General features: G+C 68.7%; 50 protein-coding genes and 3 pseudogenes (1 of these 53 running past the window's edge). 21 read left to right on the forward strand and 32 right to left on the reverse strand.

Annotated elements, in window-relative coordinates; genetic code table 11:
* The coding region (locus O7632_RS00005) for a DEAD/DEAH box helicase (protein WP_278110291.1) at window positions 1-1,508 on the forward strand (1,508 nt) is incomplete at its 5' end.
* A 171-nt stretch (window positions 1,509-1,679) separates the two neighbouring features.
* Here O7632_RS00005 and O7632_RS00010 read toward each other — a convergent pair.
* The 3 genes from O7632_RS00010 to O7632_RS00020 form a co-directional block, all read right to left on the reverse strand.
* Window positions 1,680-2,573: a phosphotransferase gene (locus O7632_RS00010; protein ID WP_278110292.1), complete on the reverse strand. Its 894-nt coding sequence runs from the start codon at window positions 2,571-2,573 to the stop codon at window positions 1,680-1,682.
* A 235-nt stretch (window positions 2,574-2,808) separates the two neighbouring features.
* Entirely contained in the window at window positions 2,809-3,459 is a 651-nt protein-coding gene (lexA, locus tag O7632_RS00015) for a transcriptional repressor LexA (protein WP_278110293.1), read from the reverse strand.
* 461 nt (window positions 3,460-3,920) lie between these two features.
* Entirely contained in the window at window positions 3,921-4,235 is a 315-nt protein-coding gene (locus O7632_RS00020) for a PH domain-containing protein (RefSeq protein ID WP_278110294.1), read from the reverse strand.
* 107 nt (window positions 4,236-4,342) lie between these two features.
* Here O7632_RS00020 and O7632_RS00025 point away from each other — a divergent pair, with 107 nt between their 5' ends.
* Window positions 4,343-5,539, forward strand: coding sequence for an IS630 family transposase (locus tag O7632_RS00025; protein ID WP_278110295.1), 1,197 nt, complete (start codon window positions 4,343-4,345; stop codon window positions 5,537-5,539).
* On the opposite strand, the gene O7632_RS00030 is transcribed toward O7632_RS00025, so the two are convergent.
* The gene (locus O7632_RS00030) at window positions 5,433-6,419 is read right to left on the reverse strand and encodes a hypothetical protein (protein ID WP_278110296.1); all 987 of its coding nucleotides are present in this window, start codon (window positions 6,417-6,419) and stop codon (window positions 5,433-5,435) included. The genes O7632_RS00025 and O7632_RS00030 overlap by 107 nt on opposite strands.
* Window positions 6,420-7,046: 627 nt before the next feature.
* On the opposite strand from O7632_RS00030, the gene O7632_RS00035 reads away from it, so the two are divergent.
* Entirely contained in the window at window positions 7,047-8,393 is a 1,347-nt protein-coding gene (locus tag O7632_RS00035) for a restriction endonuclease (protein WP_278110297.1), read from the forward strand.
* A 193-nt stretch (window positions 8,394-8,586) separates the two neighbouring features.
* Here the strand turns inward: O7632_RS00035 and hemC are convergent, their stop codons facing one another.
* The gene (hemC, locus tag O7632_RS00040) at window positions 8,587-9,516 is read right to left on the reverse strand and encodes a hydroxymethylbilane synthase (RefSeq protein WP_278110298.1); all 930 of its coding nucleotides are present in this window, start codon (window positions 9,514-9,516) and stop codon (window positions 8,587-8,589) included.
* Window positions 9,517-9,713: 197 nt separating this feature from the next.
* Between hemC and fxlM the strand changes: the two genes are divergently transcribed.
* The 5 genes from fxlM to O7632_RS00065 all read left to right on the forward strand — a co-directional run bounded on the left by fxlM (window position 9,714) and on the right by O7632_RS00065 (window position 13,798).
* Complete coding sequence (gene fxlM, locus O7632_RS00045) at window positions 9,714-10,955, forward strand: methyltransferase, FxLD system (protein ID WP_278110299.1); 1,242 nt, start codon at window positions 9,714-9,716, stop codon at window positions 10,953-10,955.
* Window positions 10,952-11,587: an AAA family ATPase gene (locus O7632_RS00050; RefSeq protein ID WP_278110300.1), complete on the forward strand. Its 636-nt coding sequence runs from the start codon at window positions 10,952-10,954 to the stop codon at window positions 11,585-11,587. The genes fxlM and O7632_RS00050 overlap by 4 nt, the downstream gene beginning before the upstream one ends.
* 287 nt (window positions 11,588-11,874) lie before the next feature.
* Window positions 11,875-12,396 carry a DUF6624 domain-containing protein gene (locus tag O7632_RS00055; protein WP_278110301.1) on the forward strand — a complete coding sequence of 174 codons (522 nt, stop codon included), beginning with the start codon at window positions 11,875-11,877 and terminating at the stop codon, window positions 12,394-12,396.
* 164 nt (window positions 12,397-12,560) lie between these two features.
* A complete protein-coding gene (locus tag O7632_RS00060; protein WP_278110302.1) occupies window positions 12,561-13,364 on the forward strand; it encodes a DddA-like double-stranded DNA deaminase toxin in 804 nt (267 codons plus the stop codon).
* On the forward strand, window positions 13,361-13,798 hold the full coding sequence (locus O7632_RS00065) for an Imm1 family immunity protein (protein ID WP_278110303.1): 438 nt from the start codon (window positions 13,361-13,363) through the stop codon (window positions 13,796-13,798). The genes O7632_RS00060 and O7632_RS00065 overlap by 4 nt, the downstream gene beginning before the upstream one ends.
* 372 nt (window positions 13,799-14,170) lie before the next feature.
* Here O7632_RS00065 and O7632_RS00070 read toward each other — a convergent pair whose 3' ends face one another.
* Window positions 14,171-15,016: an IS3 family transposase gene (locus tag O7632_RS00070; RefSeq protein WP_278110304.1), complete on the reverse strand. Its 846-nt coding sequence runs from the start codon at window positions 15,014-15,016 to the stop codon at window positions 14,171-14,173.
* 64 nt (window positions 15,017-15,080) lie between these two features.
* Window positions 15,081-15,380: pseudogene (locus O7632_RS00075) on the reverse strand (transposase); the annotation flags it as partial.
* Between the two features lie 725 nt (window positions 15,381-16,105).
* Between O7632_RS00075 and O7632_RS00080 the strand changes: the two are divergent.
* Complete coding sequence (locus tag O7632_RS00080; RefSeq protein ID WP_278110305.1) at window positions 16,106-17,095, forward strand: hypothetical protein; 990 nt, start codon at window positions 16,106-16,108, stop codon at window positions 17,093-17,095.
* Between the two features lie 88 nt (window positions 17,096-17,183).
* On the opposite strand, the gene O7632_RS00085 is transcribed toward O7632_RS00080, so the two are convergent.
* Together O7632_RS00085 and O7632_RS00090 are read right to left on the reverse strand one after the other, a co-directional pair.
* Complete coding sequence (locus O7632_RS00085) at window positions 17,184-18,020, reverse strand: hypothetical protein (RefSeq protein ID WP_278110306.1); 837 nt, start codon at window positions 18,018-18,020, stop codon at window positions 17,184-17,186.
* A 51-nt stretch (window positions 18,021-18,071) separates the two neighbouring features.
* Window positions 18,072-18,344, reverse strand: a complete 273-nt coding sequence (locus O7632_RS00090; RefSeq protein ID WP_278110307.1) for a hypothetical protein — start codon at window positions 18,342-18,344, stop codon at window positions 18,072-18,074.
* 74 nt (window positions 18,345-18,418) lie between these two features.
* Between O7632_RS00090 and O7632_RS00095 the strand changes: the two genes are divergently transcribed.
* A complete protein-coding gene (locus O7632_RS00095) occupies window positions 18,419-19,822 on the forward strand; it encodes an IS66 family transposase (protein ID WP_278110308.1) in 1,404 nt (467 codons plus the stop codon).
* A gap of 48 nt (window positions 19,823-19,870) precedes the next feature.
* Here the strand turns inward: O7632_RS00095 and O7632_RS00100 are convergent, their stop codons facing one another.
* From O7632_RS00100 to O7632_RS00110, 3 genes are all read right to left on the reverse strand, one after another.
* Entirely contained in the window at window positions 19,871-20,290 is a 420-nt protein-coding gene (locus tag O7632_RS00100; protein ID WP_278110309.1) for a hypothetical protein, read from the reverse strand.
* 353 nt (window positions 20,291-20,643) lie between these two features.
* Window positions 20,644-21,642, reverse strand: a complete 999-nt coding sequence (locus O7632_RS00105; RefSeq protein ID WP_278110310.1) for a hypothetical protein — start codon at window positions 21,640-21,642, stop codon at window positions 20,644-20,646.
* 391 nt (window positions 21,643-22,033) lie between these two features.
* The gene (locus O7632_RS00110; protein ID WP_278110311.1) at window positions 22,034-22,816 is read right to left on the reverse strand and encodes a restriction endonuclease; all 783 of its coding nucleotides are present in this window, start codon (window positions 22,814-22,816) and stop codon (window positions 22,034-22,036) included.
* Between the two features lie 119 nt (window positions 22,817-22,935).
* Here O7632_RS00110 and O7632_RS00115 point away from each other — a divergent pair, with 119 nt between their 5' ends.
* Window positions 22,936-23,088, forward strand: a complete 153-nt coding sequence (locus tag O7632_RS00115; protein WP_278110312.1) for a hypothetical protein — start codon at window positions 22,936-22,938, stop codon at window positions 23,086-23,088.
* A gap of 971 nt (window positions 23,089-24,059) precedes the next feature.
* The gene (locus O7632_RS00120; protein WP_278110313.1) at window positions 24,060-25,100 is read left to right on the forward strand and encodes an enoyl-CoA hydratase/isomerase family protein; all 1,041 of its coding nucleotides are present in this window, start codon (window positions 24,060-24,062) and stop codon (window positions 25,098-25,100) included.
* Between the two features lie 39 nt (window positions 25,101-25,139).
* Here O7632_RS00120 and O7632_RS00125 read toward each other — a convergent pair whose 3' ends face one another.
* From O7632_RS00125 to O7632_RS00155, 7 genes are read right to left on the reverse strand one after another with little or no spacing between them, the layout of a single operon-like run.
* Window positions 25,140-26,123, reverse strand: coding sequence for an ABC transporter ATP-binding protein (locus O7632_RS00125; RefSeq protein WP_278110314.1), 984 nt, complete (start codon window positions 26,121-26,123; stop codon window positions 25,140-25,142).
* Complete coding sequence (locus O7632_RS00130) at window positions 26,120-27,121, reverse strand: ABC transporter ATP-binding protein (protein WP_278110315.1); 1,002 nt, start codon at window positions 27,119-27,121, stop codon at window positions 26,120-26,122. The genes O7632_RS00125 and O7632_RS00130 overlap by 4 nt, the downstream gene beginning before the upstream one ends.
* Window positions 27,122-27,140: 19 nt before the next feature.
* Entirely contained in the window at window positions 27,141-28,097 is a 957-nt protein-coding gene (locus tag O7632_RS00135; RefSeq protein WP_278110316.1) for an ABC transporter permease, read from the reverse strand.
* A gap of 14 nt (window positions 28,098-28,111) precedes the next feature.
* The gene (locus O7632_RS00140) at window positions 28,112-29,089 is read right to left on the reverse strand and encodes an ABC transporter permease (RefSeq protein ID WP_278110317.1); all 978 of its coding nucleotides are present in this window, start codon (window positions 29,087-29,089) and stop codon (window positions 28,112-28,114) included.
* Between the two features lie 6 nt (window positions 29,090-29,095).
* On the reverse strand, window positions 29,096-30,820 hold the full coding sequence (locus O7632_RS00145; RefSeq protein WP_278110318.1) for a hydantoinase B/oxoprolinase family protein: 1,725 nt from the start codon (window positions 30,818-30,820) through the stop codon (window positions 29,096-29,098).
* Window positions 30,817-32,826, reverse strand: a complete 2,010-nt coding sequence (locus tag O7632_RS00150) for a hydantoinase/oxoprolinase family protein (RefSeq protein ID WP_278110319.1) — start codon at window positions 32,824-32,826, stop codon at window positions 30,817-30,819. Before O7632_RS00150 ends, O7632_RS00145 begins: the two co-directional genes overlap by 4 nt.
* A gap of 10 nt (window positions 32,827-32,836) precedes the next feature.
* Window positions 32,837-34,249, reverse strand: a complete 1,413-nt coding sequence (locus tag O7632_RS00155) for an ABC transporter substrate-binding protein (protein WP_278110320.1) — start codon at window positions 34,247-34,249, stop codon at window positions 32,837-32,839.
* A gap of 634 nt (window positions 34,250-34,883) precedes the next feature.
* Between O7632_RS00155 and O7632_RS00160 the strand changes: the two genes are divergently transcribed.
* Complete coding sequence (locus O7632_RS00160) at window positions 34,884-35,774, forward strand: cyclase family protein (protein WP_278110321.1); 891 nt, start codon at window positions 34,884-34,886, stop codon at window positions 35,772-35,774.
* On the forward strand, window positions 35,767-37,188 hold the full coding sequence (locus O7632_RS00165) for an MmgE/PrpD family protein (RefSeq protein WP_278110322.1): 1,422 nt from the start codon (window positions 35,767-35,769) through the stop codon (window positions 37,186-37,188). The genes O7632_RS00160 and O7632_RS00165 overlap by 8 nt, the downstream gene beginning before the upstream one ends.
* On the opposite strand, the gene O7632_RS00170 is transcribed toward O7632_RS00165, so the two are convergent.
* The 6 genes from O7632_RS00170 to O7632_RS00195 are packed head-to-tail and all read right to left on the reverse strand — an operon-like array spanning window position 37,175 to window position 43,894.
* Complete coding sequence (locus O7632_RS00170) at window positions 37,175-37,606, reverse strand: organic hydroperoxide resistance protein (protein WP_278110323.1); 432 nt, start codon at window positions 37,604-37,606, stop codon at window positions 37,175-37,177. The two genes, O7632_RS00165 and O7632_RS00170, sit on opposite strands and share 14 nt — an antisense overlap.
* Before the next feature lie 4 nt (window positions 37,607-37,610).
* A complete protein-coding gene (locus O7632_RS00175) occupies window positions 37,611-39,104 on the reverse strand; it encodes a dihydroorotase family protein (protein ID WP_278110324.1) in 1,494 nt (497 codons plus the stop codon).
* Window positions 39,101-40,513 (reverse strand): M20/M25/M40 family metallo-hydrolase, encoded by a 1,413-nt coding sequence (locus O7632_RS00180; protein ID WP_278110325.1) that lies wholly within the window; start codon window positions 40,511-40,513, stop codon window positions 39,101-39,103. The genes O7632_RS00175 and O7632_RS00180 overlap by 4 nt, the downstream gene beginning before the upstream one ends.
* Window positions 40,510-40,821 (reverse strand): hypothetical protein, encoded by a 312-nt coding sequence (locus tag O7632_RS00185; protein WP_278110326.1) that lies wholly within the window; start codon window positions 40,819-40,821, stop codon window positions 40,510-40,512. Before O7632_RS00185 ends, O7632_RS00180 begins: the two co-directional genes overlap by 4 nt.
* Complete coding sequence (locus O7632_RS00190) at window positions 40,818-41,900, reverse strand: class I SAM-dependent methyltransferase (protein WP_278110327.1); 1,083 nt, start codon at window positions 41,898-41,900, stop codon at window positions 40,818-40,820. The genes O7632_RS00185 and O7632_RS00190 overlap by 4 nt, the downstream gene beginning before the upstream one ends.
* Window positions 41,900-43,894, reverse strand: a complete 1,995-nt coding sequence (locus O7632_RS00195) for an FAD-dependent oxidoreductase (protein ID WP_278110328.1) — start codon at window positions 43,892-43,894, stop codon at window positions 41,900-41,902. The genes O7632_RS00190 and O7632_RS00195 overlap by 1 nt, the downstream gene beginning before the upstream one ends.
* 176 nt (window positions 43,895-44,070) lie before the next feature.
* Between O7632_RS00195 and O7632_RS00200 the strand changes: the two genes are divergently transcribed.
* From O7632_RS00200 to O7632_RS00220, 5 genes are read left to right on the forward strand one after another with little or no spacing between them, the layout of a single operon-like run.
* Window positions 44,071-44,973: an acetoacetate decarboxylase family protein gene (locus tag O7632_RS00200; protein WP_278110329.1), complete on the forward strand. Its 903-nt coding sequence runs from the start codon at window positions 44,071-44,073 to the stop codon at window positions 44,971-44,973.
* Between the two features lie 34 nt (window positions 44,974-45,007).
* Window positions 45,008-45,907: a CoA ester lyase gene (locus O7632_RS00205; RefSeq protein WP_278110330.1), complete on the forward strand. Its 900-nt coding sequence runs from the start codon at window positions 45,008-45,010 to the stop codon at window positions 45,905-45,907.
* Entirely contained in the window at window positions 45,904-47,811 is a 1,908-nt protein-coding gene (locus O7632_RS00210) for an isochorismatase family protein (RefSeq protein ID WP_278110331.1), read from the forward strand. The genes O7632_RS00205 and O7632_RS00210 overlap by 4 nt, the downstream gene beginning before the upstream one ends.
* Complete coding sequence (locus tag O7632_RS00215; protein WP_278110332.1) at window positions 47,808-48,713, forward strand: polysaccharide deacetylase family protein; 906 nt, start codon at window positions 47,808-47,810, stop codon at window positions 48,711-48,713. The genes O7632_RS00210 and O7632_RS00215 overlap by 4 nt, the downstream gene beginning before the upstream one ends.
* Window positions 48,714-48,743: 30 nt before the next feature.
* Window positions 48,744-49,553, forward strand: coding sequence for an IclR family transcriptional regulator (locus tag O7632_RS00220; protein ID WP_278110333.1), 810 nt, complete (start codon window positions 48,744-48,746; stop codon window positions 49,551-49,553).
* Window positions 49,554-49,577: 24 nt separating this feature from the next.
* Here O7632_RS00220 and O7632_RS00225 read toward each other — a convergent pair whose 3' ends face one another.
* From O7632_RS00225 to O7632_RS00235, 3 genes are all read right to left on the reverse strand, one after another.
* The gene (locus O7632_RS00225) at window positions 49,578-49,763 is read right to left on the reverse strand and encodes a PfkB family carbohydrate kinase (RefSeq protein WP_347403547.1); all 186 of its coding nucleotides are present in this window, start codon (window positions 49,761-49,763) and stop codon (window positions 49,578-49,580) included.
* Window positions 49,764-49,772: 9 nt separating this feature from the next.
* Window positions 49,773-50,996: a SpoIIE family protein phosphatase gene (locus tag O7632_RS00230; RefSeq protein ID WP_278110334.1), complete on the reverse strand. Its 1,224-nt coding sequence runs from the start codon at window positions 50,994-50,996 to the stop codon at window positions 49,773-49,775.
* Between the two features lie 190 nt (window positions 50,997-51,186).
* Window positions 51,187-52,050 carry an SDR family NAD(P)-dependent oxidoreductase gene (locus O7632_RS00235; protein WP_278110335.1) on the reverse strand — a complete coding sequence of 288 codons (864 nt, stop codon included), beginning with the start codon at window positions 52,048-52,050 and terminating at the stop codon, window positions 51,187-51,189.
* Window positions 52,051-52,122: 72 nt separating this feature from the next.
* Here O7632_RS00235 and O7632_RS00240 point away from each other — a divergent pair, with 72 nt between their 5' ends.
* A complete protein-coding gene (locus O7632_RS00240) occupies window positions 52,123-52,728 on the forward strand; it encodes a TetR family transcriptional regulator (RefSeq protein ID WP_278110337.1) in 606 nt (201 codons plus the stop codon).
* 214 nt (window positions 52,729-52,942) lie between these two features.
* Window positions 52,943-53,119: pseudogene (locus O7632_RS00245) on the forward strand (IS1380 family transposase); the annotation flags it as partial.
* 63 nt (window positions 53,120-53,182) lie between these two features.
* Here the strand turns inward: O7632_RS00245 and O7632_RS00250 are convergent.
* The 4 genes and pseudogenes from O7632_RS00250 to O7632_RS00265 all read right to left on the reverse strand — a co-directional run.
* Window positions 53,183-54,076: pseudogene (locus O7632_RS00250) on the reverse strand (aldehyde dehydrogenase family protein); the annotation flags it as partial.
* Between the two features lie 186 nt (window positions 54,077-54,262).
* Complete coding sequence (locus tag O7632_RS00255) at window positions 54,263-55,384, reverse strand: bifunctional 2-methylcitrate synthase/citrate synthase (RefSeq protein WP_278110339.1); 1,122 nt, start codon at window positions 55,382-55,384, stop codon at window positions 54,263-54,265.
* A 48-nt stretch (window positions 55,385-55,432) separates the two neighbouring features.
* Complete coding sequence (prpB, locus tag O7632_RS00260; RefSeq protein ID WP_278110341.1) at window positions 55,433-56,344, reverse strand: methylisocitrate lyase; 912 nt, start codon at window positions 56,342-56,344, stop codon at window positions 55,433-55,435.
* Window positions 56,341-57,671, reverse strand: the 3' portion of a protein-coding gene (locus O7632_RS00265; RefSeq protein ID WP_278110343.1) for an MmgE/PrpD family protein. Its footprint extends 229 nt past the window's final position; 1,331 of the gene's 1,560 nt are visible here — the last part of the coding sequence; its start codon lies off the right edge, out of view; the stop codon is at window positions 56,341-56,343. The genes prpB and O7632_RS00265 overlap by 4 nt, the downstream gene beginning before the upstream one ends.

A 57,671-nucleotide genomic window follows, 5' to 3' on the forward strand; every position in this document is an offset into this window, starting at 1 on the left:
GCGTCGCCAAACGGGCCAAAGCCGCCACCACCGGCACCGACGTCACCGCGATGAGCCGATCCGCCGCGACCCTGGTCCACCCCGCCCTGCCGCCGGTGATACACGCCGAGGTCGCAGCCGGGCTGAGCATCGACGCCACGCGATTGACCCCGGCCGCGCTCGCGACGTTCAAACACGCCGCCGCCATGGCCAACCCGAAGTTCTACGAACTGCAGCGCCTCCGCAAATCCACCTGGGACACCCCACGCTTCATCCGCGGCTACGACCTCACCCTCGACGACCGACTCATCCTCCCGCGCGGCCTGCGGCACACCATCACCACGATCGTCGAACGCGCCGGATCACGACTGGCCGTCACCGACGCACGCAACCCCGGAACCGAGATCGACGCCGCGTTCACCGGCGACCTCACCGACAAACAGACCCACGCGGTCAGCGCGCTCCTCGCCCACGACGACGGGATACTGGTCGCCCCACCCGGAGCCGGCAAGACCGTCATGGCCTGCGCCATGATCACCGAACGCAACACCTCCACCCTGATCCTCGTCGACCGCAAAGCCCTCGCCGACCAGTGGCGCGCCCGCCTCGAGCAGTTCCTCACCCTCCGACCCGGTCAGCTCGGCGGCGGCCGCCGGAAACTCACCGGCGCGGTCGACATCGCCCTGCTGCCCTCCCTCGCGCGACGCGACGACATCCCCACCCTCACCCACGGCTACGGACACGTCATCGTCGACGAATGCCACCACCTGGCCGCCGCCGCGTACGAACACTGCGTCAAACGGATCGCCGCGCAGTTCTGGCTCGGCCTCACCGCCACACCCACCCGACGCGACGGCCTCGGCCAACTCGTCACCTGGCAACTCGGACCCGTCCGACACACCCTCACCGACGAGCAACAAGGCACCATCGCGGCCGCGATGCAGCCAGACGCCGGACCGAGACGGCTGCTCCACATCCACGACACCACATTCCAACCCGGCGACGTGGACCTCGACGCACCCGGCGCACTCGCCGAAGTCCACCGACGGCTGGCCCTCGACGAACCCCGCAACACCCGGATCGCCGACGACGTCACCGCGGCACTGACACGCGGACGCAACTGCCTCGTCCTCACCCGCCGGATCGCCCACGTCGAGGCGCTCACCACCCTCCTCGCCGCCCGGGGACACCAAGCACTCGTGCTCCAAGGCGCCATGAGCACCACCAACCGACGCACCGTCATCGACCGACTCGACACCGCCAAGGTCGGCGACGGACTCCTCGTCATCGGCACCACACCGTTCATCGGCGAAGGCTTCGACGCCCCCGCCCTCGACACCCTCTTCCTCGCCGGCCCCATCTCCTACGACGGCCTACTCATCCAATGCGCCGGCCGCGTCATCCGCGCCGCACCCGGCAAAGACACCGCCGAAGTCCACGACTACCACGACCCCGCCACCCCCATCCTCGCCGCCTCACTCCCCCGCCGCATGCCCGGCTACCGCACGCTCGGCTTCACCACACCCTGAACCCACGCCCAGCCGTAGCAGCTCGCCCCGCACGCGCCGATGTCCCCGTCGGGGGTTCTCTCCGGCGAGGCGTCGGACCAGGTCCGCTGACCGGCGACCCGGATGTAGGGGCACCGCGGGTCATCAGCTCGCGGACCGCCGCGAGGTGGTCGACTGTCAGCGCGGTGATGATCATCGCCGTGTCTGGCGGATCAGGTCGGCGGCGTGGCCGCGCAGGCGGGCCAGCGCGGTGAGGCGGTGTGTCTTCTGCGCGTTGTCGGGCAGCGGGGCGTGGAGGCGGATCTCCCGGGCGACGAGCAGGGCCAGGTTGACCGCGAACCCGACGGTGAGGTCGTGGCCGTGGATCCGGTCGGTGATCGCCTGTGCGAGGGTCGGGCTGGCGGGTGCGCCGATGGTGTAGAGCAGGGCCAGGTCGTAGCCGGGGAGATATCGGCCGCAGTGTTCGAAGTCGATGATCGCGCAGCGGCCGTCGGCGAGCAGCAGGTTGGCCGGTAACGGGTCGCCGTGTGCGACCTGCCGGGTGTCGCCGCTGGCGTCGACGAGCTGGTGCAGCGCTGCCCGGTCGGCGTCGTCGAGCTGGCCTGCGGCGTGTTCGGCGTCGATGCGGCCGTGGTAGTCGGCGATCGGCTCCGGCAGCGGCGGGTGCGGCATCCACGCGGCCACCGCATGAAGGGTATCCAGCACGACGTCGACGGATCGGCCGTTCACATCGCCGGTCAGGTGTCGCTCGTCGGCCAGGCGGGCGCCTGGCACGCGCGTGAGGACGGTGAGCCGCTCGTCGGCGTACCGCAGCCGGGGCGTGACCACCGGGGGCGGGTCCGCGGCGATGCGCCGGTAGACATCGAGTTCATGCTCGCGGCGGCCGGTCCAGTACGGATCGTCGGTGGTGAGCAGCTTGACCACGACCGGCTCACCGTCGCGGGACCCGGCGGCCACGATCGCCTTGTCCGTGTGATGCAGCAGCCCTTCGACCATGATCCCGACCCGGGCGGCGTGCTGGCGCAGCGCCGACCGAGCGTCAGGGTCGGTTGGCCGGAACACGATCTGGGACGCGGAGGAGGACATCAGGTCATCCTGCCCGCCGACGGGGTCACGGCCAACGGGCGGCACGCCAGCCCGAGCTGGTGACGGCGCGCCTTCGTCACCATTTGTCGTGCCGGCCGATGACCGCGCCGGGAAAGAACAGTGACATCGGACAGCGGTCTTCATGGCCGGGCCCGCCAGCAGGCGGGCCGAGCCCTCGGCTCCTCTCGATCGTCCGGGCGGGGGCGGTGATGCGGGGTGGCGGCGATCATCCATATCACGGGCGGTGCAGGACGCAGACGACTTTGCCGAGGATTGTCGCGTGATCGCCGGGCAGTACCGGGTAGCGCGGGTTGCGGGGGACGAGCTCGGTGCGACCGTCGCGCTTTCGGTACTGCTTGACGGTGGCTTCCCCGTCGAGCATCGCGGCGACGATGTCGCCGTTGTCGGCGGCCGCCTGCTGCCTCACCACGATGATGTCGCCGTCGGCGATGGCCGCTTCGATCATGGAGTCGCCTCGTACCCGCAGCGCGAACAGCGGGCCCCGGCCGACCATGTCGGCGGGCAGGGACAGCACCTCCTCCACCAACTCTTCGGCGAGGATCGGCGCGCCGGCGGCGATGGATCCCAACAGGGGCACAGCGATTCCCGACAAGGCGCCCGAATCCATTGATGGCTTGTCACCAGGCAGAGGGCGGGCATCAACCGCTCGCGGCCCGCCAGGGGCCCGCCGGATCAGGCCGTGGTGTTCGAGGGCCTTCAGGTGATGCGCCACCGACGAAGGGGAACCAAGCCCGACGGCCACACCGATCTCCCGCACCGTCGGCGGATAGCCATGCCGCTGAACCCAGTTACGGATCACGTCAAGAATCTGCCGCTGCCGGTCGGTCAACGACACCGGATCAGATGGCACGTCAGGAACGGTCACCCCAAAACGATACCGCACATCAGAACATGCGTACTAACTCTGCGGTATAGTCGCGTTGTCTGCGCATCATCGAGACATGGCTTCAGTGCACCCCTTAACGGAACGTGGTCCCCGCAGTTCCGACGCCGCCTCGCACGCGTTCACGGTTGCCGGCAGCGGCGCGAGGTGCGTCTCGATGCGGCGCGGAACGGCGGTACCGAATCGACCAACTGCCATACCTTCGGCGCGGGCCAGAGGACGGTTCGTGTGTCGGCTGCCGGGACCGCTCGGCCGGTTCTGCCGAGGGGAAAGCTTCCAGCGCCGCTGTACTCCCTCCGTCGCCGTCCGTTCTCAGCTGGCTTCGGCGAGGATCGGCCGGCTCATTCGCCAGACTCGGACTGAATACGGAGCGTCTCACCTCTTAGTGGTTCAGGTCGTAAGTCCTTCGGGGGTTGACGGTCCGGACCTGGCGCGGTTGGTGATCAAGAGGTCCTGGGGCTGAGCTTGAGGTCGCAGACCAGGTCGAAGGCTTCCTCGGTGGTGCCGGTGAACCAGACCTGGTTCTCGTAGTCGTTCGTGCTGGCGGTGTGGATGGCGGTACCCCACCGGTGGGCGGAACCGCCGTAACGCAGTCGCATCAGGGGGAGCCGTTCACCGTCGGTCAGCTCGACGGTGACGTAGGCGAACTGGCCGTGGTACCGCACGTGCACGCCCGCCACCTGTGGCCAGTTCCGGCGGGCGTGCCCGCTCAGCCGCTGGATCAAGGACGCCTTGGTCGACGCGGGGATCGTGGGCATGGCCTCATCCTCCCCGTTCGCGGCGTGTCACGTGCCGCTGTCGAGCCGTCATCCGGCAAGGATCGTGATCCGCCACGGGGGCCGTCGATCGACCGTGGAGTCCTCCAGTGCCCGCCTGCCACGCCCGCCAGATCACCGTGTCCGCCGCCGACCGGCACCGGCTCGAAACCCTGGCCCGCTCACATGCCGCCGGCTACCAGCAGGTCATCCGCGCCCGGATCGTCCGCGACGCCGCCCGTGGCCACTCCAACGCGGCGATCGCCCGCCGGCATCAGGTCACCGTCGACACGGTACGACGCTGGCGCGGTCGGTACGCCGACGAGGGCATGGCCGGGCTGACAGACCGACCCCGCAGCGGACGACCGCCCCGTCTCACCCCGGTCCAGATCGCCGAGGTCAAAGCCCTGGCCTGTCAACTACCGGCCGAGACCGGCACACCGCTGTCGAAGTGGAACTGCCCCGACCTCGCCAGAGAGGTCGCCGCCCGGGGAATCGCCGAGACGATCTCACCGGCCACGATCCGCAGAATCCTGGCCGCCGACACGATCAAACCCTGGCGACACCAGTCGTGGATCTTCATCCGGGACCCGGACTTCGCCACCCGCGCCACCCGCGTCCTGAACCTCTACCAGCGCGTCTTCGACGGTCGGCCACTGGGCGACGACGAGTACGTCATCAGCGCCGACGAGAAGACCTCCATCCAGGCCCGCTGCCGCTGCCACCCCACACTGCCCCCCGGCACCGGCCGCGCCATGCGGGTCAACCACGAGTACGACCGCGGCGGCGCCCTCGCCTACCTCGCCGCCTACGACGTGCACCGCGCCCACGTCATCGGACTCTGCCACGACACCACCGGCATCACCCCGTTCACCGACCTCGTCGACGAGGTCATGACCCGGGAACCGTACGCCTCCGCCCGCCGCGTGTTCTGGATCGTCGACAACGGCTCCTCCCACCGGGGCCAGACCGCGATCGACCGCCTGCGCAGGCGCTACCCCAACGCCGTCATGATCCACACCCCGGTCCACGCCTCCTGGCTCAACCAAATCGAGATCTACTTCTCCATCGTGCAACGCAAAGTCGTCACCCCCAACGACTTCACCAGCCTCGACCAGGTGCAATACCGCCTCGCCGCCTTCGAACAGCGCTACAACGCGACCGCCCGGCCCTTCAGATGGAAGTTCACCCCGACCGACCTCACCGACCTACTGGCCCGGATCGAACGACACGAACGGAAAGACCCACACCCCGAGCAACACGCCGACTGCCAACACCAGCCCGCCGCACACGCCCAGGCCGCGTAACCCCGAAGGACTTACGACCTGAACCACTTAGGACAAGATCAAAAGATCGGCCGGTGCCTGTGGCGTTGATACCGGGTAGGCCCGCGGTGGTATCGAGCAGCATGGCGGTGACGTCTTTCGGGTAGGGGTAGCCGTTCCACTGCAAGTGCCAGTGCGGACCAGCGCCAATGAGTCGACGGCGTAACCGGTAGTCGTTGAAGCCAGTGGGTCGGGCGCGGCCGAGCGGATCGTAGAACCAGTAGCCAATGGCCCACCTACCGGAGACATCGCGGGCGCTGAGGCGGGTGACCAGCGCGCGGAGGATCTGGGCGACGCCGTCAGGTGGAACGGGGTTGAAGCGCAGTGAGTCCCGCTCCGTCGGCGTCAGCGGGACATCGGGCGTCCACCATCGTCGCCCGTCTCGGCTGGCCCCGGAGTAGCTCGCGAAGCAGCTGTCATCGAACAGGGTGCGCCGTCGACCGGTGACGGTCATCCGGGCACCGGTGGGTAGGTGGACCAGTCGGTAGGTTTCGTTGTCGTCGAGGTGGCTCAGGCGCAGCCCTGGCAACTCGGCCGTGTCCTTCCCGACGCCGTTGGGAACGAGGTAGCCGAGGACGTTGGTGGGACACTCCGCAACGACGACGAGGTCGTCGAAGCGCGGGGACATCGTCAGCGTGCAGTGAGTCAGCGTGCTGACGATCGAGCTGCCGACGAGTACCCCCGTGTCGCCGGCGTTGAACAGATGTGTGGCGAGCAGGGTGCGGAGCCGTTGCTGGGGGAGGCTGCAGCGGTCCAAGCCGAGGTCGCCGTTACGCCCGACGCCCTGGCGGGCTGCCATGATGTGCTCGCCGGTGTACGCCGCCCGTACCCGGGCCCGCGCTGAACGAAGTGAATGGGACATGCGTGACCCTCCACGCCGCCCGGCCAGCGGTTGTCACACAGCCATGAGGTCAAGAAGACAGACTCGGTGGAGCGGGCGCACCACACCCTTGCTCGCGCGTCCGCCAGGTCCGGGTGGTTGGCGTACGTCACTTCCGACCCTCCACCGCAGCCGGATCTGCTGAGGCTAACACGTGCGTGCCGCGCCGGCCCCAAGGCGAGCCGGTGACGGGTCGCTATTGAGAGCGGCACAGGCGTCCGTTCCGAGAGCAGGTTCGCGCCTTGGACGACACGGTCTGGCGACGTGTTTGTGTTCTCCACGATCCTGACGCCGCCTGTCGGGCCTGGCCCTGACGTTCCTGCTCACCGCGCCGAACTTGCCCTGTGGGCTTTTTCCCGTGCGGGATAGGTCTGTGGACAGAACAGGCGGACCCGCGGGGCAGGGATCTCGTAGTCCTGCTTCCGTATCAGCTGGCCGCGGACAAGTAGGCGGCCAGCAGTCAGGTGGGTGCGGACGACGCCGACAGCGGGCGCCTTGCGGCTTGCTCCGTCAGGGGACCGTGATGTCGAGGGCGGGAAGAGATCAGCCGGTCGCCGGTAGCCCGGCGGCTGGGATACTGACGCGGTGCCCACCGATCCCGGACCACAGATGAACACCAGTCTCGTGAGCCGGTACGCCGACCTGCGCAAGCAGGCCGGCGGGATGACTGAGTCGGTACGCGGGATGCGGTTAAACACCCTGATCGCCGACGCGCTGGTTCGCGACGGAATCGACGCCGAGGCCGATCAGCGGGGGCCACACGGCGAAGTCGACGTCGCGTTCTGTTACGACGGCACCTGGTGGCTGCTGGAGGCGAAGTGGTACGCCGACCCGATCACCGACGAACCGCTACGCCACCTGAGTGATGTGCTGACCGAGCGGCGACCGGGCACCATGGGCATCCTCGCCTCGTGGTCGGGGTTCGCCGCCAGCGCGCTACGCCGCGCTGAACGATCCCGCGACGTCGTACTGCTCGACCGCACCCACCTGGAAGCATTGATCAGCGGTACCGTGTCCGGACCCGAACTCATCGACGCTGTGAACCGGTCGCTGTCGGTGTTCGGCCACCCGAACCTGCCGTTGGCGACGCTTCTGCGCCCACGACGCCCGGACCCGGACCCGCTACGGTCGGGTGTCCCCGATGGCTTCACCCCGGCTGCCGTCGCAGCACCCGGCGCGGTAGATCCCACCGTGACTGCCTACGGCACCACGATCGCCGGCATCACCGCCGACCACGGCCGACTGCTCATCACCGTGGACGACGGCATCATGGACCTCGCCGTCGGTCGCCGCGCCCAGCCTCGCCGGCGTCTGGAACTCACCGACTGCGTCGGCAGCCCGTTAGCCACGACCGATGGTGACCTCTTCGTGGTCCGCAACGGCGGGGTGCTGCGCCACCGGCAGGACGCCTTGGAAGTGGCCGCAGGCGGCTTTACCCGCCCGCCGATCATCGTCCCCGGCCCGCACGGCACACCGTGGCTGCTGGACCGCGACACGGTCGGCTGGCCCGGCACCGAGCACGCCAGTCTGGTGCAGATCGGTGACCACCTCGGCGACCAGCAGCGATGGCCCGCAGGGCTCCCGGCGGGCGCCTGCCAGACGGCGTGCTGGCTGTACGAACGCACGTTCTTCGTGCTCGGCGACGGGCACAGCGCGATCACCGACGTCGACACCGGCAAGCACCGGTGGGTCGTGACCCCGGTCGGCCGGCCGCACGGCCTCATCCGTCTCGACGAGCGCCACGTCCTGATCGTCGGTGCCGATCGCCACGTCCTCATCACCGTCCTCGACACCGCCACCGGGCAGGCGACCGAACCAACGCCGATCAACCTGACCGGCCCGGTGCGCGGAGCGGCACGTATCCGCGATGCCCTGATCATCCTGGCCGGCGCACCGGTCGACCACGCCACCGTCGTGCCGGTAGTCGCTCGACTTGACCTGCCCAGCCTGGTGTAGTTCCTACCCCGATAACCGGCGCTGATGACTGCATGGTCACGCCCTCGCGAGCGGCCGCCTGTTCGACGGGGCGGGCTGGGTACGTGCGAGCGGGATCACCGCCTGCCAGATGCCGTATGCCCTGCTTTTCCCATGTCCCGTGGACAGACCAGGCGGACCCGCAGGGCAGAGATTTCGTGGTCCTGCTTCTGTATCAGCTGGCCGCGGAGGCGATGAGGTCACGTGCCCCGGCCCGCAGCAGGGCGTCGGCGACTCGGCGTCCCAGGTCGTCGGCGTCGCAGTGGGGTCCTCGCATGGTCGCGGTGACCTGCTTGGCGCCGTCGGGGCTGTAGACGGCACCGTGCAGTCGTACAGCGTTCGACTCGACTTGGGCGAGCCCGCCGATCGGGCTGTGGCAGTGGCCGGTGAGCGCGCGGAGCATGGCGCGTTCGGCGGTGGCCGCCAGCGCGGTGGCCGGGTCGTTCAGCTGGGCGACGAGGCGGGTCGTCGCGGTGTCGCCGGTGCGGGTGGTGACCACGATCGCGCCGGCGCCGACGGCGGGCAGCATGTCCTCGACCGGAAGCACCTGGGTGATCCGGGCGGTCTGGCCGATGCGGCGGAGCCCGGCGACGGCGAGGATCATCGCGTCGTACTCGCCCTGGTCGAGTTTGCGCAGTCTGGTGTTCGTGTTACCGCGTACGGCGGTGACGCGCAGGTGTGGCCAGCGGGCGGTGAGTTGGGCGCGGCGGCGCGGCGAGCTGGTCGCGACGGTCGCGTCGGCGGGCAGGTCGTCGAGCGTGCCGCCGTGGCGGGACACCACCGCGTCGTGCACATCCTCGCGTGGCAGGTAGGCAGCGATCGTCAACCCCTCGGGCAGGGCGACGTCGCCGGGGACGTCCTTGAGGCAGTGCACGGCGATCGTGACCTCCCCGGCGAGTTGGGCGCGGTCCAACTCGCGGACGAACGCGCCCTTGCCGCCGATGACCGCGAGGTCACCGGTCCACCGGTCGCCGCTGGTCGTCATCGGCGCCAACCGGATCTCCACGGCAGGGTCGAGCAGCGCCAACATCCCGGCGACCTGCTCGGCCTGCGCGAGGGCCATCGGAGAGGATCGGGTGCCGACGGTGATCAGTTGTATCGCCACCCCGACAGGGTACGGCCGCGCCCCGTCGTGGCCGGAACAGCGGCAGCGACGCGCCGGGGCGGCTCAATCCACCACCGGACGCACGGGCGGTGCACCGAGGACCTCCCACGAGGCGACCCCGAAGGGCGCGGTTTGTCATATGCGCCCGATATCGTCGCCGCGCATCCGCATCGCCTGCTCACGGAGGGTCAGACCATATGGTTGGTTCCGCGCTTGACACCGTCTCCGCGGATGAGGCCCGCGCCCGGCTCGCCGACCAGCTCCTCGCCAGCGGCTGGATCAGTTCGCCGGCGGTGGAGGCGGCGTTTCGCCGGGTGTCGCGACATCTGTTCGCGACCGACGGCGTCAGCGTCGAGGCCGCGTACGCCGATGACGTCGTCGTCACCAGACGCGGCCCGGACGGACGCGCGACGAGTTCGATCTCCGCGCCGTGGCTGCAGGCCTACATGCTCGAGCAGGCCACGCTGGCACCCGGTGCCCGGGTCCTTGAAGTCGGCTCCGGCGGCTACAACGCCGCGCTGGTCGCCGACGTCGTCGGCCCGGACGGCACAGTCGTCACCGTCGACATCGACGCCGACGTCGTCGACCGCGCCCGTACCGGCCTGGACCGTGCCGGCTACCGGCAGGTGACGGTGGTACACGGCGACGGCGAGTACGCACACCAGCCCAGCGCCCCGTTCGACGCCATCATCGTCACGGTGGAGGCACCGGACCTTCCCCCGGCCTGGCTCGACCAACTCACCCCAGATGGTGTTCTCATCGTGCCGCTGCGGATACGTGGCATGACCCGGTGCCTCGCCCTGCGACGCCACGAGGATCATCTTCTCGCCACCGCGGCACTGCAATGCGGGTTCGTACCGATGCAGGGCAACGGACGCCATCCCACCCGCCGCCTGGCCCTGCACGGCGACGACGTCGTCCTGATCCTGGACGACACCACCACCGAGGTGAACCCGGACGCACTCGCGGCGGCGCTGCACTCCCCGCGGCGGGAGGCCTGGTCGCCGGTCACCATCACGATGCGGGAAGGCCCTTCTTTCGAGTCACTGCACCTGTGGCTGGCCAGCCAACCCCGGCCCTTCGGCACCCTCGCCGTCGACCGCGAACGCGCCGCCGGCCTGGTCGATCCGCAGGACCGGTTCTTCTGCCCGACCCTGCTCACCGCCGACAGCTTCGCCTACCTCGCGATGCGCAAGCTCGATGACACCACCTGGCAGTTCGGCGTCCACGGCTTCGGACCCGACGCCGACACCCTCACCGCCGACATGCTTGACCTCATCACGGTCTGGGAACACGACCACCGGCACCACCCCGGTCCGACGATCACCGTGCACCCCACCGGCACACACCCGCCTACACCCGATGTACCCCAGCTGCTCGTGACCCGCCGCCACGCCACGACGGCCGTCACCTGGCCCGCCCTCGGCAACCCGCGATGACCGCCGACCCGCCGCGCGTCGAACGACTCTCGCACCAGTTCCCGACCCTCGTCATCGTGCGCGGAAACTCGGCAAGCGGAAAGACGACTGCGGCCCGGGAAGCACGACACCGCTACGGGCGCGGCTGCGCCCTGCTGGAACAGGACTACCTGCGCAGAACCATCCTGAGGGAGCACGACAGCACCCACATCCAGCCGGTCGCCCCAGCGTTCATCACCGCGACCGCCCGCACCGCCCTCGACCTGGGCTACCACGTCATCCTCGAAGGCATCCTGCACACCGAACGCTACGCCACGGTCCTGCTCCAACTCATCGACAGTCATCCCGGACCGGTCGCTGTGTTCTACCTGGACGTCTCCTTCGACGAAACCGTCCGCCGCCACCTCAACCGGGCCGAGCCCATCCCCGTGACCCCTGACGAGATGCGCCGCTGGTACGCCCATCGCGACCTGCTCGGCGTCCCCGGCGAAACGGTCATCGGCGAAACCAGCACCTTCGAGCAAACGGTCACTACCATTCTGCACACCAGCGGCCTCACCAGGGCGACATCGCAGACGCCATGCCCACGGCGTTGCCGGCGCTGCGACCGCGAATCCGACCAGACCGCTGCCACCACCGCAGCAGGCGGGTGACCCATCGTGGGGACGGGCGGTGCGTGAACCGACGATGACGCCGAGGTAGTCGTCGTCGAGTTCGCGCAGGTTGATCGAGCCTCGACGTGGAGGCTAACCGGTTCACAGTGGCCCACCACCCGCCTGCCCTTGTCCGCCCTCGGACGCCCTGGCCTTGTTCGCGGGCCAACATCCTCAGTGTCTGCCAGCGACTCACCGCGACCAACCCACCGCCACCACTGCCCTACCCGTAGCACAATGTGACTCAGCGAAACGAGAGAGAACCGCAACGATTGTTGGGGCCGACCATGGTGAACGACGAGCTGCGGCTGGAGCTGCTAGCCCTTGCGGATGAGGACCAGCGTGTCCGGAAGGCCGCAGGTGAGCGGGCAGGGCCCGGTGAGGAGATCCCCGACGACATCGCCCGGGAGTGGACGCGGGTCGACGAACGTAACACCGCTCGGCTGGCCGAGATCGTCAGCGAGCACGGGTGGCCCACCCGCAGTCTCGTCGGCGACGACGGCGCCAACGCCGCCTGGCTGCTGGCCCAACACGCCGACCACAACCTGGACCAGCAGAAACGCTTCCCCGACCTCATGCACGCCGCCGTAGCCGTGAACGAGGCCAGCGCCGTCGACTTGGCCTACCTGACTGACCGGGTAGCCACACATGCCGGCCAGCCGCAGATCTACGGCACCCAACTGCGCCCCGGCCCAGACGGCCGGCTGACGGACTACCCGATCGCCGACTCCGACACGGTTGACCAGCGGCGAGCCGCGCTCGGCCTTGACCCATTGGTCGACTACATCGCGGCCAGCCAGCAAAGGTAGGCAGGGCGCCAGGTGGGCACGCGAACCCGGCAGACGCGACGGCTACGCCCGGGCAGACGACGGAACGCCAACACCACCAACGCATCCAGCAGACGCACCGCTCGTCCTGCCTACGGGCCGCGGCAGGAGTCGAACCTCGTGGGACAGGGCGAAGGACGGTACCGGTGAGTCTTGACGAGGTCGCCGCCGGACTGCAGACCGTACTCGAACAGATCGCCCGGCAACGCGCCGGCCTGGCCGCCACCGAGTCCTCGGTCAACGCCGCATCGAATCGGCTACGAACCGCCACCGCCGGCAGCGACCACATCCTCGTACGACAGGCCCTCACTGCGGCGGCAGCCTCCACCACGCGACTACGTGAGGCAGACCGCCATCTCGCCGAAGCAACGATGGCGATCATCGAGTACGGGAAGGCCATCGGCGTCGTCCTCGCCCTCCCCCGGGACAATGCACCGCCGTCGGCGGCAGCATCAACGCGCCCTGAAGCAACGGGTAGCCGGCGTGAGATCAGCCCGCAGCCGCGGGCGGCGGCTGAGACTCCGTCCGGCCAATCAACACCGACGGGTGACGCCGCGCCGGCTCCATACGTGCCGGGGTTCCTGGAATCCTTGCCCGTGCGCCGGTCGGCGGACGCCCCGACCGACGGGGTCATCACCACGACGGACGGCGAGAGGATCAGTGATGTACACAGCGGCAAGGGCGGGCCGGGTAAGGGCGGCCCCGGCCTCCGTCCGCCGTTCAAACACTACGTGTCCGCCCTCGACCATGCCGAAGGCCACGCGGCAGCGCTGATGCGCACCCGTGGCATCACGGAGGCCACCCTGTACCTGAACAACACGCCATGCGTGGAACCGATGGGCTGTGACCGGGTCCTACCGTATGTGCTGCCGAAAGACGCGACACTCACCGTCTACGGCCCGAACCGGTATGTCACCGTGTACCGGGGCAACGGAAAGGGGTTGGCATGAGCAGTGAACCGGTCACGGTCTCCTACGACCGCACCGAGCCGGTGACCATCGACCGGCTCGACGACCTCGACGCGCTACTCGACCGGATAGCCGCCACCCCCGACTACCAGCGGTTCCCCGTCATGGTGTCACTGGAGACGAGCGACAGAGAACACGTCCTGGAAGTCTGTCTCGGCCGGCACGACCTCAGCGTCCTGGTCTGGCATCACACGTTCGTCGAGATCGCCGCCAGCAAAGGCACACTCGACCAGCCCGCCGATCTCGCCTACAACTTCGGCGGTTCCCGCACCGACGCCTACGATGATTCGGCCATTCCCGTGACCACCGCTCGGCAGGCCGCGCGGGAGTTCTTCACCACCAACGGCCAGCGGCCCACCTGCCTCGACTGGCAGACACCCAGCTACGACGAGCAGGACGAGCCAGCCAAGGGCTGACGCTCCTCGCAACTGACAAGATCACCGAGGCGAACTGCTTCCTACACAGTGCCGGACATCGCGTGCCCGGAGAACGGCAGCGAGGACGCCCCTGGCGACGGTCCTTCAGGGCTCAACCAGGGCTACGGCGGCTTTCAGCACTGGTACCGGGCGTCAGTCCTGCGGGAGTTTCTGTAGATCCGTGGTCATTCGGGTGGCCACGCCAGCGTCCATTTCCGCTCCGAACCCAAACGACCAAGCGCCGCCGCGTAGGTTCTCAACGGTTCGTGTCAGGGCGCGTCGCGCGTGGACGACGCTCTCGCCGCTCCAGAGGACGGCAACACCGTGAGGTGGGGTTGACCCGGTTTGACGGACAGGGTCGGTAAGTTGATCTCACGCTACCTTGCTGTCTGGCCTGCGGGAACAGGCCGTCGCCTCATACTCGGCCGGGCTCATGTAGTCCAGGGTGGAATGGCGGCGGCGGGTGTTGTACCACCCTTCGATCCACTCGAAGATCGCCGCACGGGCGGCGGCCCGGGTCGGCCACGCCCTCCGGTCGAGCAGTTCGGTCTTGATCGTGGCGAAGAACGACTCCGCGACGGCGTTGTCCCAGCACTGACCCCGCCCACCAACCGACAACCGCACCCCGTTGCGGTCGGCCAGCCGGGCGTACCGCGCACTCGTGTACTGACAGCCCCTGTCGCTGTGGAAGATCACCGGCCCCCTCGGGCGTCGGACGGCGATCGCGGTGGACAACGCCCGGGCAGGCAGATCGGTCCGCAGCTGGTCGGCGGTCGCCCAGCCCACCACCCGACGTGACGCGATGTCGATCACGGTGGCCAGATACAGCCAGCCCTCCCACGTGTGGACGTAGGTGATGTCACCGCACCAGCGGGTGTCGACCCCGGCGGCGGCGACATCGAAGTCCCGGCGGATCAGGTCCGCCGACAACGCCGCACCCGGGTCGGGCACGGTCGTGGTCCACCACCGCTTCGGCATCCGACCGCACAACCCGGCGCCCCGCATCAGCCGCGCGACCCGCTTGCCGGAGTGCCGCCGCCCCTGCGCGGCGAGTTCGGCGCGGACACGGGGCGCGCCGTAGGTACCGGCCGAGTCGGCGGGGATCCGCGCGATGCGGGCGGTCAGGTCGACGTCGTCGCGGTCCCGACGCGACGGCCCGGCACGGTGCTGGTAGTAGGCGGACCGGGAGACCTCCAGCAGCTCACAGGAACGCTTCACGTTCCCGCCTTGCCGCGCCTTCTCCGCCTCGATGAACGGGTACACGTTCACCGGGTAACGCGAAGAAAGCCGTGGCCCGTTTGAGGATGTCGACGTCCTCACGCAGCCGGCGGTTCTCCCGCCGCAGCCGCGCCAACTCGTCGCGCTCGTCGCTGGTCAACCCGTCCGACCGGGTGCCGGCGTCGACGTCGGCCTGCCTGACCCACTCACGGACCGCGGTCTCGGTCAGGTCGAAGTCCCTCGCGACCTGCACGATCGTCCGGTCACCCCGCCGGCACACCTCGACGATCTCCGCCTTGAACTCCGGCGTGAACGCTCTGCGCGGCCGGCGTGGTTTCTTGCCCATGCCTTCCATGATGAACATCCTCCCGAGGGGGACACAGCCCCTCTGAGCTGGGATGTCCGTCAAACCGGGTCAGGCCCAGAGGTGCCGGGTGGTGCTTCTCCAATGCCTCACCGACGAGGGTCAGCCCATTGCTCGCATCGTCGAGAACTCCGATCGCATCCCACTTGTCGCTGTCCCCGCCCATAAGCTGCTCGTGGTTCCGGCTGACGCAACGGACCGCTTGGGCGAGTGACGCCACAAGCCGACCAGTGCCTTCGAGGCTGATCACTGCGGGTGAAGCGTCTGCAACCTCTCGTTTCCGCGCCTCGTCTGCTCGCGCGAGGTCCTCTACCATAGCGGCGACATCGATGGTGCCGAGGTAGGTGCGTACGACCGTCTCCCCACGCACGCCGAGGCCGCTGGCCATGTTCTGAACAAGGTCGGCCAGAATGTCCTCTGCGGCGGCGGGTGCCAGACCGAGGCCATGCGCCCGGCATTCATCTCGAAGTCGTTCGACCATCTGCCGGAACTCGGCACGCCTACGCACCTGCTCCACCCTTCCGAGTGCTCACCGGCGCACGCGACCCTGCAGTCGAGGAACCGATCGCCAGTGACAGTCTCTGGTTGTCGGGTGTCCCGCCGCCCCATGCATCAGGACGATCGCCGACACCCGACGCGGGACCCGTAGTTCGGGGTGCCGACCAGGATAATGCTCCAGGAGTGCCCGACGGGGACCCACCGGCAGGACTCGAGAGGACCGGCCCATGCCGAAAAAGCGCACGCCTCGCCAGCGCCTCGCCGCCCAACAGCGAGCACGTCTACAGAGACGTGAACTGGCCAGGCAGGAGAAGTTCCGGGAGCAACACACCCGAAAGGTCCTGGAGCGCCAGGGAGACCCCCGGTTCGTCCAGCGCACACGGCACCCGGACGGCGCCGCGACCCTCACCTGGGACAGCGAATCCGATCTGGGCCAGGAGATGCGCGAAGGGTTCCAGGCCCAGCGCGAGGCGTTCCGCGCGAAGTTCGGCCGAGACCCGGGACCCGAAGATCCGGTGTTCTTCGACCCGGACGCGGACGAGCCCACCCCGATGGGCAAGCGGCACTGGGACGAGGGCATGACCGCGATGATCGCCGCCGCCGAGGAAACCGGGGTCGATCCGGCGTTCATCCACGCCTGGCGGGAGGTCGGCTACATCGTCACCAGCGAAAACGAGCACCTGTTCAGCGCGACCGAGGTACAGGCCTACCTCGACGCCGTCGCCCGACACCGAGGCGACGAGGATGATGAGGAGATCGACTTCGCGAACAGCGTCGAGTTCGGCGCCGAGGGCCTCCGTGAACTCGTCAACGAGACGATCGGCATTGCGTCGGACGAGCCCGCCTGGCGGATCCCGGAGGCACTCGAAGCGGCCGACGACCCGGAGGCCGCCGGGCTGGCCGCCAGCACCATGATCGCGGTGCTGATGATGTGGCTGACCGGGGCGAAAGAGGAAGCGAACGGCGACATAGCTGGTCCGGCGATGGAGTGGATCCGGGAGCATCTGGGAGGCGAGGCGGCCGACTATGCCTTCCAACTCGCCGGCCTCCTGGGCAGTCCTCTCGCGCCGAACACCACAGTCGATGAAGCCTTCAAGCGGTTGGGCGACGTGTTCCTGCCCGCGTTGGTGTGGCTCGCGGCGGGCATGGTCGCGACACAGGCGGACGGCGACGTGGAGTGGCTCAGCCAGTTCGACCCCGAGCCCGAAGCGAATTGAATTGCGGCACCGACGGCATCGGCGGCCGTCCTGAGGTGATCAGGAGATGCCGAATGTGCTGCGGCGTGATCTGTTCTCGCAGGCGTTGTCAGTCGAGTATGTAGTGCTCCCCAACGTCGTAGATAAGCCACTCGCAAACGGCGTCGGGAATCTGCCATGGTCGGGTGAGCATCAGTCTTCGGACTATTGCAAGGTCGGTGCCTGAGGGTGGTGCCGGTATCGGCTTGCCTCTCCAGACGCGGTGGTCGGGATTATCGAGCGCGGCGAACACGGCGTCCACGTGCGATGCGTACCCTGGCTTTCCCCACCATCCAGTCGCCCACGCGATGCTGAAAACTGCCGGGCCGTAGAGGACCGAACGAGGGTCGTACTTGTCCATACATAAAAGTGCGTAACTGGCCGCGCCTGCTACTTCTTTTTCGTAGTCGGCGAGTTCGGACTCTGGCGTGACATCTTCTGGCACATCACATTCCGGATGGGCCCGCGCGTTGGACAGCGTCTGGGCCACTACATCATAGAGGGTGTTGCCGGTGACGAGAACCCGCTTCGGGTTGGTGAACCAGCGGTACAGGCGATAGACAACCACTTCTAGGGAGTCAGGGTCGGCCCCGGCTACATCCGTCATGCTACGGACGCCCTGCTGCCGGCACCAGGTCTTCAACCGCTCACGGACTCTTGACGTGCTGTGGGTGTTAACTCGATACATGTCCATGTCGGACAGGGCACCGATGTTAGCCCCCGCATGCCAGTCCTCTACCTTGGTGTTCCGCCACCATAGAGCCGTAATGCCGACAGCTGCCATGTCGACCATCTGGGCAAGGTTGTCGGGCTCGAACCCATGGTTGGCTAACATTTCCCGCAGAACATCAGGGGACGGGTACCTCTCTTCATCGGTGGACGTTTCGTCCAGTTCGGGACTGCTCATGGTTCGGGTACCCTCCGGCGGCGGAATGCTGGTGCGAGATTTCGGGCGTATCTAGAACGGATGAACCATCGCGTCGGGCCTTGGCTGAATGGCGAGTTTATCGTTTTGAACATCGTATACCAGGCGATAGCGGTCGGTGATCAGCTTGACGTCCTCGTTGGTTATATTGATCACCGGACTGCGATTTTTGAGCAGCATGATCAGCTCGCGCCCAGGCCAGCCGAGTTTGTCAATAAAACGGCTGAACCGCCGACCGCTCTGGGTCGCGTATTCGCGGGCCCGTTGTGACCACTCGCCACTTTCCACTCTACGTACTACCTCCATAGCCAGATCGTGACTGGATAGGTTCCTGATCCCGGTGGTGCTGTCTGCTGTGGAGGCTGGTAGGTTGACCAGCCATGCCCGCCGATCCGCCGCCGTCGTATGACGAGCTGCTGGCGTTGAACGCCGGGCTGGCAGCACGGCTGGAGCAGGCGCTGACGCGGATCGCTGAGCTTGAGGCCCGGTTGAAGCAGTCGTCTGCCAACTCGTCGAAACCGCCGTCGAGCGACGGGCTGGCCAAACCGGCGCCGAAGTCGCTGCGGGGCCGTTCGGGTCGCCGGCCGGGCCGTCCCACCGGCGGCGAGGGCACCACCCTGTCCCAGGTGGCGGATCCGGACGTGATCGTCCGGCATGTGCCGGACACCTGTGGCGGCTGCGGAGGCGGCCTGACCGACCCGGCCGAGGTGACGGTCACCCGCCGGCAGGTGTTCGACATCCCCCAGCCTCGGGTCGTGGTGACCGAGCACCAGATCGTCACCGTCGCCTGCCGGTGCGGGCACCACACCACCGCCGCGACACCCGTCGGGGCCACCGCGCCCGCCGTCTACGGACCACGGATCGCCGCGATCGGCGTCTACCTGCTCCACGGACAGTTCCTGTCCATCGGCCGCACCGCCGACGCGATCCGTGACCTGTTCGGCCTGCCCGTCGCGGCGGCCACCATCACCGCCTGGGTCACCCGCACCGCCCTCGGCGTCATCGACACGGTGCTCCCCGTCATCCGTGACCGCGTCCGACACGCCCCGGTCGCGCACTTCGACGAGACCGGCATGCGCGTCGACGGCCGCCTCGCCTGGCTGCACTCCGCCTCCACACCCACCGACGTGCTCCTCACCGTGCACCGCCGGCGCGGCACCGCCGGAATGGACGACGCCGGCGTGCTGCCCGCCTTCACCGGCACCGCCGTGCACGACGCGTGGGCCCCGTACGACACCTACACCGACGCGGTCCACGCCCTGTGCAACGCCCACGTGCTGCGGGAACTGGTCTACGTGGTCGACACCGCCACCGGACAGGTCGCCGACCTCGCCGGCCAGGCCGCCGCGGCCCTGCGGCAACTGAACCACCTGACGGTCACGGCCCGCGCCGACGGCGGTGAACCCGACCCGGCCGACCTCGCCGAACAGACCCACCTGCTGCGCTCGGCCGTCGTACTCGGCGCCGAGGCCACCGCCGACCGCACCGACAAGCTGCACCGCAAGTACCACGCCCTGTTCGTGCGGCTACGGGACCGACGCGCCGACTACCTGCGGTTCCTCACCGACCCGGCCGTCCCGTTCGACAACAACCCGGCCGAGCGGACCATCCGCATGCCGAAACTCCGGATCAAGGTCTCCGGCAGTATGCGCACCATGACCGGAGCCGAACACTTCGCCGCGATCCGCAGCTACACCGCCACCGCCACCCGACACGGCATCAACATGCTCGACGCACTCACCCGAGCCGCCGCCGGCAGCCCCTGGATTCCCACAACCACCTGACCCACCTCGCGCGCTTGCGGTATTCCAAGGTCCCACGCACCTATCCAGTCACGCCAGATCGAGGTCACCGAGCTGCTCCTGTTTTACGTCTAGGAAGCTGCCAAAAACCACAAGTTTGGTTACTGTCAGCAACTTGTGTGGGTCGGAGTTATATTCTCGTACTCGCACTACAGTTGACTCCAGGTGCCGTCCGGCCGTTGAGCGACTGATCGGCTTCCGAAAGGTAGCCTGCGCGAGCGCGTTCCCGCGCACCGTCGTGATCCACTGCGCCTCGCCGCTAGAGTGCTCGCTTCTGGCCAGGTAGCCCGCCGTGCAGAGTTTCGCGAGATGAGCGATCGCCTCATCCTCCGAAACGCCGAGAACCTGTGCCGCCCGCCAGGCGCCAGTGTCGTCCCGATAGGACCGCATCAGATCTCTCGCCGCTACCGCAGATAGGCCCTCGATCATTTCGTTCTTGTTGATGAGCACCGTGCCTCACGCTCCAGTACTAACGTCGAGCATCAAAGTCATCCTGCCATACCCCAAGGATCGACACCGGCCAGAAAGATGATCTTGCCCTGGCCCGCGACCTACGGCGATTGTCGGAAGGTTGCGGGAGGGTGGAGCGCAATTGTGGGCGATACGGATATATGCGATGGGTCATAGCTAGGCAGCAAGCCAGGAGGTCACGCGGAGCGGTTCCGGCATGACGAGATGTCACGCCCAGGAGGTCGATGACCAGAGGCGAGATGGAGGGACGCTCCCACGCCTGACTATCGGGTCGACCGGGACAGGTCGGATTGAATAACGATCCGGCCTGTCCCGGATAGTGCTGTTGAGCCCTATTTGTGCGAGTCGTCTCGGCTGGTAACGATGAGGCCGGTACCGGGCAGCGGGTCGCCGACCGGTGTGGTGGCCCAGGCTTCGTGTTGGCTGGTGCCGGCGGCGCTGAGGTTGAGTAGTTGCACGAGGTCGGCGATGCCGGGCGCGGTAGGCAGATCGCAGATAACGACCGCGCTGCCGGTCGAGTCGCCGCTGTCTTCGTCGTCGGGATCGTCCGGTTCCCACCGACCCAGGTGAATGTTCCACCCGTGCGGATGCCTCCCGCCGGGTACGGGGCTGTCAATTGACAGGTAGTAGCTGTCTCCCCATGACGGGTCGTCGAGGATCGACAGCGCCGATACGTCCAGCATCGCCTCCTGATTGTCGGTCAGTCGGTAGGCGCTCAGGAGTGCCCGCAGCCCTTCGGCACCTTCGGCTAGAGCCGTATCGGTAGCGCCTTCCTCGAGTCGATCAAGCGACTCCCGGGTCAACGTGTTGAGTTGGGACATGCCCCCCTCGTAAGCGACGAACGGGAGTGAGTGCTCCCACGATCGCTGCACCGGTATCGCAGGTTCGACGTTCTCGCTGTAATAGAGCACCTCGGCGCGCAGGTCGCGGGCCTCGGTCTGTAGTTCCTGGGTGATGGCGAGTTGGACCGGGGCTGGGGCCTCGTTGAGTGCTTGGTCGAGATCGGTGAACGCGGTGTGCAGTTCGAACATGACTAGCTCGTACCAGAGGCTGTGGGTGCCGACGAGCAGGCCCGCCCGTGCCGCCGGGTCGATCAACGTGTCCAAGTGGCCGGTCGGGTAGCCGCTCAAGCTGTTGCCACGCCGGTCGTAGACGCACAGCGGGAGTGTGGCGCAGGCGGAGATGCGGTTGAGCGCGTCAACAATCCTTCGGGCGAGCATGGGTTCGTCACAGCTGGTGACGGTGGTGCTGGCGGTGTCGTCGTCGGGGGTGCGGTAGGAGGCTAGGACCTGGGTCTTTCCGCGGTTCGGGTGGGTGGAGTAGATGGTCACGTTGGCGCGTCCTTTCGCATGACGGCCCGCAGGCGGTCAAGGCGTGGTGCACGGATTGGGAGGCGGTGGCGAGGGCGCGGTCCGACGCTCCATGCCTCGACAAGTGATCCGCGGTGGTTCAGGTACAGCCCGAACTCCATGCGTAACCATGAGTATAGTCGCATCATATCGCGGCGGACTTGCGCCGTCGGGGCGGGTGAACACGTACCCGGTGTCGGTCCACGCCTTGCCGTCGGCGGTGGTCCCGGTCCGCTGGTCGAGTTGGCGGCGGCGGTGCGCCCGCAGCACCCGGATGGTGGGCCTGTCCAGGGCGACCGCCCCCGCCCGGCCGCGGTCTTGGATTCGCCCCACAAAGCCGCACTTCACAGGCCACGACCGAGTTTCCGAACGGTCAGGCTCGGGCTGCCCGGAATCGCAGTTGACTAATACGTCGGGCCGCGCTCTTCGTCGGCCGATGATGATCCAGCGGATCGGGAACCGCCCCCACTCGCGTGTCCCGCTTCTGGCGCAAGCGCCGGAGCATCTCGCCTTTCTGATCTTGATAGGGGTGATGCTCAGAGGAGACGTACTCGGCCGCGGGAGTCAGCGGGTCGTCCGGTCCTCGTCGCTGCTGCCAGGCCGCAGAGGGGTATCTTCGGGGCTGTTCGCCGGGTTGGCTTTCCTGGTTGGTGCCTGTCGCCGCCGACGGTTCGGTGGTCCGGCTCCTTTGCCGCTGCCGTTGCGGCTCTGTCGGGCTCGCCGCTGGATGGGAACGCTGCTCGCCCATGCGACTGCCGTCCCTGGCCATCTGGAAGATCCGCCGAGCAGCGCTACTAACAGGAATGATCATCCCGTCTGCCGGAGAGTAGACAAAGGCAGCCATCCCTACCTGCTCGGCGTAGGACAACGCGGCCGGCGTGTAGCGGTTGTTCACAAAGAAGTAGAGCGTGCCCGGACGGTTGGCTCGCGCGCCCGCGAGCTCGCGGAGCGGCCGTGGACCGATTGGCTTTCCGTACCATTTGACCTGCGCGAAGGCGCCCATCGCGATGGCGTCGATGCCTCCGTCGGCACCTGGCTTCGTCGGACGTGCGTCACGGTGGCCGAGCCACTTCATCCAAGCCACGGCGTTCGCCTCGGCGGCGGCCCAATCCTCGACCTGTCGCGGCGGCGGTGCGCCCTCCGGTCGGCCCTCCATCCCCGCCCCTCTCCTGTGCTGGTCGTGGAACGGTAGCAGGGCGCCGATGATCGCGGCTTCCTCCTTGGTCCGCCGTCATTTCATGGCACCCGGCATAGCGCCCACGTTCGGTTGAGGCCATGACGTCGGCGCAGTTGGCGATCCTGCTTTACCCGGCCCTCATTGTCGGCAAGTCCTATCGCTTCAACCGCGCCGGCGGTGAGCGCCAGTGCAGCGAGAACTGGATGGTGGGTATGTGGCAAAGCGAGCCCCGCTGCATCCCCTGTGCCTGACCTGGTTCTGGCGGACATCCCGGACCGGGTTCCCTAACGGTCCAAGGTCCAGCCAGCTATTGAGGCTGCCCTCAAGGACAGGACGCTGATCCTCCTGAATCCTCACGGCCCGGGCTGAGCAGGAGGCGGTAGAGCAGCACCGTGCCTAGTCGCGCAGCAGTTCACCACGTACGAACCTGCGACAGCGTTGACCACGCTGGCTCCGCCGGTCGTTGCCGTTCAATCTGAGCGAGTTGTCGCCGGTGGGTGGTTCTGACCTGGGATTTCGGGGGTTCACTGGCCTGATTGGAAGATGACATAGGACGGGTGTGCCCCTACCCCGCACCTGACCCACTTCGAATACAAATACTTACCCGAAGTCGCTGAGATCACTTCAACAATAGGTACAAACACTTCTAGGCGATGACAGGAGTCGGTGATTTTACCAAGACAGGATCTACAGCAACATTCGAAGTGATTGTTGACGGGAGAGTCAAGAGCACCCGAACGATTGGCCTATCCTAAACAGAAAAATAAATGTATCACTCATCGATGCGCAACGCGTGATGATCAGCTACAGGATCGACGGCTTCTTCAATGCCGGCCTCATCGGCCCACACGTCACTACAAGGTGACGACCGATTCATCCCGAAGGTGTGCCGAATACGGCTTTGGCGCCAGCAGATCAGGACGCATCCGAGGCTGATGGAAGCGTCGTGGAGGTCGAAGTGGCGGTCCCAGCGGATGGCCAGGCGGCGGCATCACAAACATGATCAACCAAATTTCGACTCTGCCCGGGTCCCACCCCTCCTCCAGCAACGCCCGCCGCATAGCGTGACGTATGTCGCAGTCCACAGCGACAGCTATGGCTGTGCTTTCGAGCCCGAAATTGGAAAGATCATCAGTGAACTGGGGTAGGTGGCTAGCCGAAGGGACGGGGAAATCATGCGGCTGATCACGTCCGGCGAGCTGATCGACGACCGGACCACCACGTGAGCACGGAGCCGGTGATCGCCCGGGTCAACGGCCATCTGGGGCACTTGACCCTGAACCGGCCGGCGGCCATCAACGCTCTCACCGCCGAGATGATCACCAGCATCCGCCGCATTCTGGCCCGGTGGGCGGTATCTGACCGTGTCCGCACAATTCTGATCACCGGCGCCGGCGAGCGTGGACTCTGCGCCGGCGGCGACATCCGCGCCATTCACGCCGACGCCGTGACCGGCGGCACCGCCTCGCTGGACTTCTGGGCCGACCAGAACCGGCTCGATGCCACCATCGCCGCCTACCCCAAGCCGATCGTGGCCTGGATGGACGGCCTCGTGATGGGTGGCGGCGTCGGCATCTCCGGCCACGCTTCGCTGCGGGTGGTGACCGAGCGGTCCAGGGTCGCCATGCCCGAGGTCGGCATCGGCTTCCACCCCGACGTCGGCGGATCGTGGCTGCTGTCCCACGCACCCGGGCAGCTCGGCACCCACCTCGCGCTCACCGGCGTCCCGGTCGACGCCGCGGACGCCATAGCCGCCGGGCTCGCCGATCACTACATCCCCACTGACCGGCTGCCGGACCTGACACTCGAGCTGGCACGCGGGGACGCCGCCGAGGCGGTCAGGTCGCTTGCCGTCGCCCCGCCCCGGGCCGAGCTCACCGTCGCCCGGCACTGGATCGACTCCTGCTACTCCGGCGACGATGTGGGCGCGATCGTCGTCCGGCTCGCCACACATCCCGATGCCGCCGCGCGGGCAGCGGCGGAGGTGATCACTACCCGATCACCCACCTCGTTGGTCGTGACGCTCCGCTCGCTCCGTAGCGCGGCCGTTCTGCCGGATCTACCTGCGGCGCTGGTCCAGGAGTACCGGATCTCCGCCGCTTTACTACGATTGCCCGATCTCGTCGAGGGCATCCGTGCCCAGATCATCGACAAGGACCGCCGACCTCGGTGGCGGCCCTCGACGCTCGCGGATGTCCCACCGGCGCTCGTCGACACCTGCTTCGCCCCGCCACGCGACCGACCCGACCTGACGCTGGCCTGACGGTCGGTCCTCGGCACCTTGCCCACGAGCGCCGGTGGGTCAGGGCGCCGCGATACCGATTTGCTCGATGCGATGACAGGCCGCTTGGTGGTCGGGGCCGGCAACCCGCAGGGTCGGCGCGGTCAGGCACACCTCGGCGGCATGAACGCAGCGCGGGCTGAACGCGCACCCGTCGGTGTGCGACCCGATGCTGGGCACCTCGCCGAGCGGCGTGTCGCCCGCTCGCCGGCCGGCGAGCGGTTCGGTCGCGGTCGCCGAGGCCACGAGCATCTGGGTGTACGGGTGCCGGGGGCGGTTGAACACCTCTTCGGTCGGCCCGGACTCCACGATCCGGCCGAGATACATAACAGCCATCTGGTGACTGAGGTGCCGCGCGATGTCGATCTCGTGTGTGATGATCATGCAGGTGAGGTCGAACGACCGCTGTACGTCGAGGAGCAGGTTGATGATGCGGGCCTTGGTCGTCAGGTCCACGCTCGATGTCGGCTCGTCGAGCAGGAGTATCGACGGTTCGATGGCCAGCGCCCGCGCGACCACCACCCGTTGCAGCTCACCCACGCTCATCCCGACCGGCAGGCGTGGCAGGTAGTCGGCGGACAGACCGACTCGTTCCAGCAGGGCTCCCGCCCGCCGGTCCTGCTCCGCCTGGTCGGTGCCGATGTGGTGTACCCGCAGCGGCTGGGTGAGCGCGTGCCGGATCGTACGGCTGCGGTTGAGTGACGACAACGGGTTCTGCGGTACGAGCTGCACGGCCCGCCGGTGCCGGCGCAGCGCCCGCCGGTCGCTGATGTCGGTGTCGTCCACGAAGATGCGCCCGGCCGTGGCCTGGTAGATGCCGGCGATCGTACGGACCAGCGTCGACTTGCCGCAGCCGCTCTCCCCGACCAGCGCCAGTGTCTGGCCGGGTTCGATGGTCAGCGAGACGTCGTTGACCGCGTGCACGCTGGGCGTACGCATGGTCCGCCACGACCGCCGGCCGTGGAAGGTCTTGGACAGCTCTTCGACGCGCAGTCGCTGGCTCATCGATCCTCCAGAAGATCACCGGGCGGCCAGCCGCCGTCCGGGTAGCGGTGGCAGGCCACCCGGCCGGCGGCAGCCGGCAGCAGCTGCGGCGTGTCCTCGTGGCAGACGTCGGCGGCGATCGGGCAGCGCGGGGCGAACGAGCAGCCACGCCGGTCCTCCGGCAGGCTGGACACACTTCCGGCGAGCACCGGCATCGGCTCGCGGGGGGTGTGCCGGCTGGGGATCGCGTCGAGCAGCGCCCGGGTGTAGGGGTGCCTCGGCTGGTCGAAGATTGACCGTACGTCTCCTTCCTCGACGATGTCGCCGGCGTACATCACGTACACCCGGTCGCAGAGCTGCGCCACCGACCGCAGGTCATGGCTCACGAAGACGATGGCCAGGCCCAGCTCGTCGCGCAGGTCGCGCAGCAACCGCAGGATCTGGGCGGCCACGGTCGGATCGAGCGTGGTCGTCGGCTCGTCGGCGAACAGCAGCCGTGGCCGTGCGCCGACCGCCGCGACCGCGACGAGCAGTCGCTGCAGTTGGCCGCCGGAGAACTGGTGCGGATAGTTGTCCAGGCGTCCGGCGACGCCGTCGAGGCCGACCCGGTGCAACATGTCCGCGATCACCACGTCGATGTCGGTCGACTCACCCGCCCGGTGGCGGCGCAGCAGCCGGCGAATCTGCCGGCGGACCCGGGTCACCGGGCTGAACGAGGTCATCGGCCGCTGGGGCACCAGGCCGATCTCCCGCCCCCGCACGGCGCGCAGCACCGCATCGCCAGCCGTAGCTAGGTCCGTCCCGTTGAACAGTATCCGGCCCGAGTGCAGATCGGCGTTCGGCGGGAGCAGGCCGAGTACCGACATCAGCGCCGTGCTCTTGCCGCTGCCCGACTCGCCGACGATTCCGACCACCTCGCCGGGGTGTACGACGAAGGACACCCCCCGCACGGCCGTACGTGTGCGGCCCTGGCGGCGATATGTCGTCCGCAGGGAGTCGATCTCCAGCAACGGTTCCACGCGTGTCTCCATTCCTGGCTCAGTCGCGCAACTGTGGGGACAACCGGTCGGTCAACGCGTCACCGACGAGGTTGAGCCCGACGATCACGATCATCAGCACCAGCCCGGGCATCACCGAATACCACCATGCGCCGTAGAGCACGTAGTTGCGTGCGTCGTGCAGAAGGTTGCCGAGCGTGGGGTCCGGAGCCTGGACGCCCAGGCCGAGGAAGCTCAGCGCGGCCTCCGCGAAGATCGCCACCGCCATCCAGAGGAAGGCCTGCACGAACACGGGCGGCAGCACGTTGATGGAGATCTCCCCGAAGATGATCCGGAACCGGGAGACCCCGATGACCCGTAGCGAATCGGCGTACTCCTCCTCGCGTTCGACCATCGTCGCCGCGCGGGCCACCCGGGCGAACTTCGGCAATGTGGTGATCGCGATGACGGTGACGACCTGCACCTCGATCGGCGCGGGCAGGCCGAGAATCGTGCCGCCGCTGGCCCGGCTGAGGCCGAGGAAGACGACACCGAGGATGAACAGCGGCAGCGCCATGATGACGTCGAGGCACCGCATGATCAGCTCGTCGATCCAGGTACGGGCGAAGTAGCCGGCGACCATCCCGAGCGGCAGGGCGACGGCCAGGCCCAGCACGACACTGGCGAGCGCCACCACCAGCGACAGGCGTGCGCCGGCGGCCGTACGGGCGAAGATGTCCCGCCCCAGCTGGTCGGTCCCGAACAGATGCTCCAGGTTGGGTGGGACGAGGATGTCGTCGCCCTGAGCGAGCGGGTCGCCGCCGACGAACGTGCCGATGACGACCACCGCCAGGTAGGCGACGATCAGGAGCAGACCGATCCGCGACGGCCAGGTCGCGACGACCACCCGGCCCAAGGTGCGCAGGCCGGCGAGACGCGGCGGTCTCGCCGGGGTGGTGATCGTCTCGGCCGGCGGTGGAGCGGTCGCCGGAACGGGCGGCGTCGACGTCGATTGCATGACCGCGTTCCTTCCTAGAGGTCCCGGACCGAGACCCGCTGGCGGTAGAGTTCACGGACTCTGGGATTGATCACCGCGTACAGCAGGTCGACCACAAGGTTCAGCACCACGCAGAACAGCGCGATGAACAGGGTGCACCCGATCGCGACCGGGAAGTCCTGCTTCTCGAACGAGTCGATCATCAACTGGCCGATCCCGGGAATGGTGAACACCACCTCCACGATCACCGTGCCACCGATCAGGTAGGCCAGGGCCAACCCGATGACCGTCGCCGTCGGAATCATCGCGTTCGGCAGCGCCACCCGCCCGTTGACCGCCCTCGGCGACAACGACATCGCCCGGGCGAACATGACGTAGTCGCGGCCGAGCGCGTCCAACATGGATACCCGCAGGGTCCGCGCGATGATCGCCACGTACGGTAGGGCGAGGACGAGCACCGGCAGGATCATGTGCTGGATGTTGCCGAGCGGGTCCTCGGTCAACGGCACCCAGCCGCCGGTCGGCACGATCCCCGGTAGGTAGAGACCGAACAGGAACAACAGCAGTAACGCGAGCCAGAAGCCGGGGACGGAGAAGCTGACGAGCGTGCCGACCCGGATCGCCGTGTCGAGCTTCGACCCGTACCGTGCGCCGGCGAGCCGGCCGAGTGCGACGCCCAGCGGGGTCGCCACGATCAGTGCCACGATCGCCAGTTCGACGGTGGCCGGGGCCCGCTCCAGCACCTCGGTCAGCACGTCGCGGCCGGTGAAGACGGACTGGCCCAGGTCACCCGTGACGGCGTTGGACAGGTACGCCCAGTAGCGTTCCGGCAGCGACCCGTCCAGCCCCATCAGCGTACGGATGGCAGCCACGTCCTCCTCGGTGGCGTACGCGCCGGCGTAGATCCGGGCCGGGTCGCCGGGGGCGAAGTCCACCAGCACGAACACCAGGGTGGCCACCGCCAGGAGGACGACGAACGAACCGATCACCCGCCGGACCACGTATCCTGCCATCGATCGCTACTCCTCTTCCGAAGGGTTCCGCCGGCCGTACACCGCCTGTGCGCGGGCCATGGTGATGTAGCCGTCGCGGAGGTCGGCCGTGACGGCGGCCGGAGGGCGGTGTCGGGGATCGCCCCACCCGCCTCCGCCGGGTGAGCGCAGTGTCACGCCGTCGCCGGGTCTCAGCCGCACGTGCCGCACCTTCGCACCGGGGAGGTCCCGTCGTCGCCCCTCCACGTCCAGGTGCACGGTCAACGCCCGGGCGTCGGTGCCGCCGCGCACGCCGAACGGGGCGAACCGCGCCCGGTCCCCGATGATGCTGATCGACACCGACGGGTCGAGAGACGTGATCTGGTAGGTGTTGCCCAGTCCACCGCGGTGCAGACCGTCGCCGGCGGAGTCGGCCGTCAGCTCGATGCGGTCGAATCGGATCGGGAACCGTCGTTCCATCGTCTCCACCGGCGGGTACTTCGCGGTTCCGTGGGGCGGTGGCGCGTTGACGAGCCCGTCGTCGTCGGGAAGCGCGCCCATGCCCCCGGCGGCTGGCAGCGGGATCGCCGCGGGTCGTCCGTCGCGGCCGGTCGCGGACAGGGACATGACCGCTGATGTCCCGAACCAGTCGGCGGGCACGTGCTCGGGCACACACCTGCCGAGTGCGCCCAGCACGACGGTGATCACCCGGGAGGCGCAGTCGAGGTAGCCGCCGACGGGCGCGGGCCGGACCGCGTTGAGGAAGGAGCTGTCGTCGATGACGAGCCTGACCGGCTCGAGCGCGCCCCCGTTGACCGGCAGGTCCGGGAACATGTGCTTGATCGCGATGAACGCGGCGGCCGCCGTCGTGTCCCGGCTGAGATTCATCGGACCGCGGGCAGGGCCGGCCGAACCGGTGAAGTCGAAGGTCATCGTGTCGCCGGCGATCCGTAGGGCGAGGCGCAGCAGCATCGGCCCGCCGCCGGCACCGTCGTCGTCGAGGTGGTCCTCGAACGGGTACTCCCCGTCCGGCAGCTCGGCGACGATCTGCCGCATCCGCTGGGCCGCCCGCGTCCGCAGCTGCGCGATCGCGGCCCGCACGGTGCCGGCACCGTATCGGGCCAGCAGTTCGTCCATGCGGCGTCGGCCGACCCGGAGTCCGTTGAGCATCGCTTCGAGGTCGGCTCGCTGCAGCTGTGGTGCCCGGATGTTGCCGAAGATCAGATCCGCGACGTCAGGGCATTCCCGGCCGGCCCGGTGCAGCAGCACAGGCGGGATACGCAGCCCTTCCTCGTAGCACTCGGTCGCGTCCGGCACGACCGAGCCAGGAAGGCTGCCGCCGATGTCCAGCCAGTGTCCACTCGTCGCCAGCCAGCAGAACAGTTCGCCGTCGACGAGGTAGGGAGCGAGGAGTTTGACGTCCGGCGCGTGGGTTCCTCCGGCGTACGGGTCGTTGAAGATGTAGACATCGCCGCCGCGCAAGTCGTCGAGCCGACCGCGCTCACGCAACAGCCCGATGGTACGGCCGACGGCGTATCCCATACCTGCGACGAAGATCGGCATGCTGTCCGGCCCCTGGGCGATCGTCGCGCCGTCCATCGCGTCGTAGAGGCCGGACGCGCGGTCGTCCATCTCGGAGATGACCGGGGAGAAGGCCGACCGCACCAGGGTGGTGTCCATCTCGGTGGCGACCTGTTGTAACGCCGCCCGCAGGACCGCCAGTGTCGTGGGATCGACGTCGGCGCTCGGACGTCGATCGTCGCCGGCCGTCATGACTGTTCCCGGATGAGCAGGTTCCGCTCCGCGTCGACATCGGCCACGTACCCGGCTTCGAGGTAGACCGTGGCGTCCTCGCTGGACAGCAGCAGCGGCCCGAGCAGGTGCTCGCCCGGCTGCACCTCGTCCCGGTGCCGGGCCGCGGCATCGGAGGCGATGATCGGGGCGCCGGTACGGGGCGTCGCCGGCCGAACTCCCGCCGCTGCGGCTCCGTGCCGGGCCACCAGCGTCGATCTCAGTGTGACGATCTCGACCAGGCCGTCTGCCAACGTCCGGCCGTACCGCAGCCGGTAGGCGTCCCGGAACCGCCGCTCCGCCCCGGCGCGGCTGATCGGTCGTTCGAGCGGGACCCGCAAGTGATGGCTCTGCCCTCGGTAGCGCATGTCGCCCTCCACGACGATGTCGACGTCACGAGCCGCGATGCCTGTCTCGGTCAGCCGCTCTCGCAGCGTCTGCTCCTGGTCGTCGAGCATCCGGTGCAGCGTGGCCACGGTGTCCGCGTCGTCCAGCTGAGCTGCCGTGGTCGGCCACGATCGGCTGTTCTCGTACCGCAGGTCGGCCAGGGCACAACCGAGCGCGCTGACCAGTCCGGGTCGGGGCGGTACGAGAGCCGCCCGCATGCCGGTCTCCCGTAGCAACGGGCACACGTGCAATCCGCCACCTCCACCGAACACGACGAGCGTGAACTCGCGTGGGTCGTGGCCGCGGGCGGTCAGTACCGACCGGATCGCGTTACCCATCGTGGTGGTGGCCACGGCCAGGATGCCCGACGCAGCCTCCTGCGCCGAGATACCCAGCGCGTCGGCGACCGGCTTGACAGCTGCCGCAGCGAATTCGGGGTCGAGCCGGTGTTGCCGGCCGGTGCCGAACCGGGCGTCCGGGTCGATACGGCCCAGCAGCAGGGCGGCGTCTGTGACCGTGGGCGCGGTACCACCGAGGCCGTAGCAGGCGGGACCCGGATCGGCACCGGCCGATTCCGGCCCCACGGTCAGCACGCCGAGCTCGTCGACGCGCGCGATGCTGCCACCGCCGGCGCCGACCGCCACGACGTCCACGCTTGACGTGACCAGCGGGAGCCGGAAGCCGAGGGCCGCGTCATTGACGTATCGTGGCCGGCCGTCGACGACGACCGACACGTCGGAGCTGGTGCCGCCGATGTCGCAGGTGACCAGGTTGGTCAGCCCGGCACGCCCGGCGAGCCCGACCGCCGCGAGCACGCCGGCCACCGGGCCTGAGCGGGCTACACCGATCGCCAGATCACGGGTCTGCTCGATCGAGGCGACCCCACCGTTGGACTGCATCACGAGCACGTCGCCGGTGTGCCCGATGTCGGCCAGCCGGCCCGCGAGTCGCCCCAGATAGGCTCCGACCACCGGTTGCAGGTAGCCGTTGGTAGCCGCGGTGGCGAACCGGACGAACTCCCCGGCCTCGGCGTAGACATCAGCCGAGCCGGTCACGTAACGCGGTTCGGGCCAGAATTCGCGCAGCGCCGCCATCGCCTGTTGTTCATGGCGGCGATTGACGTCGGAGTGCAGAAAGCAGACCACGACCGCCTGGACGCCGGCCGACAGCAGCTGCCGGCCGGCGTCGCGTACCTCGTCCAGGTCCAGCGCTTCGACCACGACTCCGTCGTGAGCCAGCCGCTCACGGACCTCGATCCGGTCGCGCCGGGCCACGACCGGCCGGTGCGCACCGGCGAAGCCGTAGATCTCCGGCCGGTCCCGGCGCCCCATCTCGACCACGTCGCGGAAGCCGCGGGTGGTGATGATGCCGCATCGGGCACCAGTGCGGGCGATGATCGCATTGGTCGCGACCGTCGTGCTGTGAACCAGAAGGGTCCGGGCGTCCCGCTCCGTGCGGATCTGTTCCACAGCGGCGGCGATGGCGCGCGACGGATCGTCCGGCGTGGACGGGACCTTCGCCACGCAGACGTGGCGGCCGGCCTCGACGAGCACGGCGTCGGTGAACGTGCCCCCGACGTCGACCCCGATGACGCGCGTCATCCCCGTCGTCCTATGCCGCGATGGTGGCCGTCGACAGGTCGAAGGCGTTGAGCCGGTAGGCGGCCGGATCGAGACCGGTGACCTCCCTGCGGTGACCGATCAGGAACAGCGGGTACACCGGCGGGATGTAGGCCGCCTTGGTCGCGAGCATGTCGCTCCACTGCGCGTAGAGCCTGACCCGCTCCGTGGCGTCGGCGGCGACTTCGGCCCGCTTGGCGATCGCGGTCGACTCTTCGTCGATGAACGAGGTGGAGTTCGAGGCGCTGTCGGCCATGAGGGATCCGACGCTCCCGTCGATGCTGCGTCCCTGCCCGGTACCGGCCATCTCGTAGGCGATCTTGAACCCCCACGGGCCGCCCTTCGTGGTCGACGAGAGCCAGTCGCCCTGCTGCAGGAACTGCAGCTCGGCGTTAAGGCCGATGGCGGCCCAGTCGGCCGCGAGCACGGCACCGACGTCGCGCAGGACGGTGTCGTCCTGCGCCACCCAGGTGAAGGAGATCTCCTCATCGGCGTACCCGGCTTCGGCCAGCAACGACCGGGCCCGGTCGAGGTCGGGATCCTCCTCGTAGATCCTCGTGGTGTATTCCCAGCCCTCATGCCCCGGTCCGACCGGGCCCTGGCCGATCTCGGCCCGACCGCCGAACACCACGTCGCGCATCCGCCCGCGGTTGATCGCGAAGGCGAGTGCCTGCCGTACCCGCTCGTCCCGCAGAACAGGATGGGCGCAGTTGGGCCGCATGGTGATCAGAACCGGTGCCGCGGCCTCGGCCAGGACCAGGTTGGAATCGGAGGCGATACGGCTGGCGTCGACGGTCGATACGGCCGGGTAAATGCTGGAGCTGCCCTGCGTCAGGTTGACCATGCGGGCACCCGGCTCCGGCACGATCCGGAAGATGATCTCCGAGATCGCCGGCGCCCCGTCACGGTATTCGGCGTTGGCCGCCAGCCTGATCTGCACCCCTGGCTGGTGGGAGTCGAGCCGGTAGGGGCCCGTGCCCATCATCTCGTCGTCACGGTCGAGAAAGTCGCGGTGGATGATCGGGATGAGGGCGAGTTTCAGCGGTAGCAGGCCCCACGGGTTCTGGAGCGTGAACCGGACGGTGGTGGCGTCGACGGCCTCGACGTTGGCCAACGGCCGCAAATGGAAAATCCAGACCCGGCCCTGCTGATTGCCCGCGTTGATGGTGGCGGCCACGTCTTCGGCGGTCAGCTCGTCGCCGTTGTGGAACCGGATGCCCGAGCGGATCTTCACCTCGACGGTCAGATCGTCGATGATCGTCGGCTGTCCCTCCGCGAGGCGCGGGATCAGCTCGGTCGAGTTGGGGTCGATGTCGTAGAGCCGTTCCTGAACGTGCCGGTTGACCCATGAGATGTACTGGTTGTTGATGGTCAGGCCGTTGAGCGTGGATGGCTCAAGCGCCATGTCCACCGTCGCCATACCCGGCGTCGCGGAATCACCGGTTCCGCCGGAACAACCGGCGAGCGCCAGTGCGCCCAGCGTCAACCCGCCGGCGCTTCCCTTGACCAGGCCACGGCGGGTGACCCGGTAATGGCCTGCTTCCCGTATGAGGCTAAACCCATCCATATTGTCTGCCCTCACATCCTGACTGAAACGCCGCGACCGCGGCTTTCGTCTGGCGTTCCACTGGCTAGAACAGGAGCGCCATGATGTTCTGGATTCTTGAGGGCATGCCGTCGGGTGTCAAGGTCCAGCCCTTCACGGGCCCAGGCAGGCCAGAACGACCCCAAGGGCACGATCCAGACGTTTCGCCCGGAGTCGCGAGCGGGCCGAAACAGACCTGAAACCCGATCGCCGACGACCCGGGCATCGCGGTGTGGCGAGGACCACGTCACGGGATGTCCACCTGGCGTCCCCGCGCCCGACGGGTGGAGGCAAAGCCGCGCCCACCTCGGCGGACACACCGTGACCACGGCCGCACTCCGAGCGCAACGATAGTCCGCGTTCGGCACGAGATCTTGGCCCCGGCCGCTCACCTTCGGTACCTTGCAGAACATCACCTCGGTATCGTTCTACCCAGCGGAACAATGGAGTCAGCGTGAACAACAGCTCCGTGTCCGGCGTGGTCACGCCGGACACTGCCGTCAGTGCGTCATCGACCTCGCCCGGCCCGCCGGCCGACGCGTTACTCGCCGCGCTCGGCCGGGGCGTCCGCGTGTTCGACCTCGGCCATCCGCTGTTTCCCGGCATGCCTCAGTCGCCCAACCATCCGGCGTTTCAACACCACGTACCGCGACGACACGGTGACGCTGTACGCGCTGACGGCGGTTCGGCCGCCAACGATCTCATCCTCACCGGCACCCACGTCGGCACCCACATCGACGCCTTGTCCCACGTCTCGCAGGACGGGCGTCTGTTCGACGACATCCCAGTGGCCGACGCCATGCGTGGCGGTCGCTTCGCCGTACACGGGGCCGAGCAGATCGATCCGATGTTCCGCCGTGGGATCCTGCTCGACGTTCCCCGCACCCTCGGCCTGTCCCGGTGCGAGCCGGGCTACGAGATCACTCCTGCCGACCTTGACGCAGTGGTCCGGCTTCAGGGGACACCACCGGAACCCGGCGACGTCGTCCTGATCCGTACCGGGTGGTCACAGCTGTTCGGCGAGCCGGCCGCGTTCGTCGGGGCAGCGGACGGGGTTCCCGGAATCAGCGCAGCCGGTGCCCGCTGGCTCGTCGAGCACGGTGTCCACGCGGCCGGCGCGGACACCATCGCGTTCGAGTGCCTCGCGCCCGGGGCCGGGCACAGCCTCCTACCCGCCCACCGGATCCTGCTCGTCGAACACGGCATATACCTGATCGAGGCGATGGCGCTGGAGGGACTCGCCGGCAGCGAGACCTACCAGTTCACGTTCGTGCTGGCGCCACTGGCCATCACCGGAGCGACCGGCTCTCCGGTACGCCCCCTGGCGGTGCGCTGCGGTGACTGAACCGATCGCGCACACCGTAGCCGCGTTCGCCCACAACCTGGGCCTCGCCGATCTGCCGGCCGATGTCGTCGAGAACCTGCGCGCCCGAATTCTCGACACGCTCGGGGTCAGCGTCGCCGCGCTCGACCTTGACACCAGCCGCGCCGCGCTGACATACATCTCTGCCAATGGCTCGCCCCAGGCACACGCGATCGGGCTGCCCGGTCCGGTGTCGGCCGTCGACGCCGCGTTCGCCAACGGCGTGCTGGCGCACTCGCTCGACTACGACGACACCCACCTTCCATCGGTACTGCACCCCAGTGCCACCCTCGTACCGACCGTCCTGGCCGCCGCGGAGCGCTTCGGGGCCGACGACGCGAAGGCCATGGCCGCGTTCGCTGCCGGCATCGAGACCTGCATCCGGCTGGGCATGGCCGGATACGATCCGGCCAGCGGCGACTCGGTGTATTTCCGACACGGACAGCACGCCACGTCCATCTGCGGGACTGTCGGCGGAGCAGTCGCCGCGGCGGTGCTGGCCGACCTCGATCCGGGGGGGATCGCCGCAGCGGTCGGTCTGGCCGCCTCGATGGCCTCGGGCGTCATCGAGGCCAACCGCGCCGGCGGTACGGTGAAGCGCATCCACTGCGGTTGGGCCGCCCAGTCGGCCGTGCGGGCCGCCGAGCTGAGCCTGGCCGGTTTCACCGGCCCGCCGACAGTCATCGAGGGTCGATTCGGTTTGCTCCAGGCGTTCCTCCGCGACGACTCGCGCCCGGAGGCGGTGATTGACGGGCTGGGCCGCGAATGGCTCACCCGTGATCTGTTCGTCAAGCCCTACCCGGCCAACCACTTCCTCCACGCGGTGATCGACGCTGCCGACGCGTTGCGCCGGGCCGGGTTGCGTCCCGCCGACGCCGCCGAGATCACCGTGCTGGCTCCGGGGCCGGTCATCCGGACGATCGGCGAACCGATCGAGGTCAAACGGACGCCGAAGACCGGATACCAGGCCCAGTTCAGCGGGCCCTACGCGGTCACGGTCGGCCTGCTAGGCGGGGGTGGACTGGGGGCCGCCCGCGCCGACTTCACCGACGCCCGGGCCCAGGACCCGCTCCGGCGGGACATCATGGCCAAGGTGACGGTCGTCGAGGACCCGGAGTGCACCCGCGTCTTCCCGCACCAGTTCCCGGCGGCGGTACGGGTCCGTACGGTGGACGGCCGAGAGCTCGTCGAGCGGGTGATGTACACCCGGGGTGGTCCCCAACGCCGGCTGAGCCCTGACGAGCTGCACCGCAAGTTTCGCGACAACGTGGTCGGCCGGCTCGACCCAGAGGCCCGGGACCGGGTCATCGCCGTTGTCGCCCGACTGGGCGAAGACGATTCGACGATCCCGGGCCTCATGCGTGACGTCGGCCGCGCCGACGTCACCCCCCGTTGACCACGATCGTCACCACGATGTTGCCGCGGGTCGCCCGGGAATAGGGGCACAGCGCGTGCGCCTGCCGGACCAGCCGCTGCGCCACGTCCGGCGGCGCTCCCGGCAGGCGCACGTCCAGCGTCACAGCCAGGCCGTAGCCGCCGTCAGGATGCTTGCCGATGGTCACGTCCGCCGTGACCGACGATTCGGCGACGCCGATCCGCGCGGCCCTGGCCACGACCGTCAGGGCGGAGTGGAAGCAGGCCGAGTATCCGGCCGCGAACAGCTGCTCGGGGTTGGTGCCGTCGCCGTCGACCCCCGAGCCGCCGAGCCCCGGAGGGCGGACGAGCGCGATATCGAGCACGCCGTCGGCCGAGCGCACCCGCCCGCCCCGGCCCCCGGTCGCGGTCACCCGTGCGGTGTAAACGGGATCGATCATGGCCCTACCCCTCGCTGCCTGTTCCCTCGCCACCGGATCGGGAGATGTAGCGGCCGGTGGCTGGTCCGGTGGTCACGGCACCTGCTGACACGACCGGCACGCCACGGACGAACGTGTCGGTCACCCGGGCGGTCATCTCGACCCCCTCGAACGGCGAGTACTCCTGGGTCGACGGTGAGTCGGCCGCCCGTACCGTCCAGGTGTCATTCGGGTCGACGAGACACAGGTCGGCGTCGAGGCCGACCGCGATGTCGCCCTTGGTGAGCAGGCCGAACCGGCGGGCCGGCGCGCCCGCGGTCAGGTCGGCGATGCGCCCGGGGCTCAGCCCCCGCTTACCGCCCTCGGTCAGCAGCCCGGTCAGCAGGTACTCCGCGCCGCCGAACCCGGACCGGGCGGCGAAGACGTCACCCGGGTCGGCACCGAACTTGTACTCGCTGCGGCAGCACGCGTAATCGCTGACCACCCAGTCGACCTCTCCGGCGACGACGTGCTCCCACAACGCCTCGACATCGGCCCTGGGCCGCACCGGCGGGTTCACCTTCCCGCCGTTGTCCCGGGCCGACTCCACATCGGTCAGGAGATGTCCGATCGTGACCTCGCGGCGAAAGTCGATGTGCGGGAACGTCCGGGCCATCCGCAGGGCGGCGGTGACCGCCTTGCCGGACGACAGGTGCAGGAGGTTGACCGTGGCCAGGCTGGTCTCATCGGCGAGGAACGCCGCGATCGTCACCGCGAGACCCTCCGAATGCGGCGGGCGGGAGGCATGGTAGGCGGCCAGACCGGTCAACTGTGGGTCCTGCTCGACGAGTTTGGTGTAGGCCCGCATGATTTCCGGTGTCTCGCAGTGCAGCGACAGCGAGATGCTGTCGGCCCGGTCCGGTCGTTGCTCGCGAGCTGCCTGAACGGCCCGCATCACGAACTCGAAATGCGCGTAGTCGTAGGACTGGTCCGGCGGGATCATCAGGAAACCGCTCTGGTCGGTCGACCGGCCGTGCAGCCCGTGACTGCCGTAGAACATGAAGATCTTGAACGACGTGACCCCGTGCCGGTCGATCAGCATCGGGATCTCGTCGATGTGCTCGGCCGTCATCGGCGCCAGGTGGAAGCCGAAGTCGATCACAGACCGGCCGTTGGTACGTTCGAGCACCTCGGGGAAGAAGTCCGCGTACGGGCCGCCGCGGTTGAGGTAGTACTGGCCGGTCCGGATGTAGTTGAGCGCGGTCGTCACTCCGCCGAGCGCGCTGGCCCGGCTCTCACTCGCCGCGTCCTCTGCCAGCGGGTTGTAGATCCCCCAGTGCTGGTGCGCGTCAACGACGCCGGGAAACGCGAGCCGCCCACCGCCGTCCAGCAGGGCCGCCGCACGGGCCGGGTCGATGCCGGGCGCGATCTCCGCGAACCGTCCGGCGCGTACGCCGATGTCGGCACGGGTCGGCGTGTCGACCCCGGCCCGCACCACGTCGACGTCTCGAATCAGCAGGTCCAGGTCGGGTGTGGTCACCGCAGAGCTCCTTCGTCGTCGGTCGGTCGTCGCGCCCCGCCGTCCGCCATGGCTGCCATGATCTCCACGACATGACGGATGCCCGACCGGTAGTCGTCGATCCGTACGTTCTCGTCCGGCCCGTCGAACCCCGAGTCAGCGCGGGAGACACCGATGCCGACGATCGGCCGGTCGCCGAGCGCGGCCTGATTGCCGACCCAGGTGGTGTAGGGCTCGATGACCGGTTCGTGGCCGTACGCACGGCGCGCCGCGTCGGCGACGAGCGCCACGAACGGGTCCCGGTGGTCGGTGGCGTTGGGCGCGTTGCTCGCCACCACCTCCACCCGCACATCGGCGAACCCCTGCTCCCGCAGGTGCTCCTCGACCGACCGCAGAATCCGCTCCGGCCGCTGACCGGCCACCAGCCGGATCTCGACCTTCGCGGTCGCCTGCGACGGCAGGCCGAGCGTCACGTCGGGACGGTTGTCGCCGGTCTCGACGCCGGCGATGGTCAGCGTCGGCACGGTGCGCACGACCGATGTCGCCTCGCGGTCGTCGACACCACCGACGAACCCGGTCACGCCCGACCTGCGACGCAGGAACTCACCGTCGAACTCGATCTGGTCGAGCAGCTGCCGCTCCTGCGCTGTCACCGGGCGCACGTCGGTGTAGAAGCCTGGGACCCGGACCCGGCCGTCCGGATGGTGCAGGCTGGCCAGGGCCGCGACGAGTCGATGTGACGCCGACGGCAGCAGAGCCGCGTTCTGGCTGGTCAGGTCCCGATTCAAGGTGCGTACCGACAGGGTCAGGTAGAGCAGGCCCTTCTCACCGAGCTTGAGCAGTGGCCGTCCGAGGGCGTCCGACCACGAGTTCTCCCACAGGGTGCCGTCGCTGGCGAGCCGGTCGGCGTGCCGGCGAACGAACGACGGCAGACCGGGACTGTCCAGCCGGCGCTTGCCCTCGATCAGGAAGATGCTCGTCACCGGCGGGGTCAGCCCGGCGAGACGCCACGCCGCCACCGCGTGGATCCTCGACATCAGCGCGCCCTTGTCGTCGGCCACGCCACGGGCGAACAGCCGACCCTGGCGGATCTCAGCCGCGTACGGAGGACTGGTCCACGCACTCTCGTCACCGGTCGGTTCGATCTCCACGTCGTAGTGGAGAAAGTGCAGCAGCCGCCGCGGGCCACCATCGATCTCGCCGAGGACGTAGGGGTAGGAATTTTCCCACTCGACGATGTCGGCGGTGCCGCCCCACTGTCGCAACTCTTCGGCGACGAACTGGGCCGCCGCTGCCATACCGGCGGGCTCCTGGCGCCGGCTGCGGAGCCGGCACAGGTCCCGCAGCCGGTCAACGAACTCGTCGAGGTGGCGGTCGACCGCGTCGAGCGCCGCGCTCGGATCGACCGCGGGCTCGGTCGGTGCCGTCATGTCGTCTTGCCCTGCAGCCGTTGCTCCCATTCGGTGCGCAGCGGGTGCTCGGCCGGACCTGCCTCGGCGATGATCCGCATGAGCCGGCCGAGATAGCCGTCGCGGCGCAGGTCGAGTTCCGCCCGCTCACGCTCGTCAGGCTCGTACGTGTCGACGGCGTCGACCGCGAGATGTCCCTGCCGGGCGAGCGCCGCCTCCAGCACCCGCAGCCGGTGATCGGTCACGTGCAACTCGGTCGCCAGCTGCAGCACGAGGTCGAGCAGCTTTCCGACCTGCGGGTCGGTGAAGTAGGCGTATTCGGCCGTCATGGTGTCACCTCCTGCGTCTCGATCGGCTTCGCCGCCGTGAGCACGGCCCACGGGAAGTGCCACTCCCGGCGATCACCCCATCCCTGCGGAGCGATCCCGGCGGCGCGCTCGTCGAAGGGCACCCAGGCCACGTCGACCAGACCGTTCTGGCGGCAGATCCGCACCGCGTCGGTGCGGAACAGGTCGTGGAAGTAGGGCTCGTTGTTGCGTTCGGCGTGCTCGACCACTGTCGCGTCGCGCAACGCGTCGCCGGTCAGGGCGAACTCCAGGAAGCCGAGGCGGCCGCCGGGCTTGAGCAGCTGTGCCGCCTCGGCGAGAGTCTGTTCGATCACGTCGGCCGGCATCTCGTGCAGTACCATGGTGCCGGTCACCACGTCACAGGAACCCGGCTCGATTCCGGTGTCGACCGCGTCGCGCTGCCGGTAGTGGATCGCCAGGCCCTCGTCCTCCGCCTCACGGTGGGCCAGCCGCAGGCCGGGGGCCGACAGGTCGAGCCCGATCACCTCGGCGTTAGGGTAGCGCCGGGCCAACGGCCGGGTGCTCTTGCCGAACCCGCAGCCGACGTCGACGATACGGCTCGCGTGCGGTTGGTCCGGCAGCGCGGTCTCCACGAACAGCCGATGGAACTTGTAGCCGTCGTTGTCACGCAACATGACGATGCGCGCGCCCAGCTCGTAGACGTAGGCGGACAGGTCATGGGAGGAGTAGCCGCCTGGCTGGACGTGGATGTCGTATGCGGTGTACCAGTCGGGTAGGACGAAATCGGCGCCGATCTCCAGCGATCCCCGCTGCCCGCTGGACTCCCCCGCCTGAGCGACCAGCTCGTCGGCCCGGCGCAGCACCGTGTCCCCGGCGGTACGCCACAGCATCTTCTGCTGGGTCCGCTCCAGATGGCTGAACCACGGGTAAAGGGGGAGCTCGTGCAGGCGGCGGGTGGCCTCGGGCAACGACCCGGCCGGATCGCCGAACTCCTCCACGAGTGCCGGATACACAGTGCCGGCCCACTGTTTGCGCAGTTGCAGGACGAAATCGACGGAGGCACGCTCGTCGAGCGTGAGCCCCTTCTCAATATCGATCATCACATCCTCCTCGGTCCTGGACCCGCCGCGAGCCCCATGCCACAGAGGTGTCCCTCGTACACGGCTTCGAGCACCGAACGCGGCGCGACCGCGTCGCCCACCAGGTGCACCCGGTCGGGTCCGAGTCGTTCGTGCAACGCCGGCACAAGCCCGTCGTCGGCTCGCGCGGCACCGGCGTCCACAACGCTGTGGACGCCGGCGAGCTTCTCCACTTCTCCGGTGATGACATCGACCAGTCGCAGCGATCCGTCCGGTGCGGGTTCCGGTTCCAGCCGGCGCAGCGGGTGCACCTTGACCCGCAGCAGCCCGAGCCGCCGTACCAGAGCCAGCCGCGAGTAGGTCGTGATCCGCCCTGCGAAGGATGCCGTCGGCGACACCAGCCGGACCCGCCAGCCTTGCCGGGCGTACTGCTCGGCGACGGCGCTGCCGGCCCAGTCGCCGTGGTCGTCGAAGATCAGCACCTCGCGGCCGGCGCCATCGCGGGCGTCGCGCAACGCGGTCACCGCGTCCCACAGGTCCAGTAGCGGCAGGCCGGTGACCAACGGGCGACGCACCGGGCGCGAGCCGGTGGCCACCACGACCGCGTCCGGGTCCATGCCCGCCAGGCTGTCCGCGGTCGCCGGCGTGTCGAGCCGCACCCGTACGCCAGCCGCCCGCGCGTCGCGTTCCAACTCGTCGACCAGCAGGCCGAACCGCCGACGCGCGGCCAGGCCACGCAGCCGGGCCACCTGACCGCCGAGAGCCGGACCGGCTTCGACCAACGTCACCGTGTGCCCGCGGCGAGCGGACTCGATCGCCGCCGACAGACCGGCCGGACCGCCGCCGACGACGAGGACCGACCGCGACGGGCCGGGCCCCGGGACCGGCAGCCACTCGCGACCCGCGCGGGGGTTCACCACACAGGCCATGTCGAGGCCGGCCTCGATGCGGCCGAGGCAGCCCTGGTTGCAGGCCACACATGAGCGCACCGTGTGTTGACGGCCGGCCCGCGCCTTGTCAAACAGGTGCGGATCGGCGATGTGGGCTCGGGCCAGGCCGACAAGGTCGGCGCTACCGTCGGCGATCAGGGTGGCCGCCTCGGGCAGACTGTCCAGCCGGCACACGGCGATCACCGGCAGGCCGGGCACCGCGCGGCGGAACATCGCGGGGAACCGGCGGAACGGCGCGTGCGGGAACGTCATGTCGGCGATCTGCGTAGCCAGCGTGTAACTGCCGTGGTATGCGGAGTGACTGACATCGAGAAAGGCCAGCGGGAACTCCCGCTGCACGCCGCTGACGATCTCGACCATGTCGGCCGGGGTGAGACCGCCCGGCAGGAACTCGTCCGCGCTGATCCGCAGCCCGACCGGCAGGCCGTCGGCACTTTCGGACACGGCGGACAGGACCTCACGCAGCAGGCGCGCCCGGCCCGTCGCGTCCCGACCGTAGCCGTCGGTCCGGACGTTGCTGACCGGGGACAGGAACTGGTGGATGAGGTGGCCGTGACCGGCGTGCACCTCGACTCCGTCGAAGCCGGCCCGGCGCATCCGTCGTGCCGCGGCGGCGAACGCCCGGACGACGACGGCGATCTCCGCCGCGTTCATGGCATGCGGAACGTGCGCTCCGGGGGTCCAAGAGATGGCCGACGGAGCCCAGGCGACCACCCGACCCCCGTCCCCCGGCGCCTGCCGCCCGGTGTGCACCAGTTGTGCGACGATGGCCGCGCCGTGCGCGTGCACCGCGTCGGTGAGCCCGCGTAGCGGGTCCACGCAGTCGTCGCCGAACGCTCCGAGCGTGGTGGACCGCCCGGCGCTGGTCGGATGTACCCGGATCGCCTCCGTGATGATCAAGCCGGCGCCGCCCCGGGCACGCTCCGCGTGGTAGGCCACGAGACGCTCGGTAGCGAGGTTGTCCCGCGCGAAGTTCGTTGTGTGGGCCGGCACCACGACCCGGTTACGTAACGCCAGACCACCCGCCTCCAGCGGAGCGGACAGCAACGCCATCACATCGGTCATCAACGATCAATCCGGAGCACGAAGGCGGGCGACATGACCGGAACCCTAGCCCTGCGGCATAGCAGCGTCAACGAAAAACGTTCCGTGAGCTGAAACACCAGGGTAGAACGTTTGACAGAGCGGAATGTTCCGGCGAGGCTAGCGATCACGACGCGCTCTCCCAGGAAGGCCTTCACATGACGCAGACGAGCAACCCCAAGGCCATGCACGGCAACAAGGTCGGCGTGATGTGGCCGCAGTCCCCGACCGGCCGGGCCAGCCTCATGGACCTCAACACCGAGCCCGACCTGGTGCTCTCCGACGACGTGCTGATCGTCGGCTTCAAAGCCGACCCCGACGCGGTCCGGGCCTACGTGCCTGAGCCACTGGAACTCGACGGCTCCGGGACCATGTACATCAAGGCCGTCCAGCGCTGGGGCTACACCAGCCGCAACGCGACCGAGTTCATCAGCTTCGAACGACTCAACCAGACCGAGTCCTTCTTCTGGATTCCCTGCTCCTACCGCGGCCAGGAGTTCTACTTCGTGCCCTTCTCGTGGGGCAACCGGGACTGGCTGGGCTACACCGGCAGACTCGTCGGAATGCCGCACAAGTGGGCAAAAGTACAAATGACGAGCTTCCACTCGTTCCACCCGACCTACAACGAGGCTCACGCCGGCGCCCGGATCTGCGCCAGCGTCGAGAACATGGGCTTGGTGCACCGCCTGTACGGCGACCTCAAAGAGGTCATCCGGCCCGAGGACACGCCGTTCAAGTGGGTCCAGGGGTCCTGCCCCCACTTCCTGGGCCACCGCTACATCTGGGACTCGGTCAAGGGCCGCCCGCTGGCCAACGACCTCGTCGCGCACTACGGCGACGACGTCGAGATGGGACCGGTGTGGCAGGGCGACGGCTGGGTCCAGTTCTTCGATGCCGAGAACGACGAGGTACTGCAGTTCCAGCCACGCGAAATGCTCGGCTCCTGGTTCTTCACGCTGCGCTTCACCCACCAGAAGAGCTCGCCCTACATCGTCCACGACTACGGCGACGAGAGCCCTTACGCCGACCGGCCGCGGATCAAGGAACTGCTCGGCCGCTGACGCCGGGCCGTTCGCGAAAGGGGAGGACCGGACCGTGCGTGACCTCGAAGCCATGCTCTACGTACCGGCGGGTGACGCCCGTAAGCTCGACAAGGTGCCGCAACTACTGGCCACGACGACGATCATCGTCGATCTTGAGGACGCCGTCGCCGCCGAGGCCAAGGAAGACGCACGCATCGCGCTCGGGCGGATGCTCGACAACATCGACCCGGCCGACTCCGGTGACCGACGAGGCCAGATCTGGGTCCGGATCAACGCCCCCGGCACGGACGCGTACACCGCCGACCTAGACACATGTATACGGGCTGAGGTTTGCGGTCTGGTCGTACCCAAGGCCACTGCAGACTCGCTGCGGGCCGTCGCGTCGCACGCTCAGCAGCGGGAGAGCGCGGCGGGGCTGACCGCCGGCTCCGTCGCGCTGATGGGTTTGATCGAAACGGTCGGCGGCTGGCACAGCGTACGGACGGCGACCGACCTGCCGGCACGGGTGCACGGGCTCAGCTTCGGCGCGGGCGACCTCTCCCTCGAGCTCGGACTACCGTTCCCACCACCCGGCGGCGTACAGGGCCACACTCTGCTGGTCGCCAAGGCCGAACTGGTCCTGCACAGCCGCCGGCTGGGGCTGGCTCCGCCACACGACGGTGTCTACCCCGCGTTCCACGACCTGGACACCCTACGCGCCGAGGCCGAGATCGCCAGATCGATGGGTTTCGTCGGCAAGCACACCATCCACCCCGATCAGGTGCCTGTCGTGCGATCCGTGTTCGACCGGGACCCGGCCGAGCTCGACAAGGCACGACGGATCCTGGACGCGGCGGAACAAGCACGGCGACTCGGTCTGGGTAACGCGAACGTCGACGGCGAACTAGTCGACGTTCCTGTGGTCGAACGTGCCCGCCAGCTACTGCAGGAAGCCGGGGGTAAGAAGTCATGACCGAAGATGCGGCGCTCGCCTCGATCCGGGTGCTCGACCTGTCCTCTCTGTACGCCGGCCCCTACATCGCCACCCTGCTCGGCGACTTCGGCGCCGACGTCATCAAGGTCGAACACCCACGAGGCGACGACGCCCGACGCTGGGGCCTGGCCAAGGGCAGCGTTCCGCTGTGGTGGAAGACGATTTCCCGCAACAAGCGCCTGATTTGCCTAGATCTGCACGACGAGTCCGACCGGCTCCTCGCGCGACGGCTGGCTGTCGAGTGGGCCGACGTGGTGATCGAGAACTTCCGACCAGGCCGGCTGGAGCAATGGGGACTGGGCTACTCCGACCTCGCGGCGGAAAACCCCGGCCTGGTGATGGTGCGGGTCACCGGTTTCGGCCAGACCGGTCCGTACCGGAACCACCCCGGGTTCGGCACGCTCGCCGAGGCGTTCGCCGGCTTCGCCGCTATCACCGGTGAGCCCGACGGACCCCCCACCCTGCCACCGTTCGGCCTGGCCGACGGGGTCGCCGCGCTCACCGGCGCGTACGCGACGATGGTCGCACTCCACTGGCGGGACACGTCCCGCGACGGACGCGGGCAGATGATCGACCTCAGCCTCTACGAGCCGCTGCTGTCGATCCTCGGCCCGCAGGTCACCGAGTTCACCCAGACCGGCGTGGTGCAACAACGGCAGGGCAACCGGTCCAACCGCACCTCCCCCCGCAACGCCTACCGCACGGCAGACGACCGGTGGGTCGCGCTGTCCGGCGGCACCCAGCAGATCGCCAACCGGATCATGACCGCGGTCGGCCGGCCCGAGCTGGCCGACGACCCCCGGTTCAGCAGTCCGCCCGCCCGGCGGGCGAACGCCGATGAACTCGACAGGATCGTCGCAGACTGGATCGCCCGCAACACCCAAGCCGACGTCCTGGCCGCGTTCGAGGCCGTCGAAGCACCGATCGCACCGGTCAACGACGCGGAGTCACTCGCCGTCGACCCGCACGTGCGGGCTCGGGAAAGCATCATCGACCTGCCCGACGACGACCTCGGAACCATCACCACCACCGGAATCATCGCCAAACTCAGCGCGACGCCGGGCCGCGTCCGACACACCGGCCGGGTCGAGGTGGGCGCCGACACCACCAGCGTGCTGGCCGATCTGACAGCGGGCCGCCGTACCCCGGCCCCGGCAGCGGAAACCGACGGAGTCATCGGCGACGGCCGGCGACCATGGGACGACCTCGTCACCGACATCGACCGACAGACCATCCGCCGCTCAGCGTTCGGCCGCCGGGTCGGCATCGGACCCCGACCGGCCCTCCTCGTGATCGACGCGCAGAACTACATGGTCGGCCCGCCGCCCGGCTCCACCCACGAGTATCCCTCGGCGTGCCCATCGGCCGCCGCCGCGCTGCCCACGCTGCGCGGCCTGATCGACCACGCCCGGTCTGTCGGCGTTCCCGTCATCTATACTCAGTGGACTGTTGCTCCCGGCGGCAGCGACATCGGCGTCTACGGGCGCAAGCGTGACATCCTGACCACCCAGGGCTGGGCGCTGGAAGGCAGCGAGGGCGCCCAAATCCACGACGCCGTCGCGCCCGAATCCGGTGACCTCGTTCTGGTCAAGAAGAAGCCGAGCGCCTTCCATGGCACCCCGCTGCTGAATCTGCTGATCGACCGCGGAATCGACACGGTCATCGTGACCGGCGGCGCGACCAGCAACTGCGTCCGGGCCACGACGATCGACAGCGCCTCCTACAACTTCCGCACGATCGTCGTCGAGGACTGCGTGTTCGATCGGATCGACATCTCACACCGGATAGCGTTGTTCGACGTCGACAGGCAGTTCGCCGACGTGATGCCGGCGCGCGACGTGATGGCCGCGCTGCCGGCGCCGGCAGCCGGCGAGACGACGTGAGCACGCCCGTCCGCGACCTGATCGGCTACGGCCGCCGCCCACCGGTCGTACGCTGGCCGGGTGACGCCCGGGTCGCGGTCAGCATCGTCGTCAACTACGAGGAGGGCAGCGAACGGTCGTTCGAACGCGACGGAACGAACGAAGGACTGGGCGAAGTGCCACGGCGCGTCGACGGCCCCTACCGTGACCTGGCCACCGAGTCGGTCTACGAATACGGAAGCAGGGTCGGCGTGCACCGCCTGCTACGGCTGTTCGACCGGTACAAGGTCACCAGCACCTTCTTCGCCGCCGCCGAGGCGCTGGAAGCCAACCCAGAGGTCTGCGGGACGCTGCGAGAAGGCGGACACGAGGTATGCGCGCACGGATGGCGGTGGGCCGAAGAATGGACCCTTGACGTTGACGCCCAGCGGGAAGCGATCAAGCGCGCGGTCCGATCGATCGAGGCCACCTGCGGTCAACGGCCGGTCGGCTGGTACTCGCGTTGGATGCCCAGTGTGGACACCCGTCGGCTGCTCGTCGAGGAGGGCGGGTTCCGCTACGACTCAAACGCCTACAACGACGACCTGCCCTACTTCGTGTACGTCGGGAAAACCCCGTTCCTCGTGGTCCCCTACTCCCTGACATTCAACGACAGCCGGCACACCTACGGTCAACTCACCGCTGCCAGCGACTTCCTGGACGAATGCCGGCGAGGCTTCGACTATCTGTGGGAGGAGGCAGACCGTACGCCACGCATGATGTCGATCGGTGTGCACCCGCGACTGATCGGACAGCCCTCGCGGGCCTCGGCCCTGCGCGATTTCATCGACCACGTCCTGACCAAGGGCGGCGGATGGTTCGCCAGTCGGCGCGAGATCGCCGAGATCTGGTGGGACCAGCACCCTGCCGTCGAGCACCGCTGACCGGATCGACCACATGTTACTTTCTTGCGTATGACTCCCCCGCCCGCCTCACAGGCGCAGCGGCTCAGCGCCGTGCTACTTGCCTTCACCGAAGGCATCGGCACCACGCTAGGCGTCTCCGAGATCGCGCGCCACCTCGACATCCCCAAGAGCGCCGTCCACCGTACGCTGGCGGCGCTGATCGAGGTCGGCTTGGTCGAGCGCGCCGCCGACTCGTCGCGGTACCGGCTGGGCAGCCGAGCCACCGCCTTGGCGATGGCCGCGCTGGGCGTTCCCGACGTACGCACCTCCGCCCTGCCCTACCTGCAGGAGCTCGCCCGGCTGACCGGCGAATCAGCCACCCTGAGCCTCATGATCGGCAACGAACGGATCTACATCGAGCAGGTCGAAGGCCCCCAGGACATCCGGATGTCGGTCGAGATCGGGCGGCGTTACCCGCTGTACGCCGGCGCGTCCGGCCGGAGCATCCTCGCCGCGCTGCCACCAGCGGAACTCGACAGCTACCTACGCGCGGTCGAGCTGGTCACGCTCACGCCGGCCACGATCGCCGACACCGGGCAACTACGCACCGAACTCAAACGCATACATGAAGTAGGCTACGCGGTAAGTCGCGGTGAACGCGACCCCTGGGCAGCCTCGGTAGCCGCAGCGGTCTTCGGGAACCACCGCGTGATCGGCTCGATGAGCGTCTGCGGTCCGGCAGCCCGGATCACCGACGAAGCCGCAGCCGGCTTCGGCGACACGGTCCGCCAGAGCGCGGCCAACCTGTCCCGGGCACTCGGCCACCGGCCAAAGTCCGGGTCGACACCGGCGGTCACCCAATCACACGGCATCGACTGACCAGGTTCGGGTCGCCCGGAGGAATCAGGGACCGGTACTCAGCACACGGCTCTGCGCGCCGGTCGTGGTCACCGCAGCGGCCGCCGACACGGTGGCGGCCCGCGCCGCCCTCGCCAGGTCCAGGCCGGACACCAGAGCATCGACCAGCCCGGCACAGAAAGCGTCTCCCGCGCCGACGGTGTCCACCACCTCGACCGGCATCGCGGGCACGTGGGATCCTCACGCCCGATCGGTGATTGATGGTGACGGCCAGGCCAGATAGAGCAGGGCGGTGTCATCGGTGTGCCGGCCGTCTCCGCCGCGTTGGACCTCGGCGAGCAGAGCGGTGAGGAAGTCTTCCGGTTCGGTAATGGTACTCAGCCTGCTGGCGACTTCGATGAAGCGTCGCTCACCGAGGCGGGTGCCGTCCTGGCTGAACCCTTCATAGACGCCGTCGGTGTACAGGAGCAGACCCGCGCCGGCCGGCATCGTGATGACCGACTCCTGCCAGCGGCCCTGTCCGGGAAACATGCCCAGCCCGAGGTGATGTCGGATCGGCATGGGGTGAGCGCGGCCGGGGGTGATCATCAAGGGCGGAGGGTGACCGGCGCTGACGATCACCGCCGTCGACCGGTCAGGAGCGACGCGCATCGTGCAGGCGGTGGCGAACATCGCCTCGTGTGGCCGCTCGGCGACCAGCACCTGTTCCAGCAGCCGCATCCGGGACGACTTGTCCACACCGGCCAGGGTGAGGGTGCGCCACCCGACACGCAGGCCGACGCCGATCGCGGCCTCATCCGGGCCGTTGCCGCAGACGTCACCGATGACCGCGTGAATCGTGTGGTCTTCATCCTGCACGAGATCAAAGAAGTCACCGCCGAGTAGCGACTGCCCTCGCCCGGGTACGATTCTGCTGACGACCGTCAGCGCGGGATCGGCGATCAGCGGCGTCGGCAGCAGGCCACGCTGCAGCCGAGTATTCTCGCTGGCCTGCATTCGGCTGTCTCGCAGCTGTCGCTCCGTCACCACGGCGCGTCGACGCTGGATGGCGTACTCGATCGTACGGCCCAGCAGGCCTGCGTCGATATGGCCTTTGACGAGGTAGTCCTGTGCCCCGGCGGCGACGGCCGCTGTGCCCATGGCGGCGTCGTTCAGACCGGTGAGCACCACCACGGCCGCGTCCGGCCACCGCTGCAGCGCCTCTCGGAGCGCCTCCATCCCTTGACGGTCGGGCAAGTGCAGGTCGAGCAGCACACAGGTCGGCGTCGTGAATGTGGTCGAGGCCTCTGTCAGGCTGCTGGCCTGCGTGAACCGGGCGCTGATTCCGCTGTCCGCCAGCAACTCTCGGGTGAGTAGCGCGTCACCGGGATCGTCCTCGATGAGCAGAATCGTGGCTATCGACGACGTCGGACCCGGATACGCCCCAGTAGACCGCACGAACGGCAGGCCAGCCTCACCGATCATGGTAGATCCTCTCTCGGCCGCAGCCTCGACCCGGAAGCTCGACGTCAGCACGATGCATGATCCGCCTGTCGGGTGGACCTCCAACCATTATCACCTACCGGTGACGGAACCGGACATGACGGCGGCGGCGCGATCACCACGCCCGCCTACCGTCTCCGCGAATCCGCGCGTAGCGCACCCGCCGAGTTCGTCATGTCGCGTCGGTAAGCCGTCCCGCGAGTAGCTCTTCGGAGCGTCGCCACAGTTCGCGGGCGAGATCACCGTTGAGTGCCTGCGGGTTCCGGGGCGCGACGGCCCTGCGCTTGTAGTAGTAGGCACCCGACTGCCAGTCCGTCCCGGGGGCGCCTTCGGTGAGCCACACGATCTGGTCTGCGCCCTGGTCGGGCGTGGACAGCCGCATGAGGCGCGGCAGCAGCGGCTTGGTGGCGAGGAAGCGGACGAGACGCATGACGGGGCTGGTGGTATCGGAGGCGAAGTTCGTGACGACGTTGCCCGGGTAGAAGGAGGCCGTCGAGATTCCGCTGGCGTGGTGGCGCCGGTGGAGTTCGGTCGTGAAGAGGATGTTCTCCAGCTTCGCCGCGCCGTACGCGCGCACCGGGTCGTAGTTGCGATCGTGGTCGAGGTCGTCCAGGTCGATCTTCTTGGCGAACCGTACCGTGCTGGAGGTTTGCAGCACCGATGCCCGTGACGTGGTGAGCGTGTCCAGCAGTCGCCGTGTGAGCAGGAACGGCGCGAGATGGTTGACCTGGAACGTCTTCTCGAAGCCATCCACGGTCTTGGTCCGCGCGCCGAACACTCCACCGGCGTTGTTGGCGAGCACGTCGATCCGTGGGTACGCGGCACGGAGTTGGCCGGCGAGGCGCTCGACGTCGTCGAGGCGGGTGAAGTCCGCGACATAGCTGTCGACTTTGAGCTCTGTGGCTATGGCGCGGGTCTTCTCGGCCGAGCGGCCGACGACCACGACCGTATGCCCGTTTCCTCGTAGCCGCCGGGCTGCGGCTGCCCCGATGCCGTCGCTTGCGCCCGTGATGACGACCACCTTGTTACCGTTCATCGCTTTCCTCCGAGGGACTCGATCGCACTTGTGGGACACGGTACCACTTCTGCTTTGTAGTACCGTAGTGGCATGGATCCGAACCCGGTTGTGCGCGGCGTCCGGGCACGAGCGCGTCAGGCCATGCGTGCCGAAGTGGCGACCGTCGTGCAGAACCTGGTCCTCGAACGCGGCTACGAGGAGACGACGGTGGACGACATCTGCGCGGCCGCCGAGATCTCCCGCAGCACCTTTTTCCGGTACTTCCCCTCAAAGGAGGAGGCGCTCTTCGGTGAGTCCATCGACGCCGGCGAGCGCCTGCGCGACGCGCTGACCCTCCGACCAGCCGACGAAGCACCCTGGGCCGCCATGCGGCGCGCCCTCGACGCGCTGATCGAGCAATACGAAGCCCACGACGAGCGCACCCGACGCCTCACTCGCCTGATCGTGAACACACCATCGTTGGCCGCCCGACATCGAGAGAAGAACGCCCGGTGGCAGGTACTGCTCCGGCCTGAGATCGCGCGTCGCCTCGGAGCCGACCCCGCCGACGATTCCGACCCGCGTGCCAACGCGGTGATCGCCGCCGCCCTAGGCTGCGTCGAAGCGGCGCTGACCGCGTGGACCGCGAGCAGTCAGCCGCAACCACTTGCGAAGATCCTGGACCGCGCCATGCAGGCACCCGCCCATCCGCAGTGACGGCGGAGCTACCACCTGAGTCCCGTTACCTTTTGATCGTCCCCAGCCGGGGACTGCTCGGTCGCCCGGCTCGGTATGACTGAATGTCCCTGTCGTACGCATCAAAAGACAAAAGTACTGCTAACTGAAGGCGTTCGAATTAGCCTCGACCCTTCATTAAGGGCGGGTCCACATAGCGGATCTTGAATGAAAGGTGCCTTCCGGCAACACCCGTGAGGCGTTGTCGGGGCTGCTGCGCGAGGGCCGGGCCGGGTCGAACACCACCTCCGACCACATCACCGTCCTGGACGCGGCCGTGGAACAGATCCCGGACGCCCACCGCCACGGCACCGAGATCCTCGTCCGCTGCGACTCGGCCGGCTGCACCCAGGGCTTCCTCGCCCACATCCGCGGTCTGCCCACGGCTGTCGAGGACGAGTGTCGCGTGTTCGGCCACACCGGTGGCGATGTAGTCGCTGACCCGCTGCCGGGCGACGTCGGTCACGAGAGGCCCGAAGTCGACGTCCGGATCGTGTGCGGCACCGACGCGCGACCCCCGGATGCGGTCGGTGAGGCGGGCCACGAGCGCGTCGGCAGTGCGCTCCCCCACCGGTACCGCCACGGAGGCCGCCATGCAGCGTTCTCCGGCGGACCCGTACGCGGCCCCGACCAGGGCGTCGACGACCTGGTCAAGGTCGGCATCGGGCATCACCACGGCGTGGTTCTTGGCACCACCGAAGCACTGTGCCCGTTTGCCGTGGGCGGTGGCCGTGGCGTAGACGTGGCGCGCGGCCGTTGACGAGCCGACGAATCCCACCGCCTGCACCCGCGGGTCGGTCAGCAGCGGCGCGGCGGCCTCGCTGTCGCCGTTGACCACGTTGAACACGCCAGGTGGGCCTCCGGCGGCGGCGAACAGCTCGGCCAGCCGCAGCGGCACCGACGGGGTTCGCTCGCTGGGCTTGAGGACGAAGGCGTTGCCGCAGGCCAACGCGGGGGCGGCCTGCCACAGCGGGATCATCGCCGGGAAGTTGAACGGAGTGATGCCCGCGACGACGCCCAGCGGCTGCCGCATCGAGAACACGTCGATGCCGATGCCGGCGGAATCGGTGTACTCGCCTTTGAGTAGGTGCGGTACGCCGATGGCGAATTCGACCACCTCCGCTCCTCGCTGGATGTCACCGTGTGCGTCGGCGACGGTCTTGCCGTGTTCGGCCGACAGCAGCGTGGCGAGTTCACCGGCCTGCTGGTGGATGAGGGCCAACCACCGGATCAGGATTCGGGCGCGGCGCTGCGGATTCGTGGCGGCCCAGCCCCGTTGTGCGGCCGCCGCGTCGGCGAGCGCCGCGTGGACCTCGTCCGCCGAGGCCATCGGCACCTGCCGGGTGACCTGTCCGGTGCTGGGGTCGTAGAACGTCGCCGGATCGGCCGGTGCTGCCGGCGACGCGTCTGCCGGCGATGAAGTGGGTGAGCTGTTCCACGGCGTCTCCTGGTGGGAAACGGACGGCCTGGTCCTGGTGGGACGGCGGACGGGGCTTCTGGGTGGTTGCGGTGCCGGTCAGGCCGGCACGGGGCGCTGCTGCGGGCCGGTGTAGGCGCTCAGCGGGCGGATGAGCACGTTGGCGGTGAGTTGCTCGACGATGTGCGCGGTCCAGCCGGTGATGCGGCTCATCACGAAGATCGGTGTGAAGGTTGGGGTGTCGAAACCCATCACGTGGTACGCCAGTGCGGAGGGGTAGTCGAGGTTGGGGTGGATGCCCTTGCGTTGGAACATGGCGGTCTGGAGCCTGGCGTACACCTCGGCGAGCCGGCGGATGCGGTCGTCGGCGTGAGTGGCGATCAGGTTGTCCAGGGCGTCCTGCATGATCGGTACGCGGGAGTCGCCGTTCTTGTAGACCCGGTGCCCGAATCCCATGATCTTCTGCTTGGTGGCGAGAGCGTCGTCCAGCCAGGATTCCACCCGGTCCGGGTCGTCGATGGCGACGAGCATGTGCATGACCGCTTCGTTGGCGCCGCCGTGCAGCGGGCCCTTGAGCGCGCCGATCGCGCCGGTGACGGCGCTGTACAGGTCCGACAGCGTCGAGGTGATCACCCGGGCGGCGAAGGTGGAGGCGTTGAAGCTGTGCTCGGCGTACAGGATCATCGTGGTCTCGAAGGCGCGGACCACGTCGGCGGGCGGTACCTCGCCGAAGCACATGTGGAAGAAGTTCTCGGCGTAGCCGAGTGTCGGGTCCGGTGGGATGGGGTCCTGTCCCCGACGTCGGCGCAGGTCCAGGGCGACGACGGTGGGCAGCTTCGCGAACAGTGACAGGGCCTTGGCCTGGTTGGCCGCGCTGTGGGCGAGGTCCTCGGTCGGGTCCTGGGCGCCGAGGTAGGACACCGCGGTGCGCAGCACGTCCATCGGATGGCAGGTCTCGGGAAGCTTGCGCAACAGTTCCTGCCCGGTGCGGTCCAGGGACCGCTGGGCGGCCTCGGCGGCACGGAAGTCGGCGAGTTGGGTCGCGTGCGGCAGGTCGCCGTGCCACAGCAGGTGGGCGACCTCTTCCCAACTGCGGGAGGCGGCGAGGTCCTGCACGGCGTAGCCGCCGTAGGTCAGCGAGTTGGTCTCGCTGATCACGGTGGAGATGGCGGTGGTGTCGACCACCACGCCGGTCAGGCCACGGCGGATGTCGGTGCTCATCGGTGTCGTTCCTCCGGGATGTCGGGACGCGCCGCGCCCGCGTGGTGGTCAGGCGTCGGGTGGCAGGGTGAAACCGGCGACATCGGTGTCGAAGCGGCTGTACTGGTCGTAGTCGATGACCTCGTAGAGCCGGGAACGGGTCATCATCGTGTCGAGCAGCCCGGTGGCGGTGCCGTCGGCGGCGAGTCGACGCAGACCGGACTCGACCGCGCCCATCGCCAGTCGCAGCGTGGTGACCGGATAGATGACGAGGTTGTAGCCGAGGTCGCGGAGTTGGTCGGTGTCGAGGCTCGGGCCTTTGCCGAACTCGGTCATGTTGGCCAGCAGCGGCATGTCGACGGCGGCCCGGAAGGCGGCGAACTCCGCCTCGTCGGCCAGCGCCTCCGGGAAGATCGCGTCCGCTCCGGCGTCGGCGTACGCCTTCGCCCGGGCGATCGCACCGTCCAGGCCCTCGACCGCGCGCGCGTCGGTGCGGGCCATGATCAGGAAATCGGGGTCGCGGCGCGCGGCCACGGCGGCCCGCAGGCGACGGACCATGTCCTGCGGTGCGATCAGTGTCTTGCCGTCCAGGTGTCCGCAGCGTTTCGGGTTGACCTGGTCTTCCAGATGGCAGCCGGCCAGTCCGGCGTCCTCCAGCCGTTGCACGGTGCGGGCCGCGTTCAGCGGCTCGCCGAAGCCGGTGTCGGCGTCGACCAGCGCCGGCAGGTCGGTGCTGGCGGCGATGTCCGCAGCCCAGCTGGCGACCTCGGTCAGGGTGGTCAGGCCAATGTCGGGCAGCCCGGCGGCGGCCGACAACGCACCGCCGGAGACGTACACCCCCTCGAATCCGGTCTGCTGCACGATCCGGGCGGTCAACGGGTTGAAGGCGCCCGGTAGCCGCAGCAGTTCGCCGCTGGCCAGGCCTGCGCGCAGCGCCGCGCGTTTGGCGGTGGCGCTGGTGCGCGCGTACAGGTAGCTCATCGGAAGATTCCTCCCGGTAGGGCGGCGTCGGCGTGCGCGATCGCCGCGTGGTCGACCGTGGGGAACAACGCCGGCAGTTCCGCGCCGGTGAGGCCGGCGAGCCGGGCGGCGGCGTCGAGGAACACCCGCTGGGCGTCGGCGGGGACCACGCCCTCGGCGAGGGTGCGGAACTTGCGGACATAGGCCGGGCGGTCGAAGGGACGCGCGCCGTCGGGGTGGGCGTCGGCCAGGGCGAGGGAGTCCGCCAGGACGGTGCCGTCGGTGAGGGTGATCTCCAGGCGTCCGCCGAACGCCTTCTGCGTCGGATCCGGGCTGTGGTAGCGGCGGGTCCACTCCGGATCCTCGACCGTGGTGATCTTGTGCCAGAGGGCGACGGTGTCGGGGCGGCCGGCCCGGTGCGGGTCGTACGAGTCGACGTGGTGCCAGGCCCCGTCCTGCAGCGCCACGGCCAGGATGTAGGGGATGGAGTGGTCCAGCGTCTCCCGGCTCGCGGTCGGGTCGTACTTCTGCGGGTCGTTGGCTCCCGAACCGATCACGTGGTGGGTGTGGTGGCTGGTGTGCAGGACGATCGAGGCGATTCGGTCCGCCCCGGCGGCGGTGTCGATGCCGGGCAGCTTGTCGCGCATCGCGCGGGCGAGGTCGATGAGCGCCTGGGCCTGATACTCGGCGGAGTGTTCCTTGGTGTAGGTGCGCAGGATGCCACGCAGCGGATCCCCGGGTGCCGGTAGCGGCACGGTGTAGGTGGCGTCCGGGCCGTCGAGCAGCCAGGCGATGAATCCGTCCTCACCCTCGTAGATGGGTGCCGGGGCGCCCTCGCCGCGCATCGCGCGGTCGACCGCCTCGATCGCGGCCTTGCCGGCGAACGCGGGGGCGTACGCCTTCCACGAGGAGATCTCGCCCTTACGGGACTGGCGGGTGGCGGTGGTGGTGTGCACCGCCTGACCGATGGCCTGGTAGACCACCTCGGTGGGCAGACGCAGCAGTGCGCCCAGCCCGCACGCCGTCGCCGCGCTCAGATGCGCCACGTGGTCGATCTTGTGCTTGTGCAGACAGATCCCGGTCACCAGGGCCACGTGCACCTCGTAGGCGACCAGCAGACCGCGCAGCAGGTCCGCGCCGCCGGCACCGACGTGCTGGGCGACGGCGAGCAACGGCGGGATGTTGTCCCCCGGGTGGGAGTAGTCCGCCGCCAGGTAGGTGTCGTGGAAGTCCAACTCCCGCACGGCCGTGCCGTTGGCCCAGGCCGCCCACTCGGGCGACACCCGCAGCGCCGGGTCGGCACCGAAGATCGACGCGCCCGGGGCCATCCGATGCGGCCGGGCCTGCG

The sequence above is a fragment of the Solwaraspora sp. WMMD406 genome (genome assembly GCF_029626025.1).
Taxonomy (GTDB): Bacteria; Actinomycetota; Actinomycetes; order Mycobacteriales; family Micromonosporaceae; genus Micromonospora_E.

What these genes read in the sequence shown, in the direction of transcription:
- O7632_RS00010 (WP_278110292.1), bottom strand. Translation starts at nt 2,573, where the DNA reads ATGTCCTCCTCCGCGTCCCAGATCGTGTTCCGGCCAACCGACCCTGAC.
- O7632_RS00020 (WP_278110294.1), bottom strand. Translation starts at nt 4,235, where the DNA reads ATGCCCACGATCCCCGCGTCGACCAAGGCGTCCTTGATCCAGCGGCTG.
- O7632_RS00030 (WP_278110296.1), bottom strand. Translation starts at nt 6,419, where the DNA reads ATGTCCCATTCACTTCGTTCAGCGCGGGCCCGGGTACGGGCGGCGTAC.
- O7632_RS00035 (WP_278110297.1), top strand. Translation starts at nt 7,047, where the DNA reads ATGAACACCAGTCTCGTGAGCCGGTACGCCGACCTGCGCAAGCAGGCC.
- fxlM (WP_278110299.1), top strand. Translation starts at nt 9,714, where the DNA reads ATGGTTGGTTCCGCGCTTGACACCGTCTCCGCGGATGAGGCCCGCGCC.
- O7632_RS00050 (WP_278110300.1), top strand. Translation starts at nt 10,952, where the DNA reads ATGACCGCCGACCCGCCGCGCGTCGAACGACTCTCGCACCAGTTCCCG.
- O7632_RS00055 (WP_278110301.1), top strand. Translation starts at nt 11,875, where the DNA reads ATGGTGAACGACGAGCTGCGGCTGGAGCTGCTAGCCCTTGCGGATGAG.
- O7632_RS00065 (WP_278110303.1), top strand. Translation starts at nt 13,361, where the DNA reads ATGAGCAGTGAACCGGTCACGGTCTCCTACGACCGCACCGAGCCGGTG.
- O7632_RS00080 (WP_278110305.1), top strand. Translation starts at nt 16,106, where the DNA reads ATGCCGAAAAAGCGCACGCCTCGCCAGCGCCTCGCCGCCCAACAGCGA.
- O7632_RS00085 (WP_278110306.1), bottom strand. Translation starts at nt 18,020, where the DNA reads ATGAGCAGTCCCGAACTGGACGAAACGTCCACCGATGAAGAGAGGTAC.
- O7632_RS00090 (WP_278110307.1), bottom strand. Translation starts at nt 18,344, where the DNA reads ATGGAGGTAGTACGTAGAGTGGAAAGTGGCGAGTGGTCACAACGGGCC.
- O7632_RS00095 (WP_278110308.1), top strand. Translation starts at nt 18,419, where the DNA reads ATGCCCGCCGATCCGCCGCCGTCGTATGACGAGCTGCTGGCGTTGAAC.
- O7632_RS00110 (WP_278110311.1), bottom strand. Translation starts at nt 22,816, where the DNA reads ATGGAGGGCCGACCGGAGGGCGCACCGCCGCCGCGACAGGTCGAGGAT.
- O7632_RS00115 (WP_278110312.1), top strand. Translation starts at nt 22,936, where the DNA reads ATGACGTCGGCGCAGTTGGCGATCCTGCTTTACCCGGCCCTCATTGTC.
- O7632_RS00125 (WP_278110314.1), bottom strand. Translation starts at nt 26,123, where the DNA reads ATGAGCCAGCGACTGCGCGTCGAAGAGCTGTCCAAGACCTTCCACGGC.
- O7632_RS00135 (WP_278110316.1), bottom strand. Translation starts at nt 28,097, where the DNA reads ATGCAATCGACGTCGACGCCGCCCGTTCCGGCGACCGCTCCACCGCCG.
- O7632_RS00140 (WP_278110317.1), bottom strand. Translation starts at nt 29,089, where the DNA reads ATGGCAGGATACGTGGTCCGGCGGGTGATCGGTTCGTTCGTCGTCCTC.
- O7632_RS00145 (WP_278110318.1), bottom strand. Translation starts at nt 30,820, where the DNA reads ATGACGGCCGGCGACGATCGACGTCCGAGCGCCGACGTCGATCCCACG.
- O7632_RS00150 (WP_278110319.1), bottom strand. Translation starts at nt 32,826, where the DNA reads ATGACGCGCGTCATCGGGGTCGACGTCGGGGGCACGTTCACCGACGCC.
- O7632_RS00155 (WP_278110320.1), bottom strand. Translation starts at nt 34,249, where the DNA reads ATGGCGCTTGAGCCATCCACGCTCAACGGCCTGACCATCAACAACCAG.
- O7632_RS00170 (WP_278110323.1), bottom strand. Translation starts at nt 37,606, where the DNA reads ATGATCGATCCCGTTTACACCGCACGGGTGACCGCGACCGGGGGCCGG.
- O7632_RS00180 (WP_278110325.1), bottom strand. Translation starts at nt 40,513, where the DNA reads ATGACGGCACCGACCGAGCCCGCGGTCGATCCGAGCGCGGCGCTCGAC.
- O7632_RS00185 (WP_278110326.1), bottom strand. Translation starts at nt 40,821, where the DNA reads ATGACGGCCGAATACGCCTACTTCACCGACCCGCAGGTCGGAAAGCTG.
- O7632_RS00190 (WP_278110327.1), bottom strand. Translation starts at nt 41,900, where the DNA reads ATGATCGATATTGAGAAGGGGCTCACGCTCGACGAGCGTGCCTCCGTC.
- O7632_RS00195 (WP_278110328.1), bottom strand. Translation starts at nt 43,894, where the DNA reads ATGACCGATGTGATGGCGTTGCTGTCCGCTCCGCTGGAGGCGGGTGGT.
- O7632_RS00200 (WP_278110329.1), top strand. Translation starts at nt 44,071, where the DNA reads ATGACGCAGACGAGCAACCCCAAGGCCATGCACGGCAACAAGGTCGGC.
- O7632_RS00210 (WP_278110331.1), top strand. Translation starts at nt 45,904, where the DNA reads ATGACCGAAGATGCGGCGCTCGCCTCGATCCGGGTGCTCGACCTGTCC.
- O7632_RS00220 (WP_278110333.1), top strand. Translation starts at nt 48,744, where the DNA reads ATGACTCCCCCGCCCGCCTCACAGGCGCAGCGGCTCAGCGCCGTGCTA.
- O7632_RS00230 (WP_278110334.1), bottom strand. Translation starts at nt 50,996, where the DNA reads ATGATCGGTGAGGCTGGCCTGCCGTTCGTGCGGTCTACTGGGGCGTAT.
- O7632_RS00235 (WP_278110335.1), bottom strand. Translation starts at nt 52,050, where the DNA reads ATGAACGGTAACAAGGTGGTCGTCATCACGGGCGCAAGCGACGGCATC.
- O7632_RS00240 (WP_278110337.1), top strand. Translation starts at nt 52,123, where the DNA reads ATGGATCCGAACCCGGTTGTGCGCGGCGTCCGGGCACGAGCGCGTCAG.
- O7632_RS00255 (WP_278110339.1), bottom strand. Translation starts at nt 55,384, where the DNA reads ATGAGCACCGACATCCGCCGTGGCCTGACCGGCGTGGTGGTCGACACC.
- prpB (WP_278110341.1), bottom strand. Translation starts at nt 56,344, where the DNA reads ATGAGCTACCTGTACGCGCGCACCAGCGCCACCGCCAAACGCGCGGCG.